Below are 56,090 nucleotides of genomic sequence, written 5' to 3'. Positions count from 1 at the left end.
ATATGCTTGATATCTAACCGGACTATCTCATATATCCAGGCGGCTATGATGTCCAAGCTCTTGATCGATGTCGACGACGAAGCGCTTGCCGAAGCTCAGCGACTGCTGGGAACGAGCACCAAGAAAGACACCGTGAACGCGGCGCTGGCTGAAGTGTCGATGCGGCTGAAGCGTGTGAAGGCGCTGGACAAGCTCACCGCGATGGCGGAGCGGGGCGACTTCGACGTGCTGCTCGACAAGGACAACTATCGGCGGTGATCAGCTACCTCATCGATACTTCGGCTGCCGCCCGGATGCTGATCAACCCCTCCGTACGAAAAGCCTGGCATGAGGTGATCGCCGTAGGAGTTGTCGCCATCTGCGACGCGGTGGAGTTGGAACTGCTGTTCACAGCGCAGTCCCTGGCGGACCGGCTCGAGAAGAAGGACATCTTGCGCGAACTCTTCGGCTGGGCGGTCACGCCGGACGACGTGTGGGTGCGTGCGCACCACGTGCAGCAGCTCCTCACCGAGCACGGCCACCATCGCAGTGCAGGTGTGGTGGACCTCGTGATTGCTGCCACCGCGGAGGCGAACAACCTCACCGTTCTGCACTATGACCGGGACTTCGAGACCGTAGCCGGAGTGACCGGGCAGCCGACTCAGTGGATCGCGACGCCCGGAGTGATCAGCTGACATCGCGGCAGCGTTCGAAGTTTGCCGCGATGGTCGCGCCGAACCAGGGCAGCCCCAGGACGATCACCGGGCTGCCGGTCGTAGCTCCCGCCGTGGCACCGAGCAGGCAGCCGCCGCCGATGTGACCCGCTGGGCGACCGCGCCGACTCCCCGCCCCGGAGAGCGCCGGGGCGGGGAGTCGGGGAGTGCCTACTTGCCGGGCTCGATGACTTCGCCGGTGAGCACCCAGTGATCACCCTCGAATCGCATAAGCCGCACCGCCTCCATCGGGAAGGCGTCGCCAGGGCCGGTCGCGAGCGTGATGCCGGGCAGCAGCAGGTCGACGCCGACATTGTTCAGCGCGCGCATGGAGTCGCGAAGGCCTTCGCGGGTAGGGCATTTCGCGGCCGCCATGGTCTTGTGGAAGCTCTCCGCGGCTGCCCAGCCGAAGACCAGCTGCTGGTTGGTCGGGTCGGCGCCCGGCGCGTACTTCGCCAGCTTCTCCCGGTAGCCGCGCATCGCCGGGTCGGCCGTCCACTGTGGGTCGGCCGGGTCCTTGGCGAATGCCGCCGACACCACGCCCTGGACGTTCTCGAAGCCGACCGGCTTCAACACGCTGAAGGTGCTGCTGACCTGCGAGACGATGTGCAGCGGATTCCAGTCGGTGTTGCGTGCCTCGGCCGCGAGTGCCTGCGAGGCGAACTTGGGCGTGGAGAAGTTCAGCAGCACATCGGCTTTCGAGGAAGCCAGGTTGCGCACCTGCGGATCCACGGTGGGATCGGTGACCTCGTAGCTCTGCTCGGCGACCACCTTGATGCCACTACCCTCCACGGCCTTGGTGAAGTTGGTCAGCAGATCCTTGCCGAAGTCGTCGTTCTGGTAGAGCACGGCCACGGTCGCGTTCGGCCGCTGCTGGCGCACGTACTGGGCGAAGGCGAGTGCTTCGGTCCGGTAGCTGGGCTGCCAGCCGATGGTCCACGGATGTTGGTCATCCGCGCCCCATTTCGTCGCGCCGCCCGCCACGAACACCTGCGGCACCTTGCGCTGGTTCAGGTAGTCCCACACCGCCGAGGAGGTCGGTGTGCCGAGGGTCTGGAAGAGAGCGAACACCTGGTCCTGTTCGACCAGCCTGCGGGTCTCCTCCACGGTCTTGGGTGGCTGGTAGCCGTCGTCGCGCACCAGGTATTCGACCTTGCGGCCCTTGATCCCGCCGTGCTCCGCGTTGAGGTAGTCGAAGTAGGCGCGAACACCCTTCGGTATCTCGCCGTACGCGGACGCGGGCCCGGACAGCGGATAGATCCCGCCGAGTTTGATGCTGGTATCGGTGATGCCCGTGGTCTGCTGACCCCGGCAGTCGCCCTGTCCGACGGTACCGCCGTCGTCGCCGCGGCCGCCACAGGCGGTGACCGCGAGCAGAACGGCAGCCGCGACTCCTGCGGCGCGGATCGCTCTAGTGCGCATTGGTTTTCCCTTTCCGAACGAGGTGTTCGAGCCAGCGCGCCGCCCGGCCGGCGAGTCCGGCCAATCCGTTCGGCGCGAGGTACATGACCGCGATGATCAGCAGTCCGAAGGTGACGCCTGGGGCGGCTTGGTTGACGTCCTGGGCGAAGCTCGGGATGTACATCACGAACAGTCCGCCGAGCACAGGTCCCCAGTGCGAACCGAGCCCGCCGACGACCAGCCCGGCCAGCAGGGTGACCGACAGGCCGATCGCGAACGAGTCGGGGGAGACGAACCCGATCACCCAGGTGTAGACGCAGCCCGCCACCCCGGCGAGCATCGCGCTGAAGGCGAAGGCGAGGGTCTTGTAGAACGCCAGGCGCACTCCCATGATCTCGGCGGCGACCTCGTTGTCGCGAATGGCGTGCAGAGCCCGGCCGACTCGGGACCGCAGGATCCCGGCGACCAGCAGGAAGCTCACGGCCATGGTGACCAGCGCGAGGAAGTACAGCCACTGGTCCTCGGCCAGGCCCGTCCACGCCGGTGCGGCCGGCTTGGCGAGCGTCAGGCCCATCGACCCGCCGGTGAGGAATTCGACGCGTTTCAGGAGCGGGACCAGGAAGATCGCGATGGAGAGGGTGACCAGTGCCAGATACAGTCCGCGCAACCGCAGCGCGGGTACCCCGAGGGCGAGTCCCAGCGCGAACGTCACCGCCGCGGCGACCGGAACGGTGGCGAGATACGGTGCGTCCCAGCGGTCCATCAACACGGCCGCGCTGTATGCGCCGACACCGAAGAAGGCGCCGTGCCCCAGCGAAATCTGGCCGGTGTGTCCGACCAGCAGATTCAGGCCGAGCAGCGCGATCGCGTAGATCATCGCCATCGCGAGCTGGAAGGTGCGGAACGGCACCAGCTGGAACGGCGCGGAGCAGGCGAGGACCAGCAGGGCGGCGATCGCCAGCGTCTGCCGGTGTGCAGTCACCAGTTCGAGCAACCCCGACCTCTTCGTGAGAGGCGTTGTGGCTCGGCTGGACTCGTCAGCCGTGTCAGACGAATTGGTCATGGTATTCGGAGTTCGCATGTCGCTCATACCCTTTCCACCGCCGGTCGGCCGAACAGACCCTGCGGGCGCAGCAGCAGGACACCGAGGATGATCACCAGCGGCACGCCGATCTTGAGTTCGGTCCCGATGACGTCCAGGTAGGCGCCGGTGAGGGTCTCGGCGACGCCGACGATCAGCCCGCCGGCGACCGCGCCGCCCGGACTGTCGAATCCGCCGAGCGTCGCGGCCGCGAAGGCGTAGATCAGCACTCCACCCATCATGTTGGGCTCCAGGAAGAGCAGCGGCGCCGACAGCACTCCGGACACCGCGCCGACGAGGGCGGCGAGGCCCCAGCCGAGCGCGAGCACCGTGCCGACCCGGATGCCGACCAGCCTGGCGGACTGGGGATTACACGCGACCGCCCGCATCGCCAGCCCGATCTTGGTGTAGCGGAACAGCAGGTACAGCAGCCCCATCACCACGCTGACCACGGCTAGCACGCCTAGGCTGCCGTATCCGGCCGAGACCCCTCCGGCGCGCAGCGCGCCCTCGGGAAATGGATTCGGGAACGACTTCACCTGAAACGACCAGATCCAGCCCGCCGCCGCGTTGACGAAGAAGAACAAGCCGACCGTCACGATCACCAGCGTCAATTCGGGCGCACCCTCGACCGGCCGGATGATCACCCGCTCGATCAGCATTCCGCCGGCGAAAGACACTGCCAGCGTGGCGATCAGCGTCAGCCAAAATGGCATGCCGAACTGGGTGAACTGCCAAGCCAGAAAGGCCGAGAACATGGCGAGCTCGCCCTGGGCGAAGTTCACGATCCCGGTGAACCGGTGGATGAGTACCAGTGCCAGCGCGAGTCCGGCGTAAATGGCTCCGGCGGAGAGACCTTCGATGATCTGCTGTAGGAATCCGGCCATGGTCAGATCCGGTATCCGAGGTAGGACTGCGCGACCTGCTCGTCGGCGCGGATCTCGGCCGCGGTGCCGGACAAGACGATTCGGCCGGATTCCAGGACGTGCGCGTGGTGTGCGGTCTCCAGCGCTAGGTGAGCGTTCTGCTCGACGACGATCACGGTGGTGCGTTCCTCTTCATTGATGGTGTGCACGATCTGAAAGAGCTCCTGGGTGACCAGGGGGGCCAGGCCCAACGACGGCTCGTCCAGCAGTAGCAGCCGTGGGCGCAGCATGAGCGCCCTGCCGATGGCCAGCATCTGTTGCTGCCCGCCGGACAGTCCGCCTGCGGGCTCGCGCAGCCGGTCCTTCAGGACCGGGAAGTAGTCGAAGACTCGCTTCAGATCGGCCTCGATACGTGCCCGATCGCCGTGCCGGTAGGCGCCGAGTCGCAGATTGTCCTCGACGGTCAGCGGCAGGAATGTCCCGCGTCCCTCGGGCACGTGCGCGACACCGGTTCTGGCCATGGCCTCCGGTGCGCGTCCCGTGACCTCGATGCCGTCGAGGCGCACGGTGCCGCGCGCCTTGACCATGCCGCACAGGGCGCGCAGCAGTGTGGTCTTCCCGGCCCCATTGGGGCCGAGGATCGCGCAGATCTGCCCCTCGGCCACCTCGAAGGTCAAGCCGTGCAAGACTTTCGCGCCCCCGTAGCCCGCGTGCAGGTCGGTGACGGTGAGAAACGCGCTCATGCCGCCGTCCCCAGGTAGGCGCGGATGACAGCCGGATCGCGCTGCACCTCTTCGGGTTTACCCGCGGCGATCACCCGGCCGAACTCCAGGCACACCACGCGCTCGCAGGTGCCCATCACGAAGCCCATGTGGTGCTCGACGACGATCATGGTGAGGTCCAGCTCGGCGCGCAGGGCCCGCAATCGGTCGGCGAACTCGTCGACCTCGCCGTGACTGAGCCCGTTGACCGGTTCGTCGAGCAGCAGCAGCCGTGGCCGCACGGCCAGTGCCCTGGCCAGCTCGATCCGCTTGAGCGTGCCGAAGGGAAGCCCGGCGGCCGGCCGATCGGCCACCTCGGCGAGGTCCAACCGGGTCAGCAGCGCATCGACCTGCGTACGCAACTCGCGCTCCTCGCGCCGCACCCGAGGAAGTCGCAGACCCGCGGCGACGAATCCGGCCCCGGCGCGGTGGTGCGCGCCGACCAGGACGTTGTCCCGGACCGACATGCGCGGGAACAGCCCGAGGTTCTGGAAGGTCCGGGCGATGCCGAGTCCGGCGAGGGCGTGCGGTGCCGCGGTCAGCAAGTCACGATCCTGATACCGGATGGCGCCCGTGGTGGGCTGGTAACGCCGGGTCAGGCAGTTGAACAGCGTCGTCTTGCCCGCGCCGTTGGGCCCGATGAGTCCGACCATCTCGCCGGGGTCGACGTGGAGCCCGACCTCCTGCAGGGCGGTGATGCCGCCGAAGCGGACGGTGAGGTTGGTTATCTCGAGCATGCGTCCTCCGGCCCGCGTCCGCTCGCGGACGTGGGTGTCATTCAGTGCGGGGACAGCGCCGTCGGGTGACCGGCGTGTAGAACGTGGTCAGCGTAAAATTGCAGATTAAGATGCACATTGGGCGTGGTGGCCCAATCTCCGGCGTCCGGTTTGTCCGTTGCGGACACTCCGAGAGCACGGCGGATCGGTTGACATATCCGGTCAGGGCCATGGAGCATGCCCGATATGTCAGCTAGATCACACTCGATCGGCGCGATGGGTTCGGCGAGCGTGCTGGCCGAGCGGACGCGGATCGTCAGCAAACTGTTCGACCACGCCGACGACATGGCCGATGCCGGGATGTCCGCCATCATCGCCCAGATTCCCGCGTACGCCGCCCGTGATCTGAGCTTCCAGGCCGATGTACACGACCAGGTGGCCCAGCTGTGCCGGACCGGATTCGGCGCGCTGCTGGAACGGCGCAAGGTCACGATCGACGACGTCGCCTCCACCCGGCGCGCGGCTGCCCGCCGTGCCCAGTCGGGGATCACCCTGGTGGACTACATCAACGCGTTCCGGCTGGGTCAGCAGGCGGTGTGGAAGTCGCTGGTCGCCCACGCCGGACATTCGGAAGCGGGGCGCGAGGCAGCACTATCGATGGTCGCGCCGCTGGCGCGGTACTGCGATCTGATCAGCACCCAGGCGGCCAACGCATATCTGGAGTTCCAGCAGTACATTGCCGCGGAACCGAGCTGGGACAGCGCGCACCTGATGGAAAGCCTTCTCGATGGTGTGCTGCCCGAGCGGGGCTCGCTACTGACCACGGCGCAGGGCCACGGGATCGGCCTTGCGAAGTCCATGCCCATGGTCGTCGTCGCCGCAGTCGTGCTGAAGGTGACCGACCGTGGCCGTGGCCGGTGCGCGACATCCGAATCCGTTATGCAGGCCAGGCATCTCGCATCCGCGGCGATCGCACGCGCCGGCGTCAACGGGCTGCGCACACTGTCGGTGGTGCGCGGGTCCGACATCGTCGCGGTACCCGCGCTCGGCCGCAGCGGCACCGCCGCGGAGTTGTGCGACCGGCTGCGGGCGATGGCGGAACGATTGCGTGGGGAGGGCATCACGCTCGGCGTCGGAGTCAGCGCGGTCGTCACCGACATCGGAGAAATCCCCCAGGCATATCAGCTGGCACGTGCCGCGCTGGAACTGCTACCCGAGGACGGCGGCCTCATGGCGCTGCCGTGCATCACGCCCTTCCGGTATCTGATGTTGCGTGCCGACGACACCGCGCGGCGGTTGGTCGACTCGCGAATCCGCGCGCTGCTCTCCGACGACAGCGCTCGCGGCGGCGTGCTGGCCGAGACCATCCGTGCCTTCGCCGACGCCGATATGAATCTGCGAGACGCTGCGGATGCATTGCGCATCCACCACAACACGGCCAAGTATCGGCTGCGCCGCGTTCAGGAGCTCACCGGACGGAATGTGCGCAGTGTCGAGGATCTGGTCGATCTGCTCGTGGCGATCGAGTTACACGCCACCGACAAGTAGCCGGTACCGGCTCGCCAGACCGTCGAGCAGCGATTCCAGGCCGACCTCGAAGGCGTCCCGATCGATCCGCTGCTGCCGATCGGCCAGCAGGTGGGCCTCGTTCAGATGCGGATACGCATCGGCGTAGACGGCCGCGTCGGACGGGAAGCCGCCGGCGAACGAGCCGAGGGACGCGCCGGTGAGGAAATAGCGCATGAGCGTGCCGACGCTGGTGGCCTCGCGGCGCGGCCAGCCCGCGGCGACCAGCCCGCCGAAGACCGCGTCGGCCATGCGCAGTGCGTTCGGCCGGTGTCCCGGGCCGCCCGCGAGGGCGGGGACGATGCGGGGGTGCGCGGCCATCGCGGTGCGGTAGGAGCGCGACCAGGCGAGCAGTGCCGATCGCCAGTCCGGGTTGTCGGCGGAGAGCCGGTCGAACATGGAGATGTCGACTTCGCCGAGCACCGCGTCGACTACGGCGTCGATCAGGTCGTCCTTGGTGCGGACGTGGTTGTACAGCGACGGTCCCTGCACGCCCAGTTCGGTGGCCAGCCGCCGGGTGGAAACGGCCGCCAGCCCCTCGGCGTCCACCAGGGCGAGCGCGGTCTCGATGATGCGCGCCCGGGTCAGCAGCGGCTTGCGCGGTCGGGCCATGGGCCTCCTTTCGATCCTCGCATTCTCGCAGTGCAGCTTGCGCCCCTGGTTTCGGTGTCCTACGGTGAGACGGAAACTTGCACTGCTAGTTTTGGAGAGCGATGTCGAGATTCATCAGGTGGCCGGTATGAACGCGACGCTGTCGGTGGCCGGCATCCTGGCCGAGCAGGCGCGACGGCGCCCGGACCGGACCGCGCTGATCGACCGATCGCAGCGAATCACCTTCGCCGAGTTGTGGCATCGAGCGCGCGGGCAGGCCGCCGCGCTGATCGAACTCGGTGTGCGTCCCGGGGACCGAGTGGCGCTGATGTGCCCGAACGTGGTGCGTTTCCCGGTCGCCTACTACGCGATTCTCGCGGCGGGCGCCGTGGTTGTCCCGGTGCACCCGCTGTCCGCCTCGGGCGAGGCGGAGCACCTGCTTCGCGACAGCCGCGCCCGGATGCTGCTGTGCCATCCCATGTACGCCGAGTCCGGAATGCCGGCCGCCGCGACCGTCGGAATCCCTTGTCACGAACCGGGTTCCCTGATGGCGGAGCCGATCGCGTCCTATGTTTCGCGGCAGCCGGATTTCGGGCTTCGGGTGGGCACCGTCGGGCACTCCATCTGGGGCGTCGAGGTGGAGATCGCCGATCCCGACGAGCCGCAGCGCATCACCTTGCTGCCCACCGGTGAACTCGGCGAGGTGGTCATCCGCGGACACAATCTGTTCAACGGCTATTCCGGGAATCCGGCCGCGACGGCGGCCGCGGTCGTCGACGGATGGTTCCGCACCGGGGATCTCGGCGTGAAGGATGCCGACGGCTATATCCGGATCGTGGACCGGATCAAAGAGATGATCATCCGCGGCGGGTACAACGTGTATCCGAGCGAGGTGGACGCGGCGTTGCTGCGACATCCGGATATCGCCGCCGTCGCGGTCATCGGCATCCCGGATGACGTATACGGCGAGGAGATCTGCGCGGTGGTCGTTCCCTGCGGTCCGATCACCGCCGATCAGGTAAGCGATTTCGCGCGTGAGCATTTGGCCGAGCACAAGTATCCGCGCCGGGTGGAGTTCGTGACGGAACTACCGCTCGGTCCGAGCCACAAGATCCTCAAACGAAAGCTCCTGGAGCAGTTCGAGTGAGGGTGTTCGAGGATTTCGACGCCCTGCGCGCGGCGGTCGGAGCGGACCTCGGCACCAGCGATCGGATCACCGTCGATCAGCATCGCATCGACCGATTTGCCTCGGCCACAGGCGATTTCCAGTGGATTCACGTCGACGCCGCGCGCGCCGCGGAGGGCCCGTATGGGCGCACGATCGCGCACGGATTCCTCACTCTCGCGTTGCTCGTCCCGATGACGCAGCAGGTGTTGTCGGTGACGTGCGCGAAAATGGTCGTGAATTATGGACTCGGCAAGGTCAGGTTCATCACTCCCGTTCCGGTCGGCAGCCGGGTGCGCGGCTCGGTCACGCTCACTTCGGTGACAGATATTCCTGGCGGCGTGCAAACAGAGCGCCGCATCACTATCGCAGTGGAGGGGGCGGAGCGTCCCGCGTGTGTTGCCGAAAGCCTTGTGCGGTATCTCGGTTGAGTTTGCGGATGATTCTTCTTCATGGTGCATTCAGTTCTATTCCGGTATCTCGTGAACCATGGCGGTCAGGGTTGTCATCGGAGCCAAAATTCGGTTCACGACTTATATGTGCGGCGCAGTGACAGTGCACGATAGATAGTTCAGGATGAAAACGTCCGTATAACAGATTCGTTACGGACGTTCGTGAAAGGCTTGCAATGAAGCACGGAATTCGTCGCCACATATTCGCCGCCGCGGTCGTCGCCGGCGTCACCGCACTCGCCATGAGCCTCGGCGTCGGCGCCGCAGGCGCGGAACCGGACGCAAGGTCCGAGGAGCAGCAACTCGTCGAGGAATTGAACGCGGGACTGGGACCCGCGCCGGACGGCAGACAGCCGAAGGCGATCGTGGACTCCGGCAGCAGCTCCGGTTCGGCCTCGCGCAGTTACGCATCCGCCGCAATCGGCGAAGGTCCTGAGATGCCTGCCTATCTCGCGGCTTTCATGCACGGAGTGGCGCATCCGGATGCGGCGCCGCCCGGTGCCAACCGGCCGAACTGCACCCCGTCCCCGGCGCACCCGCGGCCGGTCGTGCTGGTGCACGGCACCTGGCTGAACGCCTACGACACCTTCGCGTATCTGTCGCCGCGGCTGGCGCGAGCCGGATACTGCGTCTACGCCTTCAATTACGGCCGTTCCGGTCTCTTGGAAGGCGGTGGCATCGGCCCGATCCTGCCCGGCCGCTACGGTGTCGGCCCGATGGAGGATTCCGCGCGGCAATTGCGCGATTTCGTCGAGCAGGTGCGCGCGCAGACCGGTGCGGACAAGGTCGACCTGATCGGGCATTCACAGGGTGGTCCGGTGTCGAGTCAGTTCATGAAGTTCGAGGGCGGCGCGGACAAGGTCGGGAAACTCATCACCTTCGGAGCGACTCACCACGGCACCTCCCTGATGGGAATGGCGACCCTGGGCCGGATCATCACCAACCTCGGCATCAATATCCTGGGTTTCTACGAACCGATCGTGGGCCAAGCGAATATCCAGCAGGCCGTCGGATCAAGGTTCTACGCGAAATTGAACGAAAACGGTGACACCGTTCCCGGCGTCGAGTACACGTCGGTCGGCACCCGGTACGACGAGATCTCCAACCCCTACGAGTGGACCTTCCTCACGCCGGGACCGGACGCGACGGTACACAACATCACCCTTCAGGACGGCTGTGCCGAGGACTGGTCCGACCACCTGACGATCATGTACTCCCCGCGCTCGGCCTCGATCGCCCTCCGCGCCCTCGATCCGGAAGCGAACCCGAACCTCGTCTGCGCCTTCAACCCGTGGATGATCGGCGGCGCGGGTCACTGAGCGACCGAAGCTTTCGGCCCGGGATCTGGTTCCAGGTCCGACCGCTCACGCAGAGCGGTCGCGGGCGACCAGATCCCGGGCCTACAGCTGCCGGATGACCCGGCACGGATTGCCCGCGGCGAAGACCCGCGCCGGCAGATCCCTGGTGACGACGCTACCGGCGCCGACGACTGTGTTCGCGCCGATCGTGACGCCGGGGCAGACGATGACGCCGCCGCCGAGCCACACGTTGTCGCCGATCTCGATCGGCGCGGCGGTCTCCCAGCGTTGGCGGCGCAGTTCATGGTCGTGCATCGGATGCAGGGCCGTCAGTAGCTGGGCCCTGGGACCGATGGATACGTCATCGCCGATGACGACTGGGGCGCAGTCCAACACGATCGCGTCATAGTTCAGAAAGCTATTGCGGCCCAGACGGATCAGATGGCCGTAGTCGCACTGGAAGCGCGGCATGATCCATGAGCCCGCACCGATGGCGCCGAGCAGCTTCTCGAGGATTTCGCGGCGTTCGTCGTCCTCGCCCGACCGAGTCGCATTGAAGCGATCCAGGAGTTCCTGACAAGACCGGCGTTCGGCGATCAGTTGCGGATCGTTGTCGCGGTAGAGTTCCCCGCGCAACATGCGGTCCTTGTGCGTTGTCATGCAACGATCCTGTCCGATCTCGATGACCGCGTCAGCTCCGATATCGGTGCGCACGACGACCGCTATAATCTCTTGTCTTCCAAGCCTATTCGCGGGGGCCTGTTATGTTGCTGGCCGCAACGTGTCCGTTGGCCGACCTTTCCCGGTAGTGCGGGCTCTCCGGCCTGGGCGTCGAAGGCTGTGGTGGTGAGGTTCGTGTGGGCTGGATGCGATGATGGGGTTCGTGGTGGATTACACGAGGGTTTTCGACCGGGTCAGGGGTTCGCTGCTGGGTGGGGCGGTCGGTGACGCGCTCGGGTGGCCCATCGAATTCCTTCGGCTGGAGCAGATCCGCCAACGGTACGGGGCCGACGGGGTGACGGGTTTTCTACCGCAACATATCGCGGATGCGCCGCAGCAGATCACCGATGACACCCAGATGACCTTGTTCACCGCTGAGGGGCTGTTGCGGTCGGAGCCGGGCGCTGACCCGGTGCCTGCGCTGCGCCGAGCGTATCTGCGCTGGTTGCAAACCCAGCGACAGGACGACGCCGCGCCGCAGGCGGATGGGTGGCTGGTGAGTCTGCCGTTTCTCTACGCGGTGCGTGCGCCGGGGAATGCGTGCATGTCGGGGCTCGGTCAGCAGGCACGGGGGTATCTCGCACCACGTCCGATCGGTGCGGTCGGCCGGGTGAATCCACAGTCGAAAGGATGCGGCACGGTGATGCGGTCCGCGCCATTCGGACTGGCGGGGCTAGGGCCTGATCGTGCGTTCACCGCCGCCGCCCGGGCCGCGCAGTTGACCCACGGGCATCCGACCGGATATATCGCCGCGGGTGCGTTCGCGGCGCTGGTCGATCGCGTGGTGAGTGGTGTCGAGCTGCCGATCGCAGTGCAGGAGACGGTGACTCGACTCGAGGCGTTGCCCGCGAGCGAGGAAACGACGGCCGCGTTGACCCGGGCCGTCGAGCTGTCCGAGCAACCGCCCTCCGCCGAGCTGGTCGAGCAGGTCGGCGCCGGATGGGTCGCCGAGGAGTGCCTGGCCATCGCGGTGTACTGCGCGCTGCACGCCGCCAGGACCGGTGATGTGCGCGCGGCGCTGCTGCTGTCGGTCAACCACTCCGGTGATTCGGACTCCACGGGTGCGGTTGCCGGTAATTTGATCGGTGCCGTCCATGGTGTTTCGGCGCTGCCGTTGGACTGGGCGCGCGCGGTCGAGGGGCGCGATGTGCTGGTCCAGGTCGCCGACGATCTCGTGATGAACTTCGGTATCGGCGATCGGTCCGCCCTCGGTGCCCGATACCCCTTCGACGAAGGTCTGTGACTGTCGCGGGCGATCAGGTGACGTCGCGTTCGGTGTGCCGTCGGCACACGTCGAGCACGCGGCTGCGCAGCCACCGGTGAGCCGGGTCCGCGTCGAGCCGGGCGTGCCACAGCAGTGACACCGTCACCTCCGGAGCGCGGAATGGCAACTCGAAGGAGTGCATTCCGCGCCGCAGGTCGGTGGTATGCCGTCCCGGGACCGTGGCGACCAGATCGGAGGCTCTCGCCAGAGCCAAGGCGGCGCTGAAGCCGTCCACCACGGTCACGACGTCTCTCCGGCGTCCGGTCGGATGCAGTGCCTCGTCCACCAGCCCCTCGGTCAGCCCGCGCCGGGAGACGTGCACGTGCCGCGCCGACGCATACCGGTCGATGGTGACTTTCCCGGCACTCAGCGGATGCTCGCTGCGCACCACACCGATGAATCGGTCGGCGAACAGCGGACTGCTCACGATGTCGGGAGGCGGAGCCTGCTCGATGACGCCCGTCTCCAAGTCGACGCTGCCATCCCGTAAGGGACCGACATCCTTCTTCGTCTTCTGCACGAAACGCAGCCGCACACCGGGTGCGTCGGCGCCGACCTTCGCCACCAATTCGGGTCCGAACCGCTCCACGAATCCATCACTGCTGCGCACGGTGAAATTTCTCTTCAGGGTCGCTGGATCCAGCTCTTCCGCAGGCCGCAGCACCTCTTCGGCCGCACGGACCAGGCCGTGGACCCGGTCGCGGAGTTCCAGGGCGCGCGGCGTGGGCACCAGCTCCCGGCCGGCCCGCACCAGCAGTGGGTCGCCGGTGGCTCGCCGCAACCGAGCCAGCGCACGACTCATCGCGGACGGACTGAGCGCGAGCCGTTCCCCCGCCCGGGTAACGCTGCCCTCCTCGAGCAGAACGTCCAGGGTGACCAGCAAGTTCAGATCGGGCCGCGCCATACGCACACGATCTCACAGACCAGCCACACATGGCGTCGCATGCACAGATACCTTTCCATCTTTGCGCCTTCCGCCAGGTCATATGGAGACCTACCGTCCATGACGACCCCTTGACTCGAGGAAGAGGACATCCCGTGAGATCAGCAACACCTCCGGGCGCCGAAGCTCAGCACGCATCGCCCGCGCAGCGTCCACCACTGGGCTGGACGCTGACCGCCCTGTCGCTGTCCATGCTTCTGCCGTCGCTGAGCATCAGCATCGCCAACGTCGGCTTGCCCGCCATGGCCGTGGCATTCCACGCGTCCTTCAATGAAGTCCAGTGGGTTGTGATCGCCTACCTGCTGGCCATCACGACGCTGATCGTCGGGGCAGGCCGACTCGGTGACCTCGCCGGCCGGCGTCGCGTCTTGCTCGGCGGCATCACCGTGTTCACGATTGCGACGCTGCTGTGTGGTCTCGCCCCGAATCTGGTCTTCCTGGTCGCGGCCCGCGCGCTGCAAGGCGTCGGCGCCGCGTCCATGATGGCGCTGACCATGGCATTTGTCGGCGAAACCGTGCCGAAGGACCGCACCGGCAGCGTCATGGGGCTGCTCGGAACGATGTCGGCGGTCGGCACCGCGCTGGGACCCTCCGCCGGTGGAGCCCTCATCGCCCTCGTCGGCTGGCGCGCGATCTTCCTCATCGGTGTGCCGCTCGGGCTGCTCGCGCTCGTGCTCACGATATGGGTGCTGCCCGGCTCCGCACCGGTAACGAGTTCTGCGCGACGGCGTTTCGATGTCACGGGTACGGCGTTGCTGGCGATCACCCTGGGCGCCTACGCACTGGCCATGACAATCGAAGGAAACGACTTCGGCCCACTCGCCATCGGATTGCTCCTCGCATCCGGGGTAAGCCTCGGCCTGTTTGTCCTTGCCGAGAGCCGCGTCGCGTCCCCGGTGCTCACCTTGTCGATGTTCGGTGATCGCGTTCTGGCCGCCGGTCTGACGGCCAGTGCGCTGGTATCGACCGTCATGATGACCACACTCGTCGTCGGCCCTTTCCACCTCGCCCTGGCACTCGACCTCGAGCCGGCCATTGTCGGGCTGGTGATGTCGGCGGGCCCCGCGGTGTCCGCCCTCACCGGTGTGCCGGCCGGACGCGCCGCTGATCGCTTCGGCGCCGAATTCATGGTGTTCGCCGGGCTCGGTGGCGTCATCGTCGGCACCACCGTGCTCGCTCTGATGCCAACGGCCGCAGGCGTCCTCGGATACGTGCTGCCGCTGGTCGTCACGACTGCCGGCTACGCGACGTTCCAAGCGGCCAACAACACGGCCGTGATGAAGGACGTCTCCGCGGACCGGCGCGGACTGGTGTCGGGCATGTTGAACCTGTCCCGGAACCTGGGCCTCATCACCGGCGCATCCGTTATGGGCGCGGTCTTCACCTCGGCGGTCGGCACGAGTGATGTCACCGCGGCCGCCTCGGCGGAGGTCGCTCGGGGAACGCAGCGGACCTTCGCCGTCGCGGCTGTCCTCGTGACCCTGGGCCTGGCCGTGGTCCTGTGGCTTCGCATGCCCCGACGCGAGCCACTCCGGCCGACACCCGCCCGGACAAACCAAGGGGAATAGCGTGACTCCCGACTTCCCTCACGGCAACAGTTGTCGGGCAAGCGCGTCGGTGGCCCAGTACTGCCACTCCTCGCTGGTCCAGCCGCGCTCGTGGATCAGTAGGTGGTAGGTCTCGGGCGCGAGGACGGCCAGGGCGATGTCTGCGGCACGTTCTGGGTCGATGCCCGCGCGCAGGGCGGTCTTGGCGGCCAAGGCCTCGCTGAGGCGTAGCTGCACCATGTGGCGCTGGTCGATGTTGGTCTGCCACAGTTCGGCCAGTTCCGGGTCGGTGGCCGCGGCCGAGCGGACCGCCTCCAGCAGGGGAGTGACCCTACCCAGGATCGCGCAGGCCGCGGCCACCTGAAGCCGGATCTGCTCGGCCGCAGGGGCTTTCACGGCCTCGGTGAACCAGGGCCGGTCGAGCGTGGCGACGGGCTCGGTGTCGCCCGCGATCTCGACGTCGAGCAGCTCGGTCAGAATCGCGCGCTTGGTGGCGAAGGTGAAGTACAGGGTCTGCACCGCCATTCCGGCTTCCTCGGCGATGGCCTTCATGGTGGTCGCGGTGTAGCCGCGGGTGGTGAACAGTTCCCGCGCGGCCGCGAGCATGCGGGCGCGGTTGGCTGAGGTCCGGGCGGCGCGTACTCCGGTGTTCTTCGGCATGGATCCGATGCTACTTGACTGGAGCAGGACTCTAGTGGAACATTTCACTAGACCAATGCTCTAGTGAAAGGGGTAATAATGGGTGAGAGAGGGCGGTTGCGACTGCTGCTGATCACCGTTGTCGAGCTGGTGATCTTCTTGGACACCACCGTGTTGAACGTGGCGCTGCCCGAGATCGGCAGGTACTTCGACCTGGGTGAAGCGGGACTGGGGTGGGTGACCAACGCCTATCTCCTCGCCTTCGGCGGGTTCATGCTGTTGGGTGGCCGGGCCGCCGACCTGTACGGTCCGCGTCGGATGTTCGGCATCGGGTTGGCGGTCTTCACCGTCGCCTCCGCGCTGGCCGGATTCGCGACAACGGCGTGGCTGCTGATCGCCGCCCGGGCCCTGCAGGGTGTCGGTGCGGCCGTGGTGATTCCGGCACAGCTGGCCCTGCTGACGGCGGCGTTCACCGAACCCGCCGCGCGGCGCCGGGCATTCGGCGTGTGGAGTGCGATGGGCGCGGCGGGTGCGGCGATCGGTACCGCAGTGGGCGGACCGCTGACCGATGCCTTCGGCTGGCCGTCGATCTTCCTGATCAACCTGCCGGTCGGTGTGCTCGCTTTGGCGTTGCTCCGCTCGCTGCCCGCGGATCCGCCCGCCACGGAACGGTCCGACGGGCGGCTCGACGTGCCCGGCGCCCTCACCGGAACGGCCGCGCTGCTGATCATCGGATACGCGATCGGCGCGTGGGGCGATCCCGGCACCCGCGTTCTGGCCTCGGCTCTGCTCGGAGTCGGTGTCGCCCTCTTCGCCGCCTTCCTGGTCATCGAGATACGCAGCCCGCACCCGCTGATGCCGCTGCGGCTGTTCGCAATTCGGCAAGTGACTGGCTCCTCGGCGGTGAACGCGCTCGTCGGCGCGGCGCATGTGCCCGCGTTCGCGCTGCTCGCGCTGTACCTGCAGAACACCCAGGGCTACAGTCCAACATCGTCAGGGTTGGCGGTGCTGCCGGTCGCGGTGGTCAACATCGCCGTCTCCCGCACGCTGATCCCGTTCGCGCTGGCGCAGATCGGTCCGCGCGGTGTGCTGGCTGCCGGAATGGCGTTGCAGGCCGCGGCATTGGCCTGGTTCGCCAGGCTGCCCGAGCACGCCTCGTACGTCACCGATGTGCTGCCCGCGGCCATCGTGTTCGGCATCGGGCTACCCGCCGCCTTCGTCGGTGTCACGGTCCCGGCCGTCACCGCGGTGGACGAGGCCGATCGCGGTATTGCCGCGGGCGTGGTCAACACCGCACAGCGCGTCGGATCGGGGATCGGTGTGACCGCCGTGCTCCTGCTCGCCCAAACCGTGACCGAAAGGTCAACGGGCAGTGGTTCCTTCGTCGACGGTATCCGAGCGGGGTTCGCCGCTGCGTCTGGGTTGGCGCTGCTCGGTTGCCTGCTCACGGTCCTGGTGCTGCGTGTTCCGCGCACCGATTCCGCTGCGGCACAGGACAGCGAGGCGGCGCCATCCATCCAGCGCTGACGGCAGGAGCCGTGCTGCGCCGTCCCGAGGTTCGCCTAGCAGCGCATTTCACGCACCGAGCGCGCGGGCCAGATGTGGCCAGGAATCGTGCAGGTCCGCCTCGAACTGGCCCCAGGTGTGCGCGCCCTCCGGCCGGTTGACATGGATCGCGGGTAGGCCGAGGTCGGCGAGGCGGTCCGCGAAGGCCGCCGTGCACGAGCTCGCGATCGCCTCGATCAGCGGCAACGGCAGCCCGCCTCGATCGATCTCGCCGGGAGTGCCGGAGGCGGCGGACAAATAGATGGTCTTCCCGGCGAGAGCGGACGCATTGGCGAACGCGTCGTGCACCCGCCAGATCGCCTCGCCGGGTGCTCCCCACATGTTCGCCGGATTACCGCCACCCCGAATCACCTGCGCGCTGACCATCGCGATGCCGGCGGCGTCGGCGGCCCAGGGGCACCCGCTATAGGCGGCCACGGCGCGGTACGTATCGGGCGCTTGGATCGCGAGGTCGATCGCGGAGGCCGCGCTCATCGAGACCCCCGCGACCGCGTTTCGTCCGGTGGTGGCGAGCTCGTGGTCCAGGGTTGCCGGAAGCTCGCGAGTGAAATAGGTCTGCCACCGGTTACGGCCGACCGCTGGGTCGTCGGCGAGCCAGTCGGTGTACATGCTGTAGGCGCCTCCGACCGGCATCACCACGTTGACATGCTTGTCGGCGAAGAACTCTCGGACGTCCGTGTCATCCCACCACGAGATCCCGTCGACACCACCGCCGATGCCGGTGAGCAGGTACAGAGTCGGCGCAGGGCCCTCGCCCGCGGCCCGGATCACCCGATGGGTGACCACACGATCCATCGCGGGCGAGTAGACATCGATCTGCGATACGGAGCCGCCGAGGGGAGCTTCACCGACCACGTGGGCCCGTGCGGGGGTGGCCTCGGCAGGGCTGACGGAGAACACGGACGCCGCGAAAGCGGTCGACAGCGCGCTGAGGAGCGCGCCCAAATACTGTGAAGCACTCACGATTCCGTTGTACCCATCCGTCGGCGGTGCACTCCTGACGACGGATCGCGCACGCATGCGGCCAGAGGCCGAAGCGAACGTGGAAGGCGCACGGGGGCAATATGTTCGCAGTCGATATGCGCAGGCGTGCGCCGCTAGCGTGGGCTCATCGAAAATGTCGGCCAGCTCGAAGAGCAAGGAACTCCCTCGCGTGCAACGGATTCTGTCTGCGGCCTGTCCTACTTTCATAGATGTGGCAGGGAACCGGCTATAAAATTTGTCAGCGAACCTTGCCCACGAGAAGTGAGACTTGAACACGCTGCGATTGTGTACGCGCAGTAGCAAATCCGAAAACGGACAAAATCGGAGCGGCGCATCCATTGCCCCTGTGCTGGTCTGGGGCGGTTAATGGTGTAGAGCCGGGCCACCGAAAGGTCGCGCACCTCCCGGTGCAGTGGAACCAGCAACAAGGAGGCAGCGCCATGCCTACTATCACTTCTCTCTCTCCAACCTCGGGGCCAGCTTCCGGGGGCAATAGTGTGGTTATCAGCGGTAGCGGGTTCACCGGACCCACTACAGTCCGGTTCGGTACGACCGCGACTACCTTTACGTTGGATTCCCCTTCGCAGATAACGGCGATCGCACCGCCGGGGACGGGGACGGTGCAGGTCACCGTCTCCAACATCGGGGGAACGAGTAATGGGTTTCCCTATACCTACGCTCAGGTTCCTTCGTTGACCTCGCTCAGCCCCACCGGAGGACCGGCCGCGGGTGGGACACCGGTGATCATCACCGGTTCGGGCCTGTCCGGAGCTACCGCCGTGAGTTTCGGTGCCACACCGGCGACTTCGTTCACGGTGGTGTCGAACACGCAGGTCACGGCGGTCGCTCCGCCCGGTGCGGGCACGGTACAGGTGACGGTCACTACGCCGTCGGGTTCGAGTAACGGTCTTTCGTTCACCTATGTGGGGGTTCCCGTGATTGCTTCGATCAGTCCGAGTTCGGGTCCGGTGACCGGTGGGGTCCTGGTGACCTTGACCGGCACGGGGTTCACCGGTGCTACCGCCGTGAATTTCGGCGCCACTCCAGCGACCTTCTATGGCGTGTTGTCCGATACGTTGATCGTTGCGATCGCTCCTGCGGGAACGGGGACGGTGCCGGTCACGGTGACGACCTCGGCCGGTACGAGCGCCGGGGTTTCGTTCACGTACCTGCCGGCTCCCACGCTGACGTCGATCAACCCGACTTCCGGTCCGGTGACCGGAGGGACCACGGTCATCTTGACCGGCACGGGATTCACCGGCGCCACTGCGGTGTTCTTCGGAATCCTTCCGGCGACGTCGTTCACGGTCAACTCGCCTACGCAGATCACGGCGGTCTCTCCAGTGGGGATCGGTTCCGTGCCGGTCACCGTCACCGGCCCGGGCGGCACGAGCAACGGGATCTCCTTCTCTTACGTGTTGCCGCCGATCCTGTTCTTCTTGAATCCGCTGGTGGGGCCGCAAGCCGGGGGCACTACGGTGACTCTCACCGGCGTGGGCCTGTCCGCCACGACCGCAGTCAATTTCGGTGCCACGCCGGCGACTTCGTTCACCGTCGTGTCGGATTCGCAGGTCACGGCGGTCGCCCCGCCCGGGACGGGTACCGTGCAGGTGACCGTCACCACCCCGTCGGGTTCGAGTAACGGGTTGCCGTTCACGTATGTGGGGATTCCCGCGATTGTGTCGATCAGTCCGAGTTCGGGTCCGGTGACCGGCGGGGTCCTGGTGACCTTGACCGGCACGGGGTTCACCGGCACTACCGCCGTGAATTTCGGCGCCACTCCGGCGACGTTCTTCATCGCGTTGTCCAACACCTCGATCATCGCGCTCGCTCCTGCGGGAACGGGGACGGTGCCGGTCACGGTGACGACCTCGGCTGGTACGAGTGCCGGGGTTTCGTTCACGTATGCGCCCGCTCCGACCGTGACGTCGATCAGCCCGGCTACGGGTCCGGTGACCGGAGGAACCACCGTGACGCTGACCGGCAACGGATTCACGGGTGCCACTGCGGTGTTCTTCGGAATCCTTCCGGCGACGTCGTTCACGGTCAACTCGGCTACGCAGATCACCGCGGTCACGCCGGTGGGCCTCGGTACGGTGCCCGTCACGGTCGTCACCCCAGGTGGCATCGCTACCGGGGTTTCCTTCACCTACAGCTGACGGGATTGCCCGCACCGGCCTGGCTCTGAGCGAGGCCATGTGTGAGCACCGAAGGGACCGACTCGGATTCGCGAGCCGGTCCCTTCGGCCGCGCTGGTCGTTCCGGCAGGGATGTACACACTCAGTCGACGATGGTCCGGTCGACCCGCAAGGCCTGATCGAGGAATTCGAGGACGGTTTCGGTGTAGGTGCGCGGTTCGGTCTTCAGTCCGGCCAAATGTTCGACGCCGGGCAGCATGCGGGCGCGGAAGCGCGGGTAGCGCTCGGCGAAGGATCGGACCGAGTCAGGGGAGATGATCCGGTCGTCGCCACCTGAGACGAGCAGGGCGGGAACGCGTTCGAGGGCTGGCGTCGGCTCCGGAGGCCAGTCGACGCCCAGCATGAGCATCGCGGTGGCGCTCATCGAGGCGGCCGTGACCTTTCCGGCGGGCCCCGCCGAGAAGAGGTCCGGCAGCGGCAACGCGCCGGCGCGGAGAAAGCTCTCGAAGATCTCGCGTCCGTCGTCACCGGGGCCGCTGTCGCAGACGATGGCGTCCACCGAGAACCCTTGTCGGGTCAGGGCGTTCACCGAAGGGAAGGTCGAGAACGAAAACCCGTACAACGCGATCTTGGCCGAATGATAGGTCGGCGATGCACGCAGTGCCGACACCACGGAAACGATGTCGGTGGTGAAATGCTCACCAACCCGCCGGAACCGGCGATCGGCGCTGCTGGCGCCATGGTTGCGATGGTCGAACAGGCACACGGTGTGCCCGGCCTCGTGCAAGAACTTCGCGTGGGCGAGTGACGCCGACTTGCTGAGCCCCACGCCGTGACCGAGCACCACGACCCGGTCGGCATCGCCCTCGCACAGCCACAGGTGGATGTGCTTGCCCGGCGCGAACTCGACTGTCCGTTCGGTCGCGTTCAGCCCGAAATCCTCCGGAGACCGATGGTGTTTGCGCCGCGGCGGGTGATACATGCGGAAGGCGAGCAGGGCACCGAGGAGAGCGCCCGCCGGGGCTGCCGCAAGCGATAACGCCCTGCGCGGCAATGGCATCGCCGACCTACCCGGATCGGTCGCCGTGCTCTCTTTCGTCGCTGATGGATTCATTGCTCCGGTCTTTCGTGTCGTTCGGATCAGGGCAGGGTCATCGAGCTTTCGTCATGGCGGAGAGGCCGCCGTGCACCTACCCCGTGACGTGCGGCGAATGACGCCGTGGGGATACAGGGTCGGTGAAGTTGCTGTGCGCGGCGAGATATCGCCAGGCCGAGTTCGGAACAGTTGCGGTGGAAGAGAACCTGGATCAGGTCGCGTGCTGCCGACCGGTGACCGAGCGGCGCGCGGCCCCCAGTGCCACCACCCCGATACCCAGGATCAGCCATCCGCCGGTGACGGGAAAGTAGATGACAGTCAAGGGAATTCCGATCGCGATCAGATGCCAGCCGACGTGGCCGGGAACGCGACCGGTAGCCGACAGCGCATCACGGGTGAGCGTGCCGATGGACAACAGCGCGATTCCGCACATCATGAACCACACGCTGGCGTCGCGTGCGAAGTAGTCAGGGTCGTCGGTATCGACCGCCGTCGCCAAGAATCCTTCGCCCGCGATGCCCGCCCAATCGTTGGGCTGCACGAAAGCCCACACGAAATGGATGGCGGCCGTCGCGAAAATCAGCCGTGGTACCCAGGGACCGAGTGCAGGCATCACTTCTCCTTCTTCGTCGCCAGTCGCCTGACGAAGGCGTAGATCTCGGCGATGTCCTGCGGCGGCAGCGGCGGGATCACCTGCTGCGCCCCGATCAGCGCCAGGTAGTACAGGCGCGCCAAAAGCTCTGTCTCGTCGCCGAATTCGCCGATATCGCGCAACAGGGCCGCGACGTAGTCGACGCGCCGCTGGTCCACGCGCTCGTGGAGTCGGTAGACCTCGGGATCCTGCATCGCCCAGGCACGCATCGCGATCTCCACCGCGCGCTCCGCTTCGTGATCCGCGAGGATGCGATTGCGCAAGCGAGCCAGCCGGTCGTGCGCGGGGGCGTCGCCCTCTTCCGCCTCGGCGATGTAGCGTCCGGTGAACTCGGTCTCGAAATGCTCGAGCAGGGCGGTCTTGTATCCCGACATGCCCCGGAAGTGGTGGTAGAACGACCCTTTCGTCAGCCCGAGGTCGGCGCACAGACGATCGACGGTCAGGGCGCGCGCCCCGTCTTCGGCCAGCACCGCGAAACCTGCGTCGAGCCAATCCCGCTTGGCCATCGGAACCTCCTCTGCCACCGATGTCCATACCATACCGTATGGGATGTCCAGGTGGGTGTGCGGTCTGTCACCGCTGGCTTGGCGACAGGCCGGCGTTCGAGGACTCCGCACGGCTGTTGCCCGTGCTGCGGGGGCTCCGGAATCGAGGCGCGCGGTCGACTTTCATGGCTTCCGGCCGTTGACGAGTACGACGGACCGAAAGCACCGAGACCCGCTGAGCGGGCCTCGGTGCGGTCTTGCGCCTGCGTGTTGTCAGGTGGTCACGTGGTTTCTTGCGATTTTCGTGCGACCTCGTCGCGGAAACCGCAGCACTCCGGCTGCCCACAGGGCGACGCCGATGTACACCACCTGCTCGGGGATCCGCACCCACAGCGGTGTCGCGGGTGCGCCGTTGAACGGCACGTCGGACACGGCGGCGTAGACATTGGCGGGCAGCATCACGACGAACAGCGCAACCAGCCCGACCCCGGCGGGGCGGCGGGTCTTGGTGCGGAACAGTCCCAGCGCGCCGAGCAGTTCCAAGACCCCGGTCAGATAGATCATCAGGCTGGGGAGCGGCACGAACGGCGGCACCATGGGGATGAAGTCCGCGTGCGTGGGCGCAGGGGAGTCCGCGAATGCCTCAGGAAGGAAATGCGTGGTCCCGGTCATGATCAGCATCACGCCGAGGGCGAAGGCGGCGCAAGTGGGCCAGTTGGTGAACCGGCGAGCGCCGAGTGCGCCCGCCGCGCGCAGCACGAGCAGCGTGGTCAGTAGAACGAGCAGGGTTTCCATCATGCCTCCATGGGGACGGACCGGTTGGGCGCCGGAGCTTTGGTGAGCTGGATGAGCAGGTAGAGCAGGACGCCGATCGGCGCGAACAGGATGGTGAGCACCAGCAGGGGGCTGATCAGTAGTGGCGGCAGACCGCGAGTGCGGCTGTCGAGGAAGATCCATCGCCCGAGGAACAGATCGAATCCCACGAAGTGTGCCCAGGCCGCCGCCGCGCCCGGGCCGTCGCCCAGGATGTCTTGCAGCCCGGGCAGATTCGGGTTGACCAGGACACTGGCGAACGGACCGAACTCGGGGACGACCAGTGCCGCGTAGATGATCAGCGGTGGCAGGCAGATGAGCGGTGACGCGACCACGGCGCTGGTCCGCTCCCATCTCGGCGCCAGGATCATCAGCGCCCAGAACGGTGCGGCGAACCAGAAGGTGAGGTCGAAAAGAAGGTTCGTCATCGGCTGGTCCCTACCGGGACGCGTTCCGCAACTACCGGCTTCGGCCGCAGTACCGCAGCCGTCGAACCCGCGGCGGCAACGATGATCACACCGAAGGCCACCAGCGTCGCCGCATCGGGATGCACCACCGACTGCCCCCGCAACGCCTGCCAGGTAAGCGCGGCCAGCACGGCGCCGTAGGCGGCCGCCGCGATCTTGACGAGCGTTCTTCTGGTCTCTACTGATCGCAGTGCCGGAATCCGTCGCGCCGCCAGTTCTATCGCTAGCAGAACCAGGGGAATCACCTGCAACGCGTGCATTCCGATGAAATGCGGTATCCGCAGATCGCCTCCGGCGGTACTCCAGCCGAGAATCGGCAACCCTGGTCCGCCATCGGAGAGTCCGACGGTGTGGGCCCCGCTGATCGAGCTGCCCGCGTCCCGCTGTTCCGGCGTTTCCCGAAGCATCAAGAAGCCCAGCGCCGCGCCTGCGAGCGCCAGCACGGTGCCGCACCGGATCGCCGCATTACGCGCGTGGTCGGCCGTCGGATTGACGAACAGCACGATCGAGACGACCAGCGTGGCGATCCAGACCACCACGATCGACGAGCCCATCGCCGACCAGAGCGCCGCGTTCAACGGCGTCGTGAAATTGAAGTGACTGGTGGTGCCCCGCACGATCTGGGTCACGATGACGACCAACTCCAGCGCGAGGCCGAGCGCGGCGATGGTGCCCGCCCACCACGCGATCCGGCGCCAGCGGGTGAGCTGCGCGATCAACCATGCCCAGGTGACGGCGTAGATCAGCACGGATAGGGCGAACTTGGCGGATTTGGCCCAGATCGGCAGCCCGGTGAGGGTGCGATCGTCGAGCACCGTGCCCGCGATCGACCAGACGACGAGCAACGCCATCGCGACGGCCAGCAGCATCAGCGGGCGATGCCAGGACAGAGCGGGATAGCGCTGGAAGAGGGCGGTCACGAGTCTCAGCCTTTCGGAACTTATACTATCGATAGTTGTACTATCAGTACAGATTATGGATAGCTGTACTCTCCACTGTCAATACGTGTGACCGAGACCGAGGAAGTCTGATGCGGATCGCCGAACTCAGCCGCGTCTGCGGCGTTTCTCCCGCGACGATCAAGTACTACGTGCGTGAGGGGCTGTTACCTTCGGGCCTGCGAACCCATCGCAACCAGGCGGAATACGGCGACGACCACGTCAGCCGCCTGCGGCTGATCCGGGCGCTGCTCGATATCGGTGGCCTGTCCATCGAGGCGGCCAAGGAATTGCTCGCGGTGCTCGACAGCGGCAGCCTGTCCACGCGCGCCTTACTCGGCCGCGTGCAGTACGCGCTGGGCGGGCGCAGGTCGCCGGTTGGTGACGAGCAGCGGGAGGCGGCCGCCCGAGACGTCGCCGCCCTGCTCGACCGGCGAGGCTGGCGGATCCACGAAGACAGCCCCGCACGCGGCACCCTCGTCGACGTGTGCGCCGCGTTGCGCCTGCTCGGCCACGTTGACGTGGTCGAGGCGATGGACGCCTACGCGGGTGCCAGCGAAGTCATCGCCGCCACCGACATGGCCTTGGTCGGCAACGAACGCGGCCTCGAGCGGATGGCCGAAACCGCGATCGTCGGAACGATCCTCGGCGACACCCTGCTCGTGGCGCTGCGCCGCCTGGCGCAGGAACATCTCTCCGAGACGCTGTTGCCGCCAGGCGCCGCCACGTCTTCCGCGTCCGGCGAGGTTTAGCCGGGGCCTCGAGCGGCATGTCCGAATCGGGACCATTTCCGATCAAAGGAGTCGCTCATGACCGATCAGCTCGACGGCACGAGGGTCCTGATCATCACCTCGAACATGGGGGTGGAGCGAGACGAACTGCTGGTGCCGCGCGATGAGTTACGCGAGCGAGGCGCGCGGGTCACCCACGCCGCGCCCAAGCGCGAACAGGTGCAGACGTTCCGGCACGACGTGGACAAAGACGCGGTCGTGCAACCGGACTCGTCGCTGCACGAGGTCTCCGTCGACGACTTCGACGTGCTCGTGGTGCCCGGCGGCACGGTGAACACCGACCGGCTGCGCGTCACCGACCGGGCGGTCGAGCTGGCCAAGGAGTTCGCGAGCGCGGGTAAGACGATCGCCGCGATCTGTCACGGCCCCTGGCTGCTCGTGAATGCAGACCTGGTTCGCGGCAAGACGCTGACCTCGTACTTCTCCTTGCGCGCCGATCTCGTCAACGCCGGCGGCGCGTGGGTCGACGAACCGGCGGTCCGCTCCGCCGAGGACGGTTGGACGCTGCTCACCTCGCGCAATCCGGGCGACCTGCCCGATTTCGTCACCGCCATCACCCGGGAACTGGTTCCCGCCTCGCGCTGAGGTGACGAGACCGACGGGGCGCGCACCTCGGTGGTCGCGCCGACCTGTTCCGGTAGCGCGTGTTGGCAGTATGCCAATACTCTGTCGACGCGGCCGCCGAGCGCCTACGCTTCGCTGAGGTCCACCGAGGTGGCCGTGGCAGAGACAACGAGGTGCTGGCCACCTCCGGGTGAAGGGATGGTCGCGCGGATGAGCGACGTCGATACTCCTCCGTTCAAGGACATCGTCAACGGGGCATTGGAATTCACCATCCCGATCGCGCACAAGATGGGCGTCCAGGCAGTCGAGGTGCGACGCGGTTTCGCGGCGACCTCGGTGCCCGCCGAAGGCAACGGCAACCATTTCGGCGCGATGTACGCGGGCGCGCTGTTCGCCGTCGCGGAGATTCTCGGCGGCGCGATCGCCGTCGCCACCTTCGATAATGCGGCGTTCTATCCGCTGGTGAAAGACCTGCACATCTTCTTCCGCAAGCCGGCCAAGACCGACGTCCGCGCGGAGGCGACGCTGGCGGAGGACGAGATCGCGCGCATCACCGCCGAGGCCACCGCGAACGGCAAAGCCGACTTCACTTTGCGGGCGGTGGTCACCGACGCCGACGGCGTGGTGGTCGCGGAGACCGAGGGGCTCTATCAGTTGCGGGCGCACGGGAAGTAGCCCGCGCCGACGCCGTCGAGAGGGTCGCTGCCAGTCCGGTCGACACACGACGTGGCTGGTTGTGCCCGCACCGTGGCGCAGGCTGCGGTAGGAGGTCGCCCGGCGGTGTGTACCCGAAGCGGCGGCGCAGATAACGAGTCGAACCTCCGGTGACTCCAGCGCTGACCGGCGAGGTTGCGTCGGCTGCGGTGGTGTTCACGGGCCGTCCCCCGGGACCGCCGCGCAGGTAACGGCCGCGCAGGTAATGATCGAACGTCAGGCGGCGGGGACGTCCGCGCTGACCAGCGGGGTTGCGCAGGCTGCAGTGGTGGTCACGGGGCCGTCGCCCGGACCGCCCCTAGGTAACGAACCGAACGTCAGGCACCGGTGAGCCCGCGCTGACCAGCAAGATGGCGCGGTTGCTACGCGTGGTCACAGGGCCATCCCGGACTCGGCGGTAGAGATAACGAATCGAACCTTCGAGTGCTGGTGACCCAGCGCGAGCTCATGCGCCGAACGGCGACGCGGCCTACCCGCGGCGTTCCGACCTGCGGAAATGCGACCCGTTTCACGATTTAACCGTGATCTCCATCACATAACTGACTGATAACAGCCAATCCGTATCGGCGTGTTTCCCGCAATCGACCAGCGGGAATGGCTATTAGTCTCGACCAGTGGTTCACGCTATTCGGACGTTATCTGCACGTGATCTGTCGCGACTTCTCCGCTAACGTCGGTCACGGCTCGGAGCAACACCGAGATCGAGCTCGAATCGCTGAACGCCGGAAACCCTGTCCCGCGGTTCGAGCATCCCCGACATCACCTGGGGACAGGGACGCGGCGAACTTCGCCGAGTCGGTGGGCGCAGGCGGGAATCCACATGTCGCAAAACCGTAAATTCACCACTCGTGTCCTCGGCTTCACCGCGGCTCTCGGCGCCCTCGCCGCCGTTCCGTTCGGACTGTCCACCGCCACCGCGTCGGCCCACAACTGGGATGCTGTCGCGCAGTGCGAGAGCAGTGGCAACTGGAGCACCGACACCGGTAACGGTTTCTCCGGTGGTCTGCAGTTCACCCAGAGCACCTGGGAGGCCAATGGTGGCTCCGGCCGCCCGTCCAACGCGAGCAAGGCTGAGCAGATCCGCGTCGCGGAGAACGTGCTCGCCACCCAGGGCCCGGGCGCTTGGCCCGTGTGCGGCGCCTACCTCTGATGCGTGATCCGGCGCCTACCGTGCAATGCGGTAGGCGCCGGGCTATTTCATAGCGACATTGCTGATCGCCATATTCACGCGGTGCGTCCGCAATTCGCAATTCAAATTATCGAGCCGAATCCGGATACCGAGATGGATACCGGCAGCGTGAAGCGCGGCCGCTCAGGGGGCTGTCAGCCGCAGCATCGAGGTGGACCCGCGCTGGAACTCGAAGTCGACCGGCGTGACGTCCGATCGAATTCCCGCGGCGGACAAGGCGTCCCGAAGACGGGCGAGCAGGTCGTCCAGCCGCTCGCCCGCGTGGTCGACCAGCGGGAACACCCGGACCTCGCGGCGGGCTAGCCGCACCAGTTCACGCAGCGCCGCCAGGTGGAAGTCGAAGTCCAGCCGGTCGGCGTAGGTGAACAGCAGATGTGAGCTCAGCACCAGGTCGAACGCATGGTCGGGAAAGTCGGCGGGCAGCACGCCGAACCGGTAGCGCCCTGGGTTGGCAACCAGATCCTCGGCGAACAGCCGCGCCGCGGTTCGCCGCAACCGCCGATGGCCTTCCGGATCGCCGTAGAACGTCCAGACGAAACGGTGGGCGGAGGCGGTCGTCCACGCCGCGTTGCGGTCCAATTCGGCGGACGCCAGCGCGGCCAGCTCCGCGGCGGGCATGCGGTAGACGGGATCGACCGCGACCACCTCGGCGCCGAGTGCGGCCGTTTCCGCCGCGAAGCTCGCGGCTCCGCCGGGACAGTCGAGAATTCGTCCCCGCAGGTCGGCGTCGGTGAGCGCGAACATGGCGCGGTATTCGCTCAGCGACCGTCCGGTCAGCAAGTACCGCCCAACAGACTCGTCCTCCATGCGGACGGACGGTATCGACGCCGGATCCGATATGCGAGTGAGTTTCCGCGCGCTAACTCTGGCCGGAGCCGGTCGACTGGCCCGGATACAGGCGCTGGATCGTCAGCGCGGCGGCCAGCAACCGCGAGTCGCGCGGATCGGTGGGATCGACGCCGGTGAGTTCGGCGACGCGGCGCAGGCGGTAGCTGAAGGTGTTGGGATGCACGTGGATCTCGGCGGCGGCGGCCTTGCGGTCGGAGCCGTGGCGCAGGTGCGCGTCGAGCGCTTCGATCAGGTGCGGGCTGTCCAGGATCGGCGCGATGCGCTCGGCAAGCCGGGCGCGGGCAGTGCCCGGTCTGGTGAGCTGGTATTCCAGCAGCAGATCGTCGAGCTGGTACACACCCGCGGGCCTGCCGAGCAGCCGGGCGAGTTCGGCGAGGTCGGTGGCTTCCTTCGCGGTCTGCGGAATGGCGGGCATCGGCACGGAGGGATATTCGGCGAGGAACACCGGCACGCCGAACTGTTCGGTCAGCTCCGCGGCCAGCCGCGCGTAGCGAGTGTCGTCGAGCTCGGCCTCGGGGGCGCTGGGTAGCAACGCGATACCCGTCCAGCCGTCGAAGGTGGCCAGCGTCGTCGTGCCTGCGAGGGCGTCCAGCGCGCGGTGCAGGATGCGGATGCGGCGGCGGCCGACGAGCGTCGCGACGGTGCTCGGCTGGTCGTCGTGCCGGACGTGGATCGCGAGCACGGTGTAGTGCTCGGCCAGGGTGGTGTCCGCTCGTGCCGCCAGTTCCGAGGCGGGCAGCCCGTGCAGCAGCGCCGAGCACAGCGCGCGCCGCGCTTCCCGCTCGGCGTTGTAGATGGACTGCTCGACCTCGGTGTAGGTCTCCACGACGGTGATGTTGATCTGCATCAGCAGATCGAGCAGGCGGCTGCCGATGAGCACGAGGTCGTCGAGCTCCTCGCGGGAGGCCACGGCCGCGGCCTCTTGCAGCACCGACTGCGCGGAACCGTGAATGGCCTCGATCAGGATGGGCAGCGGAAACCGGTCCTCGGCATGCCGCTCGGCCACCGGGGCGACGAACGTCGCGACCTCGGTCTTGGTGAAGCTGCGCTGTTCGCCGATCGCCTGGAGCACCGCGCGGCCGCAGGCGTAGATGGCGGGCAGCACCTCGGCGGTGAAATGTCCCTCCGGCATATCGGCGGCCGGCGGGGTGGTGCCGAGCCCCGCGGCGAACATTCGCTCGGCGATTTGCGGCCAGCGGGTGAGCAGCCGGGCAACCAAAGGGGCATCACCGGTAACCGGGGACAACGCGACGGACATGGGCCGATTGTTTCCGACCACAGAACCCGCGGCAAGGTTCTGCGGGGCAGCCCCCGAATTTTGGCTCCGGCACCAATTTCCGGTCGGAATCTTCTCCTCGCGGTGCAGTGACACCGCGCCGGGCCTCGCCATAGATTCGGACCGCGGCTCGTGAATATGGTCTCGATCACATCGCCGGGCGAATGTGGCGTGGCGAACATGGTGGGGCGGTGGTCTATTCGGCGCCGGGCCGCGCATCTTCGGCGTGAATGGAAGTGAATCGGATGTTGGCAATGAGGCACAACGCTCGGCGGGCAATTGCGGGGGCCACGGTGATCGCGGGCATGACCATCGCGACGGCCCTCGGTACGGGGGTGGCGCACGCGCAGGAGCAGATCGAACCGACCCAGCAGCAGCTCGCGGAGTACATCGACGCGGGCCTGGCCCCGGCTCCCGATGGCAGACAGCCGCGGGCGATCGTGGATTCCGGCAGCTCCTCGGGGTGGGCGACCAGCGTGGCTTCCGACACGGTGGGGGAGGGACCGGAGATGACGGCGTATCTGGCCGCGTTCGCCTACGGCCTGACCCATCCCGACGCCGCGCCGCCCGGCGCGAATCGCTGGAACTGCACGCCGACGGCCGAACACCCGCGGCCGGTGGTGCTGATGCACGCCACCTGGCTGAACGCCTACGACAGCTTCGCCTACCTTTCGCCGCGCCTGGCGCGCGCCGGTTACTGCGTGTTCGCGTTCAACTTCGGGCGCTCCGGTCTTCTGGAAGGCGGCGGGCTCGGCACGATCATGCCCGGCCGCCACGGCGTCGGTCCGATGGAGGAATCGTCGCGTCAGCTGCGCGATTTCGTCGACCGCGTGCTGGCCGCGACGGGCGCGCAGGCCGTCGACATCGTCGGGCATTCCCAAGGCGGCACGGTCGCCAACCACTATCTGAAATTCGACGGCGGCGAGGGCAAGGTAGGCAAGCTGATCAGCTTCGGCGCCACGCATCACGGCACCTCCCTGCTGGGCATGGCGACGCTCGGACGGACCATCAACAACCTGGGCGTCGACATCCTCGGCTTCTCCGAACCCTTGATCGGCATGTCGAATGTCCAACAGGCGGTGGGCTCGCCGTTCTACGCCAAGCTGAACGCGCAGGGCGACACGGTGCCCGGGGTGGCCTACACGTCGGTCGCCTCCCGGCACGACGAGATCGCCAACCCCTACCACTGGGCTTTCCTGCAGGCGGGCTCCGGCGCGACGGTGGACAACATCACGCTGCAAGAAGGATGCGAGCAGGATATGTCCGACCATTTGACGATCATGTACTCCCCGCGTTCGGTGTCCATCGTTTTGCGCGCGCTCGATCCGGTCGCGCACCCGGCGCTGGAATGCACCTTCAATCCGTGGATGGTCGGCGGCAACGGCAGCCTGTGAGTTCTCCTGTCACTGCATCGACAGGAGAAACCACGACCGGCTAATTGGCACCACGGACAATTCTTTTCCGGCCGCCGCATTGGTTGAGTGGAGTGCGGGCATCCGCCGCGACTATCGGCGCGGCGATGCCGGAAACCACGGCGGCGCCGTCGGAAAGGACGAACCTGATGAGTGTGGAGCCCGAGTGGGATGCGAGTGCGGTGTCGCCGGATCCGGCGGCATTCTCGCATCGGCCGATCCTGCCCGAAGACGATCCGTTCTACACGCCGCCACCCGCGGTCGGACGATTGCGCCCCGGCGCCATCGTCCGCTCGCGCGAAGTGGAGATCGGATTCTTCGGCCTGGTGCGCCAGCGTATTTCGGCGTGGCAGCTGCTCTATCGCACCTGTGATCTCGACGGCGTTCCCGAGGTCGCGGTGACAACCGTGCTGCTGCCGTGGGGCGCGGATCCCACCGAACCGCGGCCGCTGGTCTCCTTCCAGTGCGCGATCGACGCGGTCGCCTCGAAATGCTCTCCTTCCTATGCCCTGCGGCGCGGTGCGCGGGCGCCGGGGTCGATTCCGCAGCTCGAGCTGCCGCTGATCGTCAGTGCGCTGGCGCGAGGCTGGGCGGTGTCGGTCCCGGATCACGGCGGAAACGCGGGCCGTTTCGGCGTCGCCAGGGAGCCGGGGTATCGCGCGCTCGACGCGGTCCGCGCGGCTCTCGCCTTCGCCCCGCTCGGGCTGGACTCGACGACATCCGTTGCGCTGTGGGGATATTCGGGCGGGGGATTGGCTACCACCTGGGCCGCGGAGATGGCAGGCGAATACGCACCCGAGCTGAACATCGTCGGCGCGGTCGCCGGATCGCCGGTCGGCGACCCGGCCGCCGCGTTCGTCCGGCTCAACGGCACGCTGTTCGCCGGGTTCGCTGCCGTTTTCACCGCGGGACTGCGGCGCGGGTATCCGGAACTGGACCGCCTGCTGACCGCACACCTGGACGCGAGGTACCTCGGCTGGATGGCCCAGGCCGAGAAGTCCGCGACCTTCCCGCTGCTCTACCGCTTCGCCCGGCGCGACGTCGAAAAGCACAGCGGGAAGAGCCTCGCCGACATGCTTGCCCAGCCCGGGTTGCGGCGCATTCTCGACGACATCCATCCCGGCCGTCGCGCCCCTGCCATACCCGTGTTCGTGCTGCAGGGCGTGAACGACGAGGTGATCGCGGTGGAGGACGTCGACGGCCAGGTGGCGCGCTATGCCGAAGCGGGCGTCCACGTGCGCTACCTGCGCGATCGGCTCAGCACCCACCTGCTGCTGCAATTCCAGGCGCTGCCGGTGATGGTCGACTGGATCGCGGCGCGCTTCGCCGACCACGATCTGCCTCCCGCGGGCACCGAGACCGTCTGGTCGCTCACCTTCGCCGGACCGTGGTTGACCGGTCACCTGCGCTTCGCCGGCCTGCTGGTCCGGATGTGGCTCGGCCTGCCCATCCGCGCGGAGCGCCCGCCCGCGGCGCCGCCTGTCCGTCCGCGCCGCCTGTCCCTGCTTCCCGCGGCACTGCGCAGCCCGCTGTCCTGACCTGCGCCCACCACGCATCTCGACGCTGAACAGCCACGATCGGAAGATTCGTGTGTCGGGTCACGAACGTGTCCGTTTTGCTCTAGCGTGAGCACGGTTGGTGCCGAGAGGGGTCGTGGATGCGTAGCGGGATGCTGAGTGTGGCGCAGTTGCGGGACCATGTCGACACGGGGGAGATCGACACCGTGCTCGTCGCGATGACCGACATGCAAGGCAGGCTGCAGGGGAAGCGCTGCGCGGCACGCTATTTCCTGGACGAGGTGCTCCAGCACGCGACCGAGGCGTGCGGTTACCTGCTCGCGGTGGACGTGGACATGGCGACGGTCGACGGCTACGCCCTCTCGTCCTGGGAGACCGGCTACGGGGACGTCGTGCTCCGGCCGGACCTGCGCACGCTGCGGATGGTGCCGTGGTGGCCGGGCACGGCGCTGGTGCTGTGCGACGTGGAGCACGTGGTGCCGCAGGGGCGGCCGGTCGCCGCCTCGCCGCGCCAGGTGCTGCGCAAGCAGCTGGACCGGCTGGCCGAGCGTGGACTGCGCGCGTTCGTCGGGACCGAACTCGAATTCCTGGTGTTCGACGACAGCTACGAGGCGGCCTGGAACGCCGGGTACCGCGGGCTGACACCGGCCAACCAGTACAACGTCGACTACTCGATGCTCGGCACCGGGCGGATCGAGCCGCTGCTGCGGCGCATCCGGAAGGAGATGGACGGGGCGGGGCTGTACGTCGAGTCGGCCAAGGGCGAATGCAATCCCGGCCAGCACGAGATCGCGTTCCGGTACGACGAAGCCCTGGTCACCTGCGACAACCACAGCATCTACAAGACCGGTGCGAAGGAGATCGCGGCGCAGGAGGGGCGCAGCCTCACGTTCATGGCGAAATACAATGAGCGCGAGGGTAATTCGTGCCACATCCACCTGAGCTTGCGAACCGAGGCAGGTGAGCCGGTGTTCGCGGGCGACGGAGCCGACGGAACGTCGGCGCTGATGCGGCAGTTCATCGCGGGCCAGCTGGACTGCCTGCGCGAGTTCACCTACCTGCTGGCCCCGAACATCAACTCCTACAAGCGATTCGTGGCGGGCAGCTTCGCGCCCACCGCGATCGCGTGGGGCCGGGACAACCGGACCTGCGCGATCCGCGTGGTGGGCGAGGAGCACTCGCTGCGGTTGGAGAATCGCGTGCCGGGCGGTGACGTGAACCCGTATCTCGCCGTCGCCGCGCTCATCGCGGCGGGCCTGCACGGCATCGATCGGCGCCTTCCGCTGGAGCCGGAATTCCACGGCAACGCCTACCGCTCGGAGCGCCCGCGCGTGCCCCACACGCTGCGCGAGGCGGCTCAGCTGTTCGGGGACAGCACGGTGGCGCGCGCGGCGTTCGGTGATGATGTAGTGGAGCATTACCGCAACGCGGCCAGGGTGGAGCTGGACGCCTACGACGCTGCGGTCACCGACTGGGAGCGTATCCGTGGTTTCGAACGACTCTGAGGTCGCGGGAGCCCGTCCCGTGATCGGCTTGCCCACCTACGTGGAGCAAACCCGCTTCAACGCGTGGGATCTGCCCAGCGCGGTGCTGCCGCACGCCTACGTCGACATGGTGGTGGCCGCGGGTGGCATCCCGGTGTTGCTGCCGCCCGCAGGGGAAGCGCGTCCCGAGCTGGTGCGGCGGCTCGACGGGTTGCTGCTCACCGGCGGCGCCGATATCGATCCCGCCCGCTACGGTGAGTCATCGGCGGGGGTTCCCGGCTACACCAGGCCGGATCGTGACGAATCGGAGTTCGGCCTGTTCGCGCTGGCCAGAGCTGCGGACATGCCGATTCTCGCGGTGTGCCGCGGGCTGCAGCTGGCGAACGTGGCACTTGGCGGCACCTTGATTCCCCATCTGCCCGACGTCGTCGGCCACGAGGAGCATTCCGGCGTCGCGGGCGGGTTCACCACCACGCGTGTGCTGACCGCAGCGGGCAGCCGGGTCGCGGAACTCGCCGGTCCGGAGGTGAAGGTCTCCTGCCACCACCATCAGGCCGTGGACCGGCTCGCGGACAGCCTGACCGCCACCGCCCACGCCGCCGACGGCACGATCGAAGCTGTGGAGGCGTCCGACGGATCGTTCCTGGTGGGTGTGCAATGGCATCCGGAGGCCGACGCCACCGATCGCCGGTTGATCCGGGCACTGGTCGAGGCGGCGGACACCTACCGAAGGGAGCGCGACTCATGACGACAGCGCACGTGGTCAACCCGGCGACGGAACAAGTCGTCACGTCCGTCGAGCTGCTCAGCGAAGTGGAGACCGACGCGGCCATCGCCGCGGCTCAGCGTGCTTCGGTCGCGTGGCGCGAGGTGGCGCCGGGCGATCGGGCCCGGCTGCTGCGCCGGTTCGCCGAAGCGGTCGACGCGGACCTCGAGCACCTCGCCGGGCTCGAGGTCGCGAACGCCGGGCACACCATCGGCAACGCGCGCTGGGAGGCTGGCAACGTCCGCGACGTGCTGCACTACGCCGCCGGGATGCCGGAACGATTGCTCGGCAATCAGATCCCGGTCGCGGGTGGGGTCGACATCACCTTCCACGAACCGCTCGGCGTGGTCGGAGTGATCGTGCCGTGGAACTTCCCGATGCCGATCGCCGCGTGGGGGTTCGCGCCCGCGCTCGCGGCGGGCAACACGGTCGTGCTGAAACCCGCCGAGCTGACGCCGCTGACCGCACTGCGGCTCGGGGAGCTCGCGCTGCAGGCGGGACTGCCCGAGGGCGTGTTCCAGGTGCTGCCCGGCAAGGGCTCGGTGGTGGGGCAGCGGTTCGTCACCCATCCCGCGGTACGCAAGGTGGTGTTCACCGGCTCCACCGAGGTGGGCAAGCAGATCATGGCGGGCTGCGCGCACCAGGTGAAGCGGGTGACGCTGGAACTCGGCGGCAAGAGCGCGAACATCGTGTTCGCCGACGCCGACCTGGAGCGGGCGGCGGCGACGGCGCCGTACGGAGTCTTCGACAACGCCGGGCAGGACTGTTGCGCACGCTCTCGAATCCTGGTGCAGCGCAGTGTGTTCGACCGGTTCCTCGAATTGCTGGAACCCGCGGTGCGTGGCGTGCGGGTCGGCGATCCGTCCGACGAGTCCACCGAGATGGGCCCGCTGATCTCGGCCGCGCACCGCGAGCGCGTCGCCGAGTTCGTGCAACCGTCGACCAAGGTGGCGTTCACCGGGAACGCGCCAGGCGGCCCTGGATTCTGGTATCCGCCGACGGTGGTGCTGCCCGGCGCGCCCACCGACCGGGTGCTCACCGAGGAGGTGTTCGGCCCGGTGGTCGCGGTGCTCCCGTTCGAAGACGAGGCCGACGCGCTGCGGATCGCCAACGACACCGACTACGGCCTGTCCGGGTCGATCTGGACCAGTGACGTGGGCCGGGCTTTGCGGGTGGCGCGCGGTGTGGAGGCGGGCAACCTGTCGGTGAACTCGCATTCGTCCGTGCGGTATTGGACGCCGTTCGGCGGTTTCAAGCAGTCCGGGCTGGGGCGTGAACTCGGGCCGGACGCCGCGCTGGCGTTCACCGAGACCAAGAACGTCTTCCTCGCCACCCAGTGATCCAGCACTTCCGACAGGAGATACGTTGCAGCGCTTACAGGATCGAGTCGCCGTCGTCACCGGCGGCGGGAGCGGTATCGGTCTGGCCACGGTCCGTCGTTTCGCGGCGGAGGGGGCGAAGGTGGTCGTCGCCGACATCGACGCCGAGACCGGTAAAGCGGCGGCCGAGGAGGTCGCCGGACGGTACGTCCAGGTGGACGTGACGGACGAAGCTCGAGTCGAGGCGCTGTTCCAGACCGCGGTGGACACCTACGGCGGGTTGGACATCGCGTTCAACAACGCGGGCATCTCGCCTCCGGAGGACGACTCGATCCTCACCACCGGCATCGACGCCTGGCGCCGCGTGCAAGAGGTCAATCTGACCTCGGTGTACCTGTGCAGCAAGTACGCGATCGGGCACATGCTGGAGCGCGGTAAGGGTTCGGTGATCAACACCGCGTCGTTCGTCGCGGTGCTGGGCGCGGCGACCTCGCAGATTTCCTACACCGCTTCCAAAGGCGGGGTGCTGGCCATGAGCCGGGAACTCGGAGTCCAATTCGCCCGCAATGGCATTCGGGTCAACGCCCTGTGTCCCGGTCCGGTGAACACACCCCTGCTGCGTGAGTTGTTCGCCAAGGACCCGGAGCGGGCTGCCCGCCGCCTGGTGCACGTGCCGCTCGGGCGGTTCGCGGAACCCGAGGAAATCGCCGCGGCCGTCGCGTTTCTGGCCAGCGACGATTCCTCGTTCATCACCGCCTCCCAGTTCCTGGTCGACGGCGGCATCGCGGGTGCGTATGTGACGCCACTGTAGAGCGGCATACGCGCTGGACGTCGGCAGACTCATCGCCGCGTTCTGCGGATCGGATTGTCGCGCGCATTTCGTATCAGTCGGGTGGTGTCCAGCTGCGAACCGAACGCATGTAAGTGAGGCTGCGGTGTTGCGTGTCGGGCGGTGACGGTCAGCGGCTTGTCTTGTGCCAGAGGGTCGCCCCGCCTCGGAGACAAGGGCGGCGGTGCAACGCGTCCGCGCTGGTCTCCGTGGGACACCGCGTAGGCCGATACGTGGTTACCGACCCGCGGCGTCTCGGGTTTCCTCGTCCGGCCGGCCTTCGAGCATGTCAACGAGGGCCGAGGCGATGCGGGCCACGGCCCGATCATCGTCGTGGACCAGTTGCCGCAGGACTTCCAGCGCAATGGTCCCCGGCATCTCGGCAAGTGCCTGGGTCAGTCGAATCCGCACCCCAGAGTCCGCTGTGTGTGCGGCGAGTCGGTCGGCCAGCGCACTCATGATCCGGTCTGCCCACTCGGCGTCCCGTGCCAGGGTGCCCAGGATCTCGGCCGCCTCGACGTCGTTCGGGCCCTCGACCACCGTGTCGACGAGCGTCGGCACGGCGCAGGTCATGCCCCGCGCGCCCAGTGTCAGCGCAGCGCGTCTGCGGATGGCCGGGTCGGCGTCCGCGAGCGCGTCGGTGAGGATCGCCGTCGCCTCGGCGCCGGATAGCTCCGCGAGCGCGAGGACCGCGCGCCGCCGGACGTCGACGTTCGCCGAGCCCATGCCGGAGGCCAGGCTCGCCACAGCGGAACTGTCGGCCCGTGCGAGGGCCCACCGGAGGGCCCCGGCGACGTTCGGATCGGATTCGGTGAGGATCGCTTCGGCCAGCAGCTCGGCGGGTACCGACACGTCCTCGGCCGGGGACAGGATGGCCTGCTGCCGCCTGGCGGCACTCGGTGAACCGAGACCGTGCAGGAGCTCGACGAGGCGCAGGGCGTCCTGCCAGCCGGAGGGTTCGGCCGCATCGACCGCACGCAGACGCTCGAGCAGCTCCCGCTCCCGGTTCAGTCGTTCCTCGGTCTTTCGGATGAGGTCGCCGACCAGTGCGGACGGGGTGAATCCTGGATCGTCGAGAGCGCGTCCGATCTGGCTCAGTGACAGTCCCAGGGACCGCAGCCCCTCTACATGGAAGATCCGCCGGATATCGTCGGGGGAGTATTCCCGGTAGCCGCCCACGGTGCGGCCTGTCGGTCGTACCAGGCCGAGAAGGTCGTAGTGCCTGAGCATCCGGGCACTCACACCCGATCGGCGCGCCACCTCACCGATCAGCACGCGGTTGCCTCCTCCCGGTCCGGACCGAGCGCGACGACGCGTCTCGCCGCATCGACAGCGAGGTCGAAACCGGAATCCGGGTCGCGCAGCAGCCGCTCGGTAGCGCTTGCATGGGCACGCTGCACCGGGTCGTTACTTGTCATCGCGGTTCGCAGGACCGGCTCGATCACGTCGCCGAGCGCGACGAGGGCACGGCTCAGACTCAGCCGTACCTCCCGGTCACCGCGGCCGAATTGCGTGGCCAGTTCCATGGCCAGACCTTCCTTCTCCCCGTCGGGTACGAGGACGACGGCAGCGCGCCACGCACTCCTCGCGACCTCGTCGTCGGCGTCGTGCAGCAAGGACTGAGTGATCGCGGGCCACGCGTTCGGGTCCCCGATCTTGGACAGCGTGTGCAACGCCTGGCTGCGGGCCTGTGCGCGTTCGGAAGAAAGTTCCGCGCGGAGCTTCGGAACCGTGATCTCCGACGGGAGCCGGGTCAGCGCCCACGTGAGCATATCGCGCACGAAGAAGTCCGGCTCGATCGCGCACCGTGCTACCAGCGCGTCGACGAAACCGGGCTCGGGATGCGTGCCTGCTGCCAAGGCCGCCGCGAGCCGCGTCGACGAGTTCGCGGCGGCCAATGCGTCGAGCAGTCGTGCGCCTTGTGGATTCCTGTGTGTCGAGTTCATCGGGACCACCTCCGACGGCCAGTGAAGACCTTGTCACAATGACAATGTCAAGCTCACGGGCGCCGCAACCGATCGTGTTTGCGTCGGTGGATCGCGGAACGCCCTGCGCCGCAGCATCGAACACGCCTCCGCGAGGTTGCGGGATTGCGTATCGGCCGGGGGCGTCCGGCGGCATTCTTCGACTGGATGCGTGTCCGGGAGGCTGCATCGGGGCGTGTTGGCCGGGAGGGAGCGACGCCGCGTTTTTGCCCGACTCCGACACGCAGGTGTCTCATTTGTGACTGGCGTCACAAAGTTGGTGAATCGGCAGTTCATCGCGGCTATTCCAGAGCTCGTCGCACGGTGTTGCTGTTTGCTGGGTGAGAAACCTGGGTATCGCCCTGTTTCGTGCCGAACCTCTGGAAGTCAGGAGCCGGAGGTGGAACGATCAAGGTCCGTGTACGGGCTGGAGAGGACGTGCACGTGACCACATCCGAGAGTTTCCCACTGCGGCGTTCCGTGGCGGCTTCGGCCATGGGAAACGCCACCGAATGGTTCGACTACGGCGTCTACGCCGCCACCGCGACATACCTCACCGACGCGTTCTTTCCCGGCGAATTGGGGACGCTCGGCACCATGCTCGGCTTCGCCATCTCGTTCGTACTCCGGCCGCTCGGCGGCATGGTGTGGGGACCGCTCGGTGACCGCATCGGTCGAAAAGCCGTGCTGGCCACCACGATTCTGCTCATGGCCGCGGCGACCGGCGCCATCGGCATGTTGCCCACCCATGCGACGGTCGGTGTGCTCGCGCCGATCCTGCTGATCACCCTGCGTGTGGTGCAAGGATTTTCGACCGGCGGTGAATATGGCGGCGCCGCAACCTATCTGGCCGAATGTGCGACCGACCGCAGACGTGGGTTCCTCGGCAGTTTCCTGGAGTTCGGTACGCTCGCCGGTTTCGTCGGCGGCTCCGCGACGGTGCTGGCCTGCCAGCTGGTCCTCGGCTCGGACGCCATGCACGCCTGGGGTTGGCGCATTCCCTTCCTGATCGCCATCCCGCTCGGCCTGACCGGCTGGTACCTGCGGGCCAAGCTGACCGAAAGCCCGGTGTTCAGCGAGGTCGCCGAGCACAAGCACCCGCCAGGCGGCCTGCGCGAAGTGCTGACCACCTACCGGCGCGAGACCCTCACGCTGGCCGGATTGGTCGTCGCCCTCAACGTGGTGAACTACACGCTGCTCACCTACCAGCCCACCTACCTGCAGAACACGATCGGCATGGGCGAGTCGGCGACCACGGCGATGATGCTGGTCGGGCAGCTGGTGATGATGCTGGTGCTGCCGTTCTTCGGCCGCCTGTCCGACAGCGTCGGCAGACGCCCCATGTGGCTGTTCTCGCTCGTCGGCCTGGCGGTCCTCGCGGTGCCGATGTACTGGCTGATGGGTCAGGGCACCGGCTGGGCGATCGCCGGATTCATCGTGCTCGGACTGTTCTACGTGCCGCAGCTGTCCACCATCAGCTCCACCTTCCCTGCCATCTTCCCAACCCACGTCCGCTACGCAGGCTTCGCGCTGGCCTACAACGTCTCCACCGCGGCCTTCGGCGGCACCGCCCCCCTGATCAACGAAGCGGTGATCGAGACCACCGGCTGGTCCCTGTTCCCCGCCGTCTACATGATCGGCGCCTCCCTCATCGGCCTGGTCGCCTGGACCTTCCTCCGCGAAACCGCCGGAACCTCCCTGCGCGGAACCGAGGTCCCCGACGCGGGCGAGCCCGCGCCAGCCCTGCCCACCCCACCGACATCGGGGCTTGCTTCGCCCACTCCGTGAACCCTCACCTGCTTGCGCAGGTGCGAGACAACTTCGCTGCGCCGCAATAGCCTCCATATCGACGCCATTCCGCTTGGCGGCGAGCGTCGACAGTCGACAGCGCTGACCCAGAGCTGGATCCAGCCGGTCGATAACGGTGACCGGCACCGCGACTGCTTGTTCGGGCCTACGCTAGCGGGTGGGCGTCCGAGTGACCGAGCACAGGCCCGAGGTGACCGATGATCGATGATCTCGCCGGGAAGCGGACTGGCGAGCGTATTCAAATCCTGCGTGAGCGAAAGGGACTCAGCCGACCGGTTCTCGCGGGACTGGTCGGCATGTCTGCCTCCTGGTTGAAGGGTATCGAGCGGGGAACGCGGTTGCCGCCTCGGTTACCTCTGCTGGTCAAGTTGGCCGAAGCCTTGGCCGTGAGTGATGTGGCCGTTCTTGCGGGGATCGACATGGATCTCGGCGGTTCGACGTCGGTGCCGATTGCGTCGTTTGCGCGTGTTCCGCACGACGCCGTGCCGGCTATTCGCGAAGCTGTGCGGGATCCCCTGCTGGCAATTCCCATGCATCGCACGGATGTTGCGGCACTAACGGCGAGGGCAGCTGACGCGTGGCACCTCTGGCATCAATCGAAGAGACACCGCACAGATGTCGGCCGTGTACTGCCTGGGCTATTAGTCGATGCGCGCATCGCGGCCCGGCTCGCGGAGGGCGCAGACCGGCGGGCTGCCTATGCGGTGTTGGCAGACGTCTACGCCTTGGTGCAGCACGAAATCGTCTGGGCGAGTGAGTCGGAACTCCTGTGGACGGCGGCCGACCGAGCCATGCTCGCGGCACAAGAAGCGGACGTGCCAGTCACCTTGGCCGGTGCGGCATGGACACTCGGCATGGTGCAGCGCTCGGCCGGGGACACGGATGGTGCGCTGACGCTTGTGCGGGATGCCGCCGCGCTCCTGGAGCCGCGTCTGGCGGATGCCGAGGACGACGCACGCGGCATGTACGGCGCTCTGCAGCTGCATGCGGCGATCACCGCAGCCCAGGCCGGGCGTGAGGGGGACGCGTGGCGGCATTGGGACGAGGCCGATGCCACCGCAAGACGGCTCGGCAGGAACTACCACCATCCGTGGACGATGTTCGGGGCTGCGAACGTCAAGCTGCACGGAGTGACCATCGCCGCCGATCTCTCGAAAGCCTCCGACGCCCGCCACCGCGCAGAAGACATCGACCCAGATGAGATTCCCAGCAGGGAGCGGCGAGGGCGGCTCGGTGTCGAGATTGCTCGCAGCTATCACCAGCGACGCGATTATTCGGCAATGCTGCATTGGCTCGAGCAGGCATACCAGATCTCGGCGGATTCCGTGCACTACTCTCCGTCCGCACGGCAGATGATCGCCGACGCTGTGGACCGGGGCGGCGCACTCATCAGCCGCAGAGCACGGTCGATGGCCGGAAGCGTCGGTCTGAGCCGCTGACGTGGGGTGCACACTGCACCCCCTTCCGCACAGGATCACTGCGCGGCCCCGCCGGTAGCACGACCATCGGATGCTGATTCGGCCTCGACGCGAGGTGGACCCCGCGAATGTCCTTCTGCAGCCAGGGTCCTCGATCCATGACGAACAGCACAAGGGGATCTATGTCCACACCCGCAGTCGCGGAAGCGCTCGGCCGCTGCCACTACTACCGCACTGTCTGCCAATTGCCTTGCCACATCGACGAATCCGGCCGGATCGCAGTCGCCATCGGCGGCGGCGTGCGCGCACTCACCACTCCCGAACCACTCGGACACATGATCCGGGAGTATCTCGTCGCACGGTCACTGGCAGGCCCGATCGTGTGGCACCGTTCCCGGCGATACATATTCCTCACAGGCTATTCAGTCGAGGCCGACGACCACTCCCTCCATGCCCGTACCCTGTTGCGTACCAACTCGCAGATTGTTCCGCCCCTCGGGATCATCGCGCTCCCCTCGCTCACCGACCATACCTACCGACGATGGATAGAACCGGCGCGCGACGGCTACCGCCCCTCCCTGAAAACCGTCCTCGACGCACTGATCGCCTGCGCCTGATGTCGGATCCCGCCACACCGCGTCCCGGCGAACCTGACTTTCACCTGAGCCTTGTCCTAAACGGAGCCCGTCTGGATTACACCGCCTGCCGCACTGCCGCTCTCCGCTTCATCGCGGAATGGCACGCCCGCCAGCAAGGATCGATCACAGTTATCCCGGGCCCCACCGATGGCCTCGGCCGATTGCCATGCGAGCGTCTATATCTGGAGCCGTGACCGTGGGGGAGCGCTCATCGGATGCCGCTCGCCAGGTCGGCGAGGCGCTCGTACATCAGGGCGAGTTCACGCTGGTAGCCGAGGTTGGAGGGGGCGGTTCGCACCAGGTGATCGGCGACGGCGAGGCCGCGGCGGAAGTAGCGGGCTGCGTTTGCCACGTCTCCGGTTTCGCGTGCGAGGGTGCCCTGTTTGTCGTAGCAGGACAGCAGGTCGTGTTGGTATCCGAGGTTGCCGGGGTTCGTGGCCGCCAGTTCTTCGGCGATGTCGGCCGAGCGGCGGTACCAATCGTGCGCGGCGGGGTGGTCGCCTGCCGAGCGTGCGAGTGTGCCGAGTCGGTCGTAGGTGATCGATAGGTCGCGGCGGTAGGACAGGTTCGAGGGCTCGGTGTCCACCAGCGCGAGATCGATAGCCAGGGCGTTTCGGTATGCGTGCTCGGCTTCGGCGAGATCATTTCGGGCGCGGGCGTGATCGCCCAGTTTGTGATAGCTGGTCGAGAGGTCTCTGCGGTAGGCGGCGTTATCCGGCGCGGACTCGACCAGGCTCGCGGCGACCGCGGTGGCGTGTTCGAACTGCTGCCCGGCTTCGCGGGAATCTCCTTGTAGTGCTATCACTTTGCCGAGCGAGGTGTAGGCGAGGAGCAGATCGCGTCGATACCCGAGGTTCGCGGGAGCGGCGGCGACGAGTTCTTCCGACACTGCAAGGACGCGACGGCAATGCGTCGCGGCGGCATCGTGGTCTCCCTGGTCGATCGCGAGTGAACTCAGTGCCTCGTAGACGATCAAGAGATCGCGGCGGTACTGGAGGTTGCCGGGTGCGCTCGCGATCAGATCCTCGGTACCGTCCAGCGAACGTCGATAGAGCCGGGCCGCTTCGGCGAAGTCGCGCCATTCCCTGGCGATATCACCGAGCACATTGCAGGTGACGACGAGGTCGCGGCGGTACTGCGTATGGGTGGGGTCGGCGCCGAGCAGTTCCTCTGTGAGAGCGAGTGCACGGTGATAGTGCCGGATGGCCACGTGCGGATCGCCGTTCGCGCGGATCGCCCCGGCCAGCCGGTCCACACTCACCGAGAGGTCGCGCCGGTAGGAATGGTTCGACGGTTCTGCCGCGACCAGCGATTCGGCTACCTCCACCGAGCGTCGATACAGGCGGATCGCCTCGGCAAGATCCCCACGAGCGCGCGATAACTCGGCCAATTTGTCGTAACCGATCGATAGATCGCGACGGTATAGCAAGTTGTCGGGGTCGGCATCGACCAGTTCTTGGGTCACGGCGAGCGCCAGGTGATAAACCCGTCCGGCCTCGTCCAGGTCACCCACGGACAAAGCGTGGTTGCCGAGCTTGGTGTAAGAGACCGTGAGGTCCCGCCGGTAGAGCGGATTTCCGGGCTCGGCGGCGGCGAGCTCCTCGGTGAGGATGAGCGACGTCCGGTAGTGGTGTGCGGCGAGGTCTGCATCGCCCGCGGCATGGGCGATGTCGGCCACTTTCTCGTTGACGACGGCGAGGTCACGGCGGTACATGCGGTTGGCGGGCTCGGCCTCGGCGAGCTCCTCGGCGATGGCCAGTGCGCAGTAGTGCAGTCGGGTCGCCGCATCGACGTCGCCCGCTGTTCGTTCGAGATCGGCGAGCTTGCCGTAGGACACCGAAAGATCGCGACGGTATCCCGAGTCGGCCGGTTGAGCGGCGGCGATGCGTTCGCCGATCACGATGGAGCGACGGTACAGGCGCCTCGCCTCGGCGGGGCCGGTCGCGTTCGGTGCGAGTTCGTCTTCGGACACGACGTCCTCGCCGCCCGGATCTGCAAGCTCGTCACCTTCGCGGCCGAGGAGAGACGCCTGGCGGTACAGGTGCCCGGCGGCGCGCATGTTTCTCGCTGCGCGGGCGAGATCGCCCAATTCGTTGACGGAAAGCGAGAGTTCGTGCTTGTCCTCGGCACTCATGCTGTCGTATGTGCTCGGGTCTCCGGGCATCACGCGCGTGAGGAAAAGAGTGATCGTGCCGAGGAGCGTGCCGTCGCCAGAAGCTTCCCGGTCTCCGTGCGAGGAGCTCGAGACATGCTCCGCCAGCTGCCGATGATGTGCCGCAAAATATTTCGCGGTCGCGGACCGTATGTGCGCGTCGCCCGCACAGAGCCGGGTGAGGACTGTGAGACACCGCTCGAGCTGGGCAGGGGAGGCGCTGTGCACGCTGTCGGCTAGCAGTCGCACACCACCGTCGCTCTCGTCGCGCAGCACTCGGCCGACGAGCGAATCGCCGAGCCCGTCGGGCGGCGGGTTCAGATACCGCTCACCCGGATACCGCGCGTGCAGCCACTGCGCGGCCGCCGTCCGATTGGCGGCGGTGTCGGCTTCCCTTCCCAGGACCAGTGTCATCAACCGATCCGCCTCGGCGGCGTTGTCCGCGCCGAGCAGTGTCGTCAACGCGACGGCAAGGCGCAACGTCGTGTCGGGCACGCCGCTCGGGCCGGTCTCGTGCCAGTCGCGAATCAGCCCGCCCATCTCCGTCACCGTCGATGACTGCTCGGTTCGGTCCTGGCCGATTCCATCGGCCGATGAATTCTCGAACATTCAATTCCCCCAATGGATTCGGTAGGCGAGCAAGAACCTGATGCGCCGACGCTAACAGTCGGGTCCGACAGGTTCGGGGCCCCTGGCGCGGTCGGACCTCGTCGGCGGTTCGCTCGTTCGTCGAGGGCGAGGCAGGGCGGCCTTCGGCGAGCAGTTCGGGTCGGTATGCGGCGGCTGTCGGATGCCACGCATGACTCGCTTCGCCTCCGGGCCGATACGCTGTGTTCGACACTCCCACCCTGGCCGGATTTGTGGGGGGTCAGTTATATAAACTGTAACCCTACAAACATCACGAGGGTCGTCGCCCGAAACGGCCGGTGCGACACCAGCCGAACACGACTCCTGTGTTTCAGCGGGGCCGGCTTCAACGAGAATGCCCGAAGGGCGGCGGAGTCGGACGAGGTCACACTGATCGACCTGTCGATGCTGTATGAATGACGTGCACGACAAATGGGGTGGCGTGGGCGCGAGACCCGTCAGCTGGTGGCGGACCAGATTGTTACCACCGCCGTATAGGCATGGATGGCGTCGTTGAGCGATAGTTCGGTAATGAAGGCGACGCGATTGGCCACGGTTTTGACGCAGTAGCTGCTGTTCTTGCTGAGGGGTAGCGATTCGACGCCCTGAGTGGAGATGGCATCTGCGCAGTGTTGCCTGGTCGGCCTGGTCGGATTACCCCACAGCGCGATAGTGGGCTTCACTGTCAAGAAGTCGCCCCGCTGGCCGTAGATCGTGGCCTCGGAGAATTCGCGGGACGAAGAGTAGTTGTAGTTGACCCACGTGCTGACACCATTATTCCCGGATACCACTCTGGGCGGGACGGAGTCCAGGTCGAGGGAGGTCAGGTTGACCGTGCCGGACCACCGGATGCCCTCTGACGAGGCCGACGCCGTGGTCGAGGGAGTAGCGGCGGCCGTCGGGCGGTCAGTGGGCTCCGTCCGGGAGGGCTGATCGGATGGAGGGGTTTGCGAGGCGGAGTTCCCGCTCTGCTTCGCATCGAAGTACTTATCCGGTACCAGGACGATCAAACCCGCGATGACCGGCACGAGTATCGCGGCGAGAATAGGGTGTCGAGTGATCCAGGTGCGCCGTTCCGGAGGATCATCCTGCGGAGGTGGACTCGTGTCGCGGGCTTCGCCGGGCTCGTTGTCCCCCATGATGCACTGGTCTCCTTTGCCGTGGCTGTCGGAAAGCCTACCGCCGCCCATCGTTGTAGCACGAACTTCAATTATCAATTACGGCAAGGACTTCGCGGGTATGCAATGCCGGGTTCTCTTCATGGAGAGGGTGACTCGGTGCTGGCGTGCTGATCGTCGTCCTCCGGCCAGTCGTCCTCGACGATGAGCCGCCCGTCCCTGAGTGCGGCCGCGTACTGGTCGGCGACCATCGTGGCCGGGTAGGTCGGCCAGTAGGAGACCGCGCCGGTGGGCTTGTCGATGACGCAGACCGAGCCGCCGACGACCACCGGTGCGTTCGGGTCGGCGTGCGGCGGCCCGGCGAAGACGGCGACGGCGACGAAACAGGCGTTGAATTCGGTGATCCGGTAGGTGATTCCGTGTGCGGCGTGGTCGTCGCCGGCCAGGTAGCGGTCGGCGATCCGGTGCGCTCCGGTGAGGTCGAGAGGGGTCGGCGCGTCGGTCGGATAGGCGTGGATGTCCATGTGTCGACGGCAGCCGGGGTGGGGCCGCCTGCTCCTTCCGGATGTCCAGCTAACACGGTGGCGGCTCGGTGCAGGACGGTTTCGGGTCACTCGAACCGGATGGTGGACAGCATCGTACGCGCGAGGACCTCCGGATCGGGATCGGTGACCAGCGCCGAATTGTGCAGTGCCCCTTCGCGCCACAGTGATGCGAAGCCGTGTACCAGGGACCATGCGGCGAGCTGCATCGCCTGCTGGTGCTTTCGGCTGTGCTCCGGCTGGATCGCCGAGACGCCCGAGCGCAGTGCCGTGCCCGAACGTTCCCGCGCCGCTTGCAGTTTCGGATCGTCGGCGTGCAGAAGGCTGTGGCGGTACATGACGTCGAAGTGACCGGGATATTCGAGCGCGAAGCGAATGTAGGCCACCGCGACCTCACGGAGGTCCTCGGCGGCCTGTTCGAGTCGTTCGGCCAGCAGTTCGAAGCCCTCGGTGGCCAGCGCCGTGAGCAGGCCCGCTCGATCGCCGAAATGGTGGGCGGGTGCGGCGTGTGAGACGCCGGCGTGCCGCGCCAGGTTGCGCAGGGAGAGTGCGTCGACGCCGTCGGCGGCGATGCGCTCGGCGGCCGCAGCCAGCAGTGCCGCGCGCAGATCACCGTGGTGGTAGCTGTCCTTCGCCATGCCTCGATGGTGGCTGATCATCTTGACATTGACAAGTTGGCGCGCGCGGACCTAATCTTGCCACTGCCAAGATTTGCTTTCGATCCCACAGGAGACCCGATGGCACCGCTGGTTGTCCTCGCCGTCGTCACCGCAACCGCCCGGCTCATCGGCTGGCTGATCGGCCCCGGCTGGCTCGATTCCTGGGCGCATGCGACCGCGCTCGGCCTGGCCGCGATGTTCGTCCTCACGGCGAGCGCGCATTTCCTCCAGCCACGTCGTGACGCGCTGATCGAAATGGTGCCGCCGCGACTGCCGAATCCGCCCGCGCTGGTCACGTTCACCGGCGTGCTGGAAGCCGCGGGCGCGGTCGGCCTGCTCATCCCCGCGACCGCAGACCTGGCGGCGGCCTGCTTGATCGCGCTGCTGGTGGTGATGTTCCCGGCGAACGTCCGCGCCGCCCGTGCCGACCTCGGCATCAAGACCATGCCGCTGCCGCTGCGGACGCTGGTGCAAGCCGTCTTCATCGGGGCTTGCGCGATCGTCCTGGTCGGCTGAACACAACGAAGGCCCGCCCGCGCACCGGAACCCGATGTGCGGGCGGTTCGCCGCCGACGTGGCCACTTGCACCGTGCTGCCACGGCTGACCCAGGCCCCAGAACAGCACAACGCCACTGGGACCTGCCCAGCCGGGCATCGGCGACGGACGCCGGGGCGAACGCTCACTCCGAGCCGATCGCCTTGCCGACGTGACCACCGCACCGTTCCGCCACGGCTGACCGAAGCCCCGGAACGGCGCGACGCCTCTGGGACCTGTCCGGCCCGGTATCGGAGACGGATACCGACCGGCGCGAACGCTTACCCTGAGCCGAGTGCCTTCGCGATGGTGCGGCGTAAGAACGGCCGCGCCAGGTCTTCGGGCAAATTCGCCCACATCAGGAAGAACCGGGTCAGCGGATCGAGGGCGATGTGGTGCTGCCCCCGTTCCAGTCCGCGCACCGCGGCCTCGGCGACCCGCTCGGCCGACATCGGCTCGATCGATCCGGTGACGGCCTTGGTCTCCACCGGCTTGCGCAGGTTCTCCTTGGCCAGCCCAGGTGTATCGGTGTCGGCGGGATAGATCACCGTCACGTCCACGCCCTTCGGCTCGACCTCGTAGCGCAGACAGAGTGCCAACTGCCGGATACTCGCCTTGGTCGGACCGTAGCCGCTGTAGCCGGGGATGCCGAGGAACGCCGAGGTCGAGCTGACGAGAAGGATCTTCCCCCGCGACCGTTCGACCATGCCGGGCAGTACCTGACGCACCGCATGCACGGCGCCGAGGTAGTTCGCCGACATGTGCACCTCGAACTCGCCGGGGTCCACCTCGAGAAACCGGCCGGGCAGCGTGAGCCCCGCGCAGCAGGCGATGACCTCGCAGGGCCCGTTCCGCTGCTCCAATTCCGTGATGGCCGAGGCGAGTTGGTCCGGACGCGTCACGTCCGCCGCAGCCCAGTCCGCGCCGAGATCTTTCGCGGTGTCGCGCAGCGGCAGTTTCCGGCGCGCGATGATGGAGACTCGCGCGCCACGCCGCGCGAAGGCACCCGCCACCGCGGCGCCGATCCCTTCCGATCCGCCGGTGACGATGACGTGCTTGCCGACCCAGTCCCTGACCCGTGCCATCACGGCGATCCTCAGGCCCGGCTCGCGGTGACGATCTCGGCGACCCGATCCCGCCACAGCAGATAGGTGCCGGAGGTGCCGTCGTCGGGGAGACCTTCGAGCGAAGTCTCCAGCAGCGCATCGGTTTTCGCGACGCTGGTGCCGCAGAACACTTTCGCGGCCGCCTCGCTGTGCTCGTTGACGCTGTTGGTCTGCTGCCGGATGCGCGCCACCATGGCCGAACCCAGCGACAGCTGCGGCCGGTACTGCCCGGCCACGTCCCAGAGTTCCTCCATGACGGGGGTTTCCACGCCGCCGGCAAAGGTCACCGCGATGCCGACGCCGCTCCACAGGTCGGCGTGCCGCTTGGGGTCGAACTCGCTGATCATCCGCACCACACCGGCCGGGCTGCCGCCGCCGATGAACCACAGCGCACGTCCCGTGCCCTGATCCACGATGCGCTTCAGGTTGTCACGGTCACCGAGCCAGCCAGGGAAGCGGGTCTCGACATGCTTGTCACGCACGTAACGCTGCATCTTGAAGAACGCATTGTAGAAGCCGTAGCCGTCGATGGCGAGCCAGCGGAACAGCGGGTGCTGCGGGAAGACCTTGTTCCACCGGAACTTCGGGATCTTCGCCATCGCGAGACCGACCCCGACGTACATGGTCAGGGCATACTCGCTGGCCGGGCCGCTGATAAGTTCGGCGGCGCGCCGGCCGGGGGACAGCGAGTCGATCGCGGTGAGGCCGACCGCGGCGCCCTCGTAGGCGAACCCGCGGTACTTCGGCGGCACCTGGAGCAGCGTGGCGATCAGCTCGTCATTGTTCGCGCTGCGTACCGCGGAGTCGATACCCGTGACCAGTGCCATGGTCACCTGCTCCAGCTCGAGCGCGGTGTGCTGGTCGGGCTGCTCGAATTGGCTGAGCACCATGCGGACGCTGGCCGGACTGGGGACCAGCAGGGCCGCGCGGAGCGGACCGATAGGCGAAGGCATGAGGGTTCTCCAATCGTCAAGGGATTCGAGGGATGAAAGGACGGAAGCCGCCGTCGAAGAACGTCAGCGCACCCGAGGCGGCCAGTTCGGCGTCGCGTTCGGCGTGCACGACCTCGCCGATGACGATGCTGTGGTCACCGCTGTCGAAGACGGTGTCGAGCTTGCATTCCAGGCCCGCTGCCGCGTTCGCCAGCATCGGCGCGGCGGTCTGCGGTCCGGGAAACCACTCGACCTGGTCGAATTGCGCGCTGCCGTCGGGGCGCGCCGAGTCGGCGAAATACCGTGCCACCGGCTCCTGTCCTGCCGAGAGCACCGAAACGGCGAACGCGCCCGCCTCGTGGATCGCCCGGTGCAGGCGCGCCGTGTGGGCGACGCACACCAGGATCAGCGGGGGATCCAGCGAGACGGACGTGAACGCGTTGGCGGTCATCCCGTGCGGCCGTGGCCACCCGGTGGTGACCACGGTGACACCGGTGGTGAAAGCGCCGAGCACGCGGCGCAGCTCGGCGCTGTCGGTCATGGGCGAGCCGCCTCCGTCGCCAACTCGGCGGGCTCGTCCTCATCCGGGGCGACCGGACCGGACGGCGGCGGTGCGCTCGGCGACGCCGAGCGCTGCTGCCACCATTCCATGCCACTGCGTACCCACCAGTAGATGCCGCGGGCCGAACACACGATGACCAGCGCGAAGAACAACCCGTAGGCGATGTGCATCGAGGTGATCACGCCGTACAGGAGGCCAACGCCCGCGCCGAACATGATCTGCTGCTTCTTGCCCGACGGCGTGGTGCCGGGGTCGGTGACCATGTAGTTGGTGAACAGCACGAACGCCAGTCCGGTCATCATGCTCAGCGCGGCCAGGATCGAGACGTTCGGTTCGAAGATCCCGCGCACGATGGCCTGTAGCGCGAACGCGGTCACCCACGCGAAGATCAGCGGCATCTTCTTGGTCAGCTTGGCGTTCAGCATGGTGCCGGTGGTCAGCAGGAGCAGCACGATGAGCACGTCCGGCGGTCCGGAGATGTACTCGGTGAAGTGGTACGGCGGCGCAGGCGAGATCATCGGGAACACCAGGAAGCACACCGCGATCCCGAAGTTCGACGGGTTCATGAAGTGCCGCATCTTGCCGTTGATCTTGGCGCGCAGCACCCACTTCGTGCCCACCGCGACGACGATGCCGAAGATTATCGGCCACAGCTTGTCGTGCGCGAACATCAGGAAGTTGAACGCCAGACCCGTGATGTGCGAGGGCAGCAGGAACTCGAACAGCCCGCGCGGGCCGCGGCCACGGAAGGCGGGTGGCCGCTTGTACGCCCACGCCGCGAGGACTTCCAGCCCGATTTCGGTGGAGTACGCGGTGGCCAGCGCGATGAACGGCCACAGGAACGGCTGCTCGAAGCCGAGCAGCGGGAACCCGATGATGTTGAAGACCGTGATCGAGATGGCGAAGTTGCGCAGCGCCAGGTAGCGCGGATCCTTGGTTGGCGCCGGCGCTTCCACCCACTCCTTGGCGAACTCGGTACCCGACCGCTGCAGGGCCGAAATGCGTTCCGCGGTGGTGGCGGCGGTGCCGTTGCCTGCGGGACCGCCGTTGGCCGCGGCGCTGCCGTTACCGTCGGGGCTTCCAGTAGTTTCGGGATGGCCGTTCGACGCGGCTGCCGCGTCTCCCGGATCTTTCTTGTCGTTGTCGCTCATCGCTGCTTGACCTCCTGCGCGTCCGAGGCGAGGTTCACGGTGTGCCAGCCCGGCGCGAGCTGGAGGGTTTGTTCGTGCGGCGTGCCGTTGTTCTCACGCCACTTGATCAGGACGTTCAGCGGTGCGGCCGGATCGACGTCGCCGAGGCCGAGGTGCACCTCGGTTGCGCGCTTTCCGGTGTGCCCGCTGCCGCCGTCGACGTAGCTGGTGATCAGCCGGCCGTCCGGCGTGCGCACTTCCACCTGGGCGTCCACCGCGGGAACCCCCTGGACGGGAAGCCCGGCCACGGTGGTCGTGGTGGTTGCGCCCTCCCAGGTCGGCTTGACCAGCTTCAGGCCGAGGTAATGGCCGCTGTTCGCCTTGTTGTTGTGGTAGAAGGTCGGATCGCCCCACTGACGGGCGACGGCGAAGCTGAGCGCACCGTTGCCCGAGGTGTCGCCGACGGCGATGCCGCGCGACGGGACCGGGGTGTCCGTCCCGAGCGCGTGGGTGAGGTTGGCGAACTTGCCGTCGTCACCGCGGCTGAAGAAGCCGAGCGGATCGCTACCCGCCAGATCGGCGTCGGGGCCGATGATCGGCCAGGCCCACGGGTACTTGACCAGTTCGTCGTTCATGGTGCCGAGTTCCTGGATCTGCGGCCAGCGGTTGGTGTCGCCCTTGATCATGCCGGTGGCCTGGATCAGCTCGTTGCGGCCGTCGTTGTCGAAATCGCCGGTCTTGGCGTCCCAGCCCCAGGTCTCCCAGGCCAGCCCGACATCGGTCGCGCGGTTCTCGAACGGCGCGACGCCCTCGGCCAGCTGACGCGCGGCGTCCGCGGGGTCCTTGGCCGTGTTGTACCAGGCGAAGTGGCCTTCCATCAGCGCGAACCGCACCGCGATGTTGCTCACGAACAGGTCCGGCATGCCATCGCCGTTCAGATCGGCGAACTCCGCGGCCATGCCCTTGAACGAATCATGGCCGAGCACATACGACTTCGGGTCGGTGGGGCCACGCTCGCCTTCGGCGAAATTGAACCGGATGTCACCCGGCGCGGACCGGTTGACGAACAGGCGGTCGCGCCCGAAGTCGTTGGCCACGTACAGCTCGGGGAGCTGGTCGCCGTTGAGGTCCCTGGACGAGGCGGCCAGCGCCCAGCCGGTGTCCATGCCGATCGGGAACGGATTGGCCACCTCGCGGAAGTCGGCGGTGGGCTCGTCACCGGACTTGGCGGAGGCCAGCGTGAAGATGCGGGCCTTGCCGCCGTTGCGTCCGTTGGACAGCGAGTCGGTCATTCGCAGCGCGAGCTGGGCGTCGTCGGTCAGCACGTCCATGTCGGGGAAGTAGTGGCCGAGGAAGATGTCCGGCTTACCGTTTCCGTCGAAATCGGCGACCGATACCGCCGCGGTGATCCAGCGCTGGCCCTGATAGCTGCCGTCCGGTGCGTTCGGCGATGGAACCAGGTCCACCGGGCGGAAAGCCTTGGAGTCCAAGCGGTTGGCGTTCGAACGTTGCAGGTACAGGATCGGCGTGCGGCCGTAGTACTGAACGAGCGCGTCCATCCGGCCGTCACCGTTGAAGTCGCCGGGTGTGCAGCCCGACGGCACGGTGGACTCGTCGATCGGCAGCGGCTCGGGGTTGAGCACGAACGGCTCGTAGCGGCTGGTGTTGCTGTCCGGCGTCGGAGTCAGAAAGGCGGTGTCCGAGCGCGGATCGACGACGCACAGGTCATCGGCCAGCCGGTTGCCGTCGAAGTCGTTCATCGCGATGGACGCGCCGATCGAGGAGATCCAGGCCGACAGGTTGTCGTAAGCCGGACGCAGATGGCGGATCTTACGGTCGGTCGGCAATCCCTTGGGCAGGGCGATCGGCATCGCGGTGAAGTCGAACTTGCTCGCGATCGCGCCGCCCGCCTCGTCGTGGCTGGGCAGCAGCGCCGAACGCGCCGGAATGAACAGCGAACCCATCAGCAGCAGGGCCACCCCGGGAACCACGGCTTTTCGGAGGAGGGATCGGTTGATGGGAATTTTCACGAGTGCTGCTCCTCATGGGCGAGAGTGAATTGCTTTCCCGCGGTGTCCGCGAGTCCGTCGAGCACCTCGCGCAGCGTGGCCAGCGCCTGGTCCATTTGCTGCTCGGTGTGCCTGCAGTTGATGAAGAACCGCAGCCTGGCCTCCCCGGCCGGGACGACCGGGTGGGTGATGGCGTTCACGCTGAAATCGCGCTGCAGCATGGCCAGCGCCGCGAGCACGGCGGGTTCGTCGGCGCCGGTCATGACCGGGATGATCGGGGAACCCTCGGATGTGCCGATATCGAAGCCGTACTCCTTGGCGCGGCGGTGGAAGTACTCGCTGTTGTGCCGCAGTTGCGTCACGCGCTCCGGCTCCGCGCGCAGCACCTCCAGCCCGGCCAGCGCGGCCCCGATCGCCGAGGGCGCGGGCGCGGCGGTGTACATGCTCAATCCGCCTGCGACGTACTTGAATCCGTCGACCAGCTCCCGATTGCCCGCCAGATAGCCGCCGACGCTGCCGAGTCCCTTGGACAGGGTGCCCATCCAGACGTCCACGGCGTCGCCGGGCAGGTCGAAAAGTTCGCGCACACCGTGACCGGTGGCGCCGAGGGTGCCGAACGAATGCGCCTCGTCGATCATGATCGAGCAGTCGTAGCGCCGGGCCACCTCGATGATCTCGGGAAGGCGCACCACGTCGCCGTCCATGCTGTAGAGACCCTCGATGATCACCATTGCGCGGTCGAAACTGCGCCGCGACATCTTCAGGATGGATTCCAGCGATTCGGGGTCGTTGTGCCGGAACGAAACCCGCTTGCACCGCGACCATTCGGTGCCGGAGACCACGCTGTGGTGGATCAACGCGTCGCAGACCGCGAGATCGCGCTTGCCGAGAAGGAAGCCGACCGTCGCGGCGTTGGTGAGGTAGCCGCTCGCGGTCACCACGGCGGCTTCCGTGTCGTAGATGCGGGAGAGCTCGGCCTCCAGCTCGCGGTATATCGGCAGCTCGCCGGCCACGATGCGGACCGCGGCGGCGGAGGTGCCGTACTGGTCGATCGCGTCCTTGGCCGCCTGCCGCACCCGCGGGTCGGCGGCCAGATCCAGGTAGCCGAAGCTGCTGAAGTTCACCACATCCCGGTCGGCCATCCTGGTCACCGCACCGCTGACACCCTCGTGCGGCAGGTAGTACGGATTCACCAGACCCACCTGTTGGACCCAGGTGTCGAACCGCCCGAACCGCTGCCCGGCTTCCAGCACGCCGGGATGATCACGGAAGGACGTGTGCCCCGGCCCACGCCGCGCGCCACCGCCGTCGATGGCGGTCGGCGTGGCGGTCGCGGAG

Annotated in this window: 53 protein-coding genes and 1 pseudogene; 24 read left to right on the top strand and 30 right to left on the bottom strand. The window is 67.2% G+C overall.

All coding sequences use genetic code 11. The features are described from left to right. Positions 1–48: 48 nt before the first annotated feature. Positions 49–258: a type II toxin-antitoxin system VapB family antitoxin gene (locus NA4_RS00520; protein WP_067462256.1), complete on the top strand. Its 210-nt coding sequence runs from the start codon at positions 49–51 to the stop codon at positions 256–258. Next, entirely contained in the window at positions 255–674 is a 420-nt protein-coding gene (locus NA4_RS00515) for a PIN domain nuclease (protein ID WP_084496642.1), read from the top strand. Before NA4_RS00520 ends, NA4_RS00515 begins: the two co-directional genes overlap by 4 nt. Positions 675–863: 189 nt before the next feature. Here NA4_RS00515 and NA4_RS00510 read toward each other — a convergent pair whose 3' ends face one another. From NA4_RS00510 to NA4_RS00490, 5 genes are all read right to left on the bottom strand, one after another. Continuing rightward, positions 864–2,114 (bottom strand): ABC transporter substrate-binding protein, encoded by a 1,251-nt coding sequence (locus NA4_RS00510; protein WP_067462098.1) that lies wholly within the window; start codon positions 2,112–2,114, stop codon positions 864–866. Then, positions 2,104–3,075: a branched-chain amino acid ABC transporter permease gene (locus NA4_RS00505; RefSeq protein ID WP_245671013.1), complete on the bottom strand. Its 972-nt coding sequence runs from the start codon at positions 3,073–3,075 to the stop codon at positions 2,104–2,106. Before NA4_RS00505 ends, NA4_RS00510 begins: the two co-directional genes overlap by 11 nt. 104 nt (positions 3,076–3,179) lie before the next feature. Continuing rightward, positions 3,180–4,061: a branched-chain amino acid ABC transporter permease gene (locus tag NA4_RS00500; RefSeq protein ID WP_067462092.1), complete on the bottom strand. Its 882-nt coding sequence runs from the start codon at positions 4,059–4,061 to the stop codon at positions 3,180–3,182. A 2-nt stretch (positions 4,062–4,063) separates the two neighbouring features. Then, on the bottom strand, positions 4,064–4,783 hold the full coding sequence (locus NA4_RS00495) for an ABC transporter ATP-binding protein (protein ID WP_067462089.1): 720 nt from the start codon (positions 4,781–4,783) through the stop codon (positions 4,064–4,066). Continuing rightward, positions 4,780–5,538: an ABC transporter ATP-binding protein gene (locus NA4_RS00490; protein ID WP_067462086.1), complete on the bottom strand. Its 759-nt coding sequence runs from the start codon at positions 5,536–5,538 to the stop codon at positions 4,780–4,782. Before NA4_RS00490 ends, NA4_RS00495 begins: the two co-directional genes overlap by 4 nt. Positions 5,539–5,763: 225 nt before the next feature. On the opposite strand from NA4_RS00490, the gene NA4_RS00485 reads away from it, so the two are divergent. Then, on the top strand, positions 5,764–7,065 hold the full coding sequence (locus NA4_RS00485) for a PucR family transcriptional regulator (protein WP_067462252.1): 1,302 nt from the start codon (positions 5,764–5,766) through the stop codon (positions 7,063–7,065). On the opposite strand, the gene NA4_RS00480 is transcribed toward NA4_RS00485, so the two are convergent. Continuing rightward, positions 7,045–7,695: a TetR/AcrR family transcriptional regulator gene (locus tag NA4_RS00480; protein ID WP_067462083.1), complete on the bottom strand. Its 651-nt coding sequence runs from the start codon at positions 7,693–7,695 to the stop codon at positions 7,045–7,047. The genes NA4_RS00485 and NA4_RS00480 overlap by 21 nt on opposite strands. A gap of 127 nt (positions 7,696–7,822) precedes the next feature. Between NA4_RS00480 and NA4_RS00475 the strand changes: the two genes are divergently transcribed. From NA4_RS00475 to NA4_RS00465, 3 genes are all read left to right on the top strand, one after another. Continuing rightward, entirely contained in the window at positions 7,823–8,821 is a 999-nt protein-coding gene (locus NA4_RS00475; protein ID WP_067462249.1) for a class I adenylate-forming enzyme family protein, read from the top strand. Beyond that, on the top strand, positions 8,818–9,270 hold the full coding sequence (locus NA4_RS00470; RefSeq protein WP_067462081.1) for a MaoC family dehydratase: 453 nt from the start codon (positions 8,818–8,820) through the stop codon (positions 9,268–9,270). Before NA4_RS00475 ends, NA4_RS00470 begins: the two co-directional genes overlap by 4 nt. A gap of 197 nt (positions 9,271–9,467) precedes the next feature. Further along, the gene (locus NA4_RS00465) at positions 9,468–10,610 is read left to right on the top strand and encodes a lipase family alpha/beta hydrolase (RefSeq protein ID WP_067462078.1); all 1,143 of its coding nucleotides are present in this window, start codon (positions 9,468–9,470) and stop codon (positions 10,608–10,610) included. 81 nt (positions 10,611–10,691) lie between these two features. Here NA4_RS00465 and NA4_RS00460 read toward each other — a convergent pair whose 3' ends face one another. Then, a complete protein-coding gene (locus NA4_RS00460) occupies positions 10,692–11,249 on the bottom strand; it encodes a sugar O-acetyltransferase (protein ID WP_067462247.1) in 558 nt (185 codons plus the stop codon). A 223-nt stretch (positions 11,250–11,472) separates the two neighbouring features. On the opposite strand from NA4_RS00460, the gene NA4_RS00455 reads away from it, so the two are divergent. Beyond that, positions 11,473–12,552: an ADP-ribosylglycohydrolase family protein gene (locus NA4_RS00455; protein ID WP_084496669.1), complete on the top strand. Its 1,080-nt coding sequence runs from the start codon at positions 11,473–11,475 to the stop codon at positions 12,550–12,552. Between the two features lie 13 nt (positions 12,553–12,565). Here NA4_RS00455 and NA4_RS00450 read toward each other — a convergent pair whose 3' ends face one another. Beyond that, complete coding sequence (locus tag NA4_RS00450) at positions 12,566–13,477, bottom strand: LysR family transcriptional regulator (protein ID WP_067462075.1); 912 nt, start codon at positions 13,475–13,477, stop codon at positions 12,566–12,568. Positions 13,478–13,611: 134 nt separating this feature from the next. On the opposite strand from NA4_RS00450, the gene NA4_RS00445 reads away from it, so the two are divergent. Beyond that, positions 13,612–15,084 carry an MFS transporter gene (locus tag NA4_RS00445; RefSeq protein WP_218022221.1) on the top strand — a complete coding sequence of 491 codons (1,473 nt, stop codon included), beginning with the start codon at positions 13,612–13,614 and terminating at the stop codon, positions 15,082–15,084. 18 nt (positions 15,085–15,102) lie between these two features. On the opposite strand, the gene NA4_RS00440 is transcribed toward NA4_RS00445, so the two are convergent. Beyond that, positions 15,103–15,723, bottom strand: coding sequence for a TetR/AcrR family transcriptional regulator (locus NA4_RS00440; protein WP_067462070.1), 621 nt, complete (start codon positions 15,721–15,723; stop codon positions 15,103–15,105). 78 nt (positions 15,724–15,801) lie between these two features. Between NA4_RS00440 and NA4_RS00435 the strand changes: the two genes are divergently transcribed. Continuing rightward, positions 15,802–17,229 (top strand): MFS transporter, encoded by a 1,428-nt coding sequence (locus tag NA4_RS00435; RefSeq protein WP_067462067.1) that lies wholly within the window; start codon positions 15,802–15,804, stop codon positions 17,227–17,229. Between the two features lie 48 nt (positions 17,230–17,277). Here the strand turns inward: NA4_RS00435 and NA4_RS00430 are convergent, their stop codons facing one another. Next, entirely contained in the window at positions 17,278–18,231 is a 954-nt protein-coding gene (locus NA4_RS00430) for an alpha/beta hydrolase (RefSeq protein ID WP_307188559.1), read from the bottom strand. Between the two features lie 461 nt (positions 18,232–18,692). Here NA4_RS00430 and NA4_RS00420 point away from each other — a divergent pair, with 461 nt between their 5' ends. Then, entirely contained in the window at positions 18,693–20,411 is a 1,719-nt protein-coding gene (locus NA4_RS00420) for a beta strand repeat-containing protein (RefSeq protein ID WP_084496667.1), read from the top strand. Between the two features lie 121 nt (positions 20,412–20,532). On the opposite strand, the gene NA4_RS00415 is transcribed toward NA4_RS00420, so the two are convergent. From NA4_RS00415 to NA4_RS00390, 6 genes are all read right to left on the bottom strand, one after another. After that, complete coding sequence (locus NA4_RS00415; protein WP_067462053.1) at positions 20,533–21,450, bottom strand: alpha/beta hydrolase; 918 nt, start codon at positions 21,448–21,450, stop codon at positions 20,533–20,535. A 247-nt stretch (positions 21,451–21,697) separates the two neighbouring features. After that, positions 21,698–22,099, bottom strand: a complete 402-nt coding sequence (locus NA4_RS00410; protein ID WP_067462050.1) for a DUF6463 family protein — start codon at positions 22,097–22,099, stop codon at positions 21,698–21,700. Beyond that, a complete protein-coding gene (locus NA4_RS00405) occupies positions 22,099–22,644 on the bottom strand; it encodes a TetR/AcrR family transcriptional regulator (protein ID WP_067462047.1) in 546 nt (181 codons plus the stop codon). Before NA4_RS00405 ends, NA4_RS00410 begins: the two co-directional genes overlap by 1 nt. 252 nt (positions 22,645–22,896) lie before the next feature. Next, the gene (locus tag NA4_RS00400) at positions 22,897–23,421 is read right to left on the bottom strand and encodes a DoxX family protein (protein ID WP_084496635.1); all 525 of its coding nucleotides are present in this window, start codon (positions 23,419–23,421) and stop codon (positions 22,897–22,899) included. Continuing rightward, complete coding sequence (locus tag NA4_RS00395; RefSeq protein WP_067462033.1) at positions 23,418–23,864, bottom strand: ABA4-like family protein; 447 nt, start codon at positions 23,862–23,864, stop codon at positions 23,418–23,420. The genes NA4_RS00400 and NA4_RS00395 overlap by 4 nt, the downstream gene beginning before the upstream one ends. Beyond that, on the bottom strand, positions 23,861–24,823 hold the full coding sequence (locus tag NA4_RS00390; RefSeq protein WP_245671011.1) for a hypothetical protein: 963 nt from the start codon (positions 24,821–24,823) through the stop codon (positions 23,861–23,863). The genes NA4_RS00395 and NA4_RS00390 overlap by 4 nt, the downstream gene beginning before the upstream one ends. A 110-nt stretch (positions 24,824–24,933) precedes the next feature. Here NA4_RS00390 and NA4_RS00385 point away from each other — a divergent pair, with 110 nt between their 5' ends. From NA4_RS00385 to NA4_RS43185, 4 genes and pseudogenes are all read left to right on the top strand, one after another. Next, entirely contained in the window at positions 24,934–25,593 is a 660-nt protein-coding gene (locus tag NA4_RS00385; RefSeq protein WP_067462030.1) for a MerR family transcriptional regulator, read from the top strand. Between the two features lie 57 nt (positions 25,594–25,650). After that, complete coding sequence (locus tag NA4_RS00380) at positions 25,651–26,217, top strand: type 1 glutamine amidotransferase domain-containing protein (protein ID WP_067462027.1); 567 nt, start codon at positions 25,651–25,653, stop codon at positions 26,215–26,217. A 189-nt stretch (positions 26,218–26,406) separates the two neighbouring features. Then, complete coding sequence (locus NA4_RS00375; RefSeq protein ID WP_067462243.1) at positions 26,407–26,871, top strand: PaaI family thioesterase; 465 nt, start codon at positions 26,407–26,409, stop codon at positions 26,869–26,871. Positions 26,872–27,730: 859 nt separating this feature from the next. After that, positions 27,731–28,057, top strand: a pseudogene (locus tag NA4_RS43185) (transglycosylase family protein); the annotation flags it as partial. A 165-nt stretch (positions 28,058–28,222) separates the two neighbouring features. On the opposite strand, the gene NA4_RS00365 reads toward NA4_RS43185, so the two are convergent. Beyond that, entirely contained in the window at positions 28,223–28,906 is a 684-nt protein-coding gene (locus NA4_RS00365; protein WP_067462021.1) for a class I SAM-dependent methyltransferase, read from the bottom strand. Positions 28,907–28,958: 52 nt separating this feature from the next. Further along, complete coding sequence (locus tag NA4_RS00360) at positions 28,959–30,206, bottom strand: PucR family transcriptional regulator (RefSeq protein WP_067462018.1); 1,248 nt, start codon at positions 30,204–30,206, stop codon at positions 28,959–28,961. A 272-nt stretch (positions 30,207–30,478) separates the two neighbouring features. Here NA4_RS00360 and NA4_RS00355 point away from each other — a divergent pair, with 272 nt between their 5' ends. The 6 genes from NA4_RS00355 to NA4_RS00330 all read left to right on the top strand — a co-directional run bounded on the left by NA4_RS00355 (position 30,479) and on the right by NA4_RS00330 (position 37,533). After that, on the top strand, positions 30,479–31,618 hold the full coding sequence (locus NA4_RS00355; RefSeq protein WP_067462240.1) for an esterase/lipase family protein: 1,140 nt from the start codon (positions 30,479–30,481) through the stop codon (positions 31,616–31,618). Between the two features lie 167 nt (positions 31,619–31,785). Continuing rightward, positions 31,786–33,174, top strand: a complete 1,389-nt coding sequence (locus tag NA4_RS00350) for a lipase family protein (protein ID WP_084496665.1) — start codon at positions 31,786–31,788, stop codon at positions 33,172–33,174. Positions 33,175–33,293: 119 nt separating this feature from the next. Then, positions 33,294–34,658 carry a glutamine synthetase family protein gene (locus tag NA4_RS00345; RefSeq protein WP_084496631.1) on the top strand — a complete coding sequence of 455 codons (1,365 nt, stop codon included), beginning with the start codon at positions 33,294–33,296 and terminating at the stop codon, positions 34,656–34,658. Further along, positions 34,639–35,385, top strand: a complete 747-nt coding sequence (locus NA4_RS00340) for a gamma-glutamyl-gamma-aminobutyrate hydrolase family protein (RefSeq protein WP_067462013.1) — start codon at positions 34,639–34,641, stop codon at positions 35,383–35,385. Before NA4_RS00345 ends, NA4_RS00340 begins: the two co-directional genes overlap by 20 nt. Continuing rightward, positions 35,382–36,743, top strand: coding sequence for an aldehyde dehydrogenase family protein (locus tag NA4_RS00335; protein ID WP_067462010.1), 1,362 nt, complete (start codon positions 35,382–35,384; stop codon positions 36,741–36,743). Before NA4_RS00340 ends, NA4_RS00335 begins: the two co-directional genes overlap by 4 nt. A 25-nt stretch (positions 36,744–36,768) precedes the next feature. Then, positions 36,769–37,533 (top strand): 3-oxoacyl-ACP reductase, encoded by a 765-nt coding sequence (locus tag NA4_RS00330; RefSeq protein WP_067462007.1) that lies wholly within the window; start codon positions 36,769–36,771, stop codon positions 37,531–37,533. 255 nt (positions 37,534–37,788) lie between these two features. Here NA4_RS00330 and NA4_RS00325 read toward each other — a convergent pair whose 3' ends face one another. Together NA4_RS00325 and NA4_RS00320 are read right to left on the bottom strand one after the other, a co-directional pair. After that, positions 37,789–38,826: a HEAT repeat domain-containing protein gene (locus tag NA4_RS00325; RefSeq protein WP_067462005.1), complete on the bottom strand. Its 1,038-nt coding sequence runs from the start codon at positions 38,824–38,826 to the stop codon at positions 37,789–37,791. Then, positions 38,820–39,497 (bottom strand): HEAT repeat domain-containing protein, encoded by a 678-nt coding sequence (locus NA4_RS00320; protein ID WP_067462002.1) that lies wholly within the window; start codon positions 39,495–39,497, stop codon positions 38,820–38,822. Before NA4_RS00320 ends, NA4_RS00325 begins: the two co-directional genes overlap by 7 nt. 513 nt (positions 39,498–40,010) lie before the next feature. Between NA4_RS00320 and NA4_RS00315 the strand changes: the two genes are divergently transcribed. The 3 genes from NA4_RS00315 (at position 40,011) to NA4_RS00305 (ending at position 43,359) form a co-directional block, all read left to right on the top strand. After that, positions 40,011–41,303, top strand: coding sequence for an MFS transporter (locus NA4_RS00315; RefSeq protein ID WP_067462000.1), 1,293 nt, complete (start codon positions 40,011–40,013; stop codon positions 41,301–41,303). 218 nt (positions 41,304–41,521) lie between these two features. After that, complete coding sequence (locus NA4_RS00310) at positions 41,522–42,763, top strand: helix-turn-helix domain-containing protein (protein ID WP_067461997.1); 1,242 nt, start codon at positions 41,522–41,524, stop codon at positions 42,761–42,763. A gap of 161 nt (positions 42,764–42,924) precedes the next feature. Next, complete coding sequence (locus NA4_RS00305) at positions 42,925–43,359, top strand: hypothetical protein (protein WP_067461994.1); 435 nt, start codon at positions 42,925–42,927, stop codon at positions 43,357–43,359. Positions 43,360–43,588: 229 nt separating this feature from the next. Here the strand turns inward: NA4_RS00305 and NA4_RS00300 are convergent, their stop codons facing one another. From NA4_RS00300 to NA4_RS00285, 4 genes are all read right to left on the bottom strand, one after another. Continuing rightward, positions 43,589–46,072, bottom strand: coding sequence for a tetratricopeptide repeat protein (locus NA4_RS00300; protein ID WP_169810955.1), 2,484 nt, complete (start codon positions 46,070–46,072; stop codon positions 43,589–43,591). Positions 46,073–46,617: 545 nt separating this feature from the next. Then, positions 46,618–47,298 carry a hypothetical protein gene (locus NA4_RS00295; RefSeq protein ID WP_157128722.1) on the bottom strand — a complete coding sequence of 227 codons (681 nt, stop codon included), beginning with the start codon at positions 47,296–47,298 and terminating at the stop codon, positions 46,618–46,620. Positions 47,299–47,417: 119 nt separating this feature from the next. Further along, complete coding sequence (locus NA4_RS00290; protein WP_067461983.1) at positions 47,418–47,801, bottom strand: SUKH-4 family immunity protein; 384 nt, start codon at positions 47,799–47,801, stop codon at positions 47,418–47,420. A gap of 86 nt (positions 47,802–47,887) precedes the next feature. Continuing rightward, positions 47,888–48,457, bottom strand: a complete 570-nt coding sequence (locus NA4_RS00285) for a TetR/AcrR family transcriptional regulator (protein WP_067461980.1) — start codon at positions 48,455–48,457, stop codon at positions 47,888–47,890. Between the two features lie 99 nt (positions 48,458–48,556). Between NA4_RS00285 and NA4_RS00280 the strand changes: the two genes are divergently transcribed. Next, positions 48,557–48,994 carry a DoxX family protein gene (locus tag NA4_RS00280; protein ID WP_067461976.1) on the top strand — a complete coding sequence of 146 codons (438 nt, stop codon included), beginning with the start codon at positions 48,557–48,559 and terminating at the stop codon, positions 48,992–48,994. A 300-nt stretch (positions 48,995–49,294) separates the two neighbouring features. Here the strand turns inward: NA4_RS00280 and NA4_RS00275 are convergent, their stop codons facing one another. The 6 genes from NA4_RS00275 to NA4_RS00250 form a co-directional block, all read right to left on the bottom strand. Then, on the bottom strand, positions 49,295–50,098 hold the full coding sequence (locus tag NA4_RS00275) for an SDR family oxidoreductase (protein ID WP_067461975.1): 804 nt from the start codon (positions 50,096–50,098) through the stop codon (positions 49,295–49,297). Between the two features lie 11 nt (positions 50,099–50,109). Continuing rightward, positions 50,110–51,072, bottom strand: coding sequence for a DUF1702 family protein (locus tag NA4_RS00270; RefSeq protein WP_067461974.1), 963 nt, complete (start codon positions 51,070–51,072; stop codon positions 50,110–50,112). 16 nt (positions 51,073–51,088) lie between these two features. After that, the gene (locus tag NA4_RS00265) at positions 51,089–51,592 is read right to left on the bottom strand and encodes a flavin reductase family protein (RefSeq protein WP_067461972.1); all 504 of its coding nucleotides are present in this window, start codon (positions 51,590–51,592) and stop codon (positions 51,089–51,091) included. After that, positions 51,589–52,764: an RnfABCDGE type electron transport complex subunit D gene (locus NA4_RS00260; RefSeq protein ID WP_174552890.1), complete on the bottom strand. Its 1,176-nt coding sequence runs from the start codon at positions 52,762–52,764 to the stop codon at positions 51,589–51,591. The genes NA4_RS00265 and NA4_RS00260 overlap by 4 nt, the downstream gene beginning before the upstream one ends. Further along, a complete protein-coding gene (locus NA4_RS00255; RefSeq protein ID WP_218022220.1) occupies positions 52,761–54,773 on the bottom strand; it encodes a CRTAC1 family protein in 2,013 nt (670 codons plus the stop codon). Before NA4_RS00255 ends, NA4_RS00260 begins: the two co-directional genes overlap by 4 nt. Then, positions 54,770–56,090: aminotransferase class I/II-fold pyridoxal phosphate-dependent enzyme (locus NA4_RS00250; protein ID WP_157128721.1), on the bottom strand; the 1,321-nt coding region annotated here is incomplete at its 5' end. The genes NA4_RS00250 and NA4_RS00255, both read right to left, overlap by 4 nt.

The organism is Nocardia amamiensis NBRC 102102, from assembly GCF_001612745.1.
In the GTDB taxonomy this organism is placed as follows: domain Bacteria; phylum Actinomycetota; class Actinomycetes; order Mycobacteriales; family Mycobacteriaceae; genus Nocardia; species Nocardia amamiensis.
The sequence above is the reverse complement of the archived record's forward strand: the minus strand, read 5'-3'. Positions and strand labels throughout refer to the sequence as shown.

Excerpts from the sequence above, each read along its gene's own strand:
- NA4_RS00460 (WP_067462247.1), bottom strand. The coding sequence starts at position 11,249 with ATGACAACGCACAAGGACCGCATGTTGCGCGGGGAACTCTACCGCGAC.
- NA4_RS00520 (WP_067462256.1), top strand. The coding sequence starts at position 49 with ATGTCCAAGCTCTTGATCGATGTCGACGACGAAGCGCTTGCCGAAGCT.
- NA4_RS00490 (WP_067462086.1), bottom strand. The coding sequence starts at position 5,538 with ATGCTCGAGATAACCAACCTCACCGTCCGCTTCGGCGGCATCACCGCC.
- NA4_RS00305 (WP_067461994.1), top strand. The coding sequence starts at position 42,925 with ATGTCCACACCCGCAGTCGCGGAAGCGCTCGGCCGCTGCCACTACTAC.
- NA4_RS00295 (WP_157128722.1), bottom strand. The coding sequence starts at position 47,298 with ATGGGGGACAACGAGCCCGGCGAAGCCCGCGACACGAGTCCACCTCCG.
- NA4_RS00405 (WP_067462047.1), bottom strand. The coding sequence starts at position 22,644 with ATGGCCAAGCGGGATTGGCTCGACGCAGGTTTCGCGGTGCTGGCCGAA.
- NA4_RS00310 (WP_067461997.1), top strand. The coding sequence starts at position 41,522 with ATGATCGATGATCTCGCCGGGAAGCGGACTGGCGAGCGTATTCAAATC.
- NA4_RS00435 (WP_067462067.1), top strand. The coding sequence starts at position 15,802 with ATGGGTGAGAGAGGGCGGTTGCGACTGCTGCTGATCACCGTTGTCGAG.
- NA4_RS00275 (WP_067461975.1), bottom strand. The coding sequence starts at position 50,098 with ATGGCACGGGTCAGGGACTGGGTCGGCAAGCACGTCATCGTCACCGGC.
- NA4_RS00510 (WP_067462098.1), bottom strand. The coding sequence starts at position 2,114 with ATGCGCACTAGAGCGATCCGCGCCGCAGGAGTCGCGGCTGCCGTTCTG.
- NA4_RS00440 (WP_067462070.1), bottom strand. The coding sequence starts at position 15,723 with ATGCCGAAGAACACCGGAGTACGCGCCGCCCGGACCTCAGCCAACCGC.
- NA4_RS00475 (WP_067462249.1), top strand. The coding sequence starts at position 7,823 with ATGAACGCGACGCTGTCGGTGGCCGGCATCCTGGCCGAGCAGGCGCGA.
- NA4_RS00400 (WP_084496635.1), bottom strand. The coding sequence starts at position 23,421 with ATGATGGAAACCCTGCTCGTTCTACTGACCACGCTGCTCGTGCTGCGC.
- NA4_RS00265 (WP_067461972.1), bottom strand. The coding sequence starts at position 51,592 with ATGACCGACAGCGCCGAGCTGCGCCGCGTGCTCGGCGCTTTCACCACC.
- NA4_RS00375 (WP_067462243.1), top strand. The coding sequence starts at position 26,407 with ATGAGCGACGTCGATACTCCTCCGTTCAAGGACATCGTCAACGGGGCA.
- NA4_RS00500 (WP_067462092.1), bottom strand. The coding sequence starts at position 4,061 with ATGGCCGGATTCCTACAGCAGATCATCGAAGGTCTCTCCGCCGGAGCC.
- NA4_RS00395 (WP_067462033.1), bottom strand. The coding sequence starts at position 23,864 with ATGACGAACCTTCTTTTCGACCTCACCTTCTGGTTCGCCGCACCGTTC.
- NA4_RS00355 (WP_067462240.1), top strand. The coding sequence starts at position 30,479 with ATGAGGCACAACGCTCGGCGGGCAATTGCGGGGGCCACGGTGATCGCG.
- NA4_RS00465 (WP_067462078.1), top strand. The coding sequence starts at position 9,468 with ATGAAGCACGGAATTCGTCGCCACATATTCGCCGCCGCGGTCGTCGCC.
- NA4_RS00495 (WP_067462089.1), bottom strand. The coding sequence starts at position 4,783 with ATGAGCGCGTTTCTCACCGTCACCGACCTGCACGCGGGCTACGGGGGC.
- NA4_RS00415 (WP_067462053.1), bottom strand. The coding sequence starts at position 21,450 with ATGCCATTGCCGCGCAGGGCGTTATCGCTTGCGGCAGCCCCGGCGGGC.
- NA4_RS00450 (WP_067462075.1), bottom strand. The coding sequence starts at position 13,477 with ATGGCGCGGCCCGATCTGAACTTGCTGGTCACCCTGGACGTTCTGCTC.
- NA4_RS00335 (WP_067462010.1), top strand. The coding sequence starts at position 35,382 with ATGACGACAGCGCACGTGGTCAACCCGGCGACGGAACAAGTCGTCACG.
- NA4_RS00420 (WP_084496667.1), top strand. The coding sequence starts at position 18,693 with ATGCCTACTATCACTTCTCTCTCTCCAACCTCGGGGCCAGCTTCCGGG.
- NA4_RS00385 (WP_067462030.1), top strand. The coding sequence starts at position 24,934 with ATGCGGATCGCCGAACTCAGCCGCGTCTGCGGCGTTTCTCCCGCGACG.
- NA4_RS00270 (WP_067461974.1), bottom strand. The coding sequence starts at position 51,072 with ATGCCTTCGCCTATCGGTCCGCTCCGCGCGGCCCTGCTGGTCCCCAGT.
- NA4_RS00345 (WP_084496631.1), top strand. The coding sequence starts at position 33,294 with ATGCGTAGCGGGATGCTGAGTGTGGCGCAGTTGCGGGACCATGTCGAC.
- NA4_RS00410 (WP_067462050.1), bottom strand. The coding sequence starts at position 22,099 with ATGCCTGCACTCGGTCCCTGGGTACCACGGCTGATTTTCGCGACGGCC.
- NA4_RS00260 (WP_174552890.1), bottom strand. The coding sequence starts at position 52,764 with ATGAGCGACAACGACAAGAAAGATCCGGGAGACGCGGCAGCCGCGTCG.
- NA4_RS00280 (WP_067461976.1), top strand. The coding sequence starts at position 48,557 with ATGGCACCGCTGGTTGTCCTCGCCGTCGTCACCGCAACCGCCCGGCTC.
- NA4_RS00285 (WP_067461980.1), bottom strand. The coding sequence starts at position 48,457 with ATGGCGAAGGACAGCTACCACCACGGTGATCTGCGCGCGGCACTGCTG.
- NA4_RS00300 (WP_169810955.1), bottom strand. The coding sequence starts at position 46,072 with ATGGGCGGGCTGATTCGCGACTGGCACGAGACCGGCCCGAGCGGCGTG.
- NA4_RS00360 (WP_067462018.1), bottom strand. The coding sequence starts at position 30,206 with ATGTCCGTCGCGTTGTCCCCGGTTACCGGTGATGCCCCTTTGGTTGCC.
- NA4_RS00480 (WP_067462083.1), bottom strand. The coding sequence starts at position 7,695 with ATGGCCCGACCGCGCAAGCCGCTGCTGACCCGGGCGCGCATCATCGAG.
- NA4_RS00350 (WP_084496665.1), top strand. The coding sequence starts at position 31,786 with ATGAGTGTGGAGCCCGAGTGGGATGCGAGTGCGGTGTCGCCGGATCCG.
- NA4_RS00290 (WP_067461983.1), bottom strand. The coding sequence starts at position 47,801 with ATGGACATCCACGCCTATCCGACCGACGCGCCGACCCCTCTCGACCTC.
- NA4_RS00365 (WP_067462021.1), bottom strand. The coding sequence starts at position 28,906 with ATGGAGGACGAGTCTGTTGGGCGGTACTTGCTGACCGGACGGTCGCTG.
- NA4_RS00485 (WP_067462252.1), top strand. The coding sequence starts at position 5,764 with ATGTCAGCTAGATCACACTCGATCGGCGCGATGGGTTCGGCGAGCGTG.
- NA4_RS00320 (WP_067462002.1), bottom strand. The coding sequence starts at position 39,497 with ATGAACTCGACACACAGGAATCCACAAGGCGCACGACTGCTCGACGCA.
- NA4_RS00380 (WP_067462027.1), top strand. The coding sequence starts at position 25,651 with ATGACCGATCAGCTCGACGGCACGAGGGTCCTGATCATCACCTCGAAC.
- NA4_RS00315 (WP_067462000.1), top strand. The coding sequence starts at position 40,011 with ATGGGAAACGCCACCGAATGGTTCGACTACGGCGTCTACGCCGCCACC.